This window comes from Serratia sp. BNK-23 (assembly GCF_047456145.1).
In the GTDB taxonomy this organism is placed as follows: domain Bacteria; phylum Pseudomonadota; class Gammaproteobacteria; order Enterobacterales; family Enterobacteriaceae; genus Serratia; species Serratia nematodiphila.
In genome coordinates, this window is record NZ_CP179900.1 from 3,629,025 (window position 1) to 3,686,307 (window position 57,283).

Below are 57,283 nucleotides of genomic sequence, written 5' to 3' on the forward strand. Positions count from 1 at the left end.
GCGGTTTATCGGCAAAGCGTGAGATAACTTGAGGAATGCCCGCCGGGGAATGCCGGCGGGTATCGGGATGGGGAACGGTCAGTGCTGGGTGCGGTTTTCTTTCGAACGGCCCACTTTGGAGAAGACGTTGAACACTTCGCCAAAACCGTAGATCAGGCCGAGAATGAGCGCCATCACCACCGGCACCATCACCACGGCGAACAACAGACTTTTCAATAATTCCAACATGATAGCCTCGCTTAACTGCCCATTGAGCGGCAAATACCTTTCACCGCATATCCGGTTATTCTAACCCAAAAAAATCGATAAAACGGAGTTATTTTAGCCAGCGAGGCGAAATTGTGATCGGCCAAACGTGCCCTTTCAGCCGCCCTCATCCCGGCGCGGGGTAATAGATCAACGGCGGCGCATAGCCGGCGGGCGCCGCCAGCCTGGCCTCCACACCGTATACCGCGCGAATGTTCTCCGGCGTCAGCGCCTGCCGCGGCGCGCCCGCCGCACAGATCCCGCCCCGCTGCAGCAGCGCGATCCGATCGCAATAACAGGCCGCCAGATTAAGATCGTGCAGCGTCACCACCACGCTGAGTTTCAGCCGCCGCAGCAAGGCCATAAACTGCTGTTGATGGGCGATATCCAGATGATTGGCGGGCTCGTCCAGCAGCAGCCACGGCGTTTGCTGCGCCAGCGCGCGCGCCAGATGCACCCGCTGCCGTTCGCCGCCGGACAGCCGCTGACAATCGCGATCGGCCAGGTGGCTGATGCCCACTTGCTCCATCGCCTGCCCGGCGAGGCGGCGATCCTCGGCGCCGAAACCGCGCCAGCGGCCGGTATGGGCCAGGCGCCCCAGCAGCACCGCCTCCTTCACCGGCAGCGCGAAGGCGCCGGGGGCGGATTGCTCGAGAAAGGCGATGCGCCTGGCGCGCTCCCGCCCGGAAAACGCGGTAATTTCGCGCCCTTCCAGCCAAACGCGGCCCCCGGCGGCGGGCTGCAGCCCGGCCAGCAGCTTGAGCAACGTGGATTTACCGCTGCCGTTGACGCCGAGCACGCCGGTGACCTCACCGGGCAAGGCGCAGAAACTGAGATTTTCCAGCACCGTGCGTGCGCCCGCTCGCCAGCTCACCGCCTCGGCGCACAGGCCGGATCGCGCTTTTTCAATCGTCATGCATTGACCTTCCGATACAGCAACAGCAGGAATACCGGCACCCCCAGCAGTGCGGTCAGCACCCCGACCGGCAGCTCGCGCGGGGCAAACAGCGTTCTGGCCAGCGTGTCCGCCGCCACGGCGAACAGGGCGCCGCACAGCGCGCTGGCCGGCAACAGCAGCCGATGGCGCGAACCGACCAGCCGCCGGGCGACGTGCGGCACCGTCAGCCCGATAAACCCCACCGCGCCGCTGAACGCGACGATCGCCGCCGTCAGCGCGGTGGTCGCCACATACAGCAGCAGCTTCAGCGGAGCCACCGCCACCCCCAGCGAAGCGGCGGTCACGCCGCCAAACGCCAGCGCGTCCAGTTCGCCCGCCCGCAGCCAACAAAGCAGCAGCACCGCCGCCAGCGCCAGCCCGCACAGCCCGACCTGCGGCCAGCGCGCGTCGCTGAACGATCCCAGCAGCCAGAACATCACGCCGCGCGTGGCGTTGGCGTCCGCCTGCCAGAGGGTGATCAGTGAAGTCAGCGCGGAGAGCAGCTGCGTCACCGCCACCCCGGCCAGAATAAACAGCGTGGACTCCCCCTGCAGCGAACGCCCGGCCAGCAGCATCACCAACGCAAACGCTCCCAGCGCGCCGATAAACGCCCCGCCGGACACCGACAGCAGGCCGCCTCCCAGCCCCAACACCAACACCGTCACCGCCCCCACGCCGGCGCCGGAGGAGATCCCCAGCACCCAGGGATCGGCCAGCGGGTTGCGGGTCAGCGACTGCAGCACGGTGCCCGCCAACGCCAGCCCGGCGCCGGCCAGCGCCGCCAACAGCGCGCGCGGCATCCGCAGCGACCAGATGATGCGCTGATACACCTCGGCATCGGACGCTGCGCCGCCGCTGACGCCGAGTACAATGCGCCACGCGATCGGCGCGGGCCCCGACAAGGTGGCGCCCAGCAGGGCCAGCGGCAGCGCCGCCGCCAGCAGCAACAACCAGCCGGCCTCACGGCCGGGCAGTAACCGCCGGCTCATGCTATTTCCAGCCTGCAATCACATAGTCGTCCAACAGCTGCCATACCGTCCCCACCTCGCTGAAACCGGCCTGTCTGAGGGCCGCGAGCTGGAAATCCACCGGCGTCGGCGGCGGTACCGGCCGGCCGGCGAACAGCGCTTCGCGCTCGGCCTGATAAGCGGCCAAGGCCGGCGATTGCAGCGCGCCGGCGAACCAACGATCCCAATCCTCAACGCCGCAGTCCCAGGCACGCTGTTGGGTCTGCTCGTCGTGCCGCTCCGCCAACGCTTTCAACCTCGGCTGACGGTGATCACAGCGCTGATGATCGGCATTGAGGAATACGCCGCCGGCGGCCAGCAGCCCGGCGACGTTACGGTACAATGCCAGCTGCTGCTCCGGCATCAGCCAGTGCAGCGCCGTGCTGGACACCGCCGCCTGCGGCGTGGGGCCGGACAGCACGGAAAAACAGGCCGGATCCGCCAGATCGGCCTGCAGGATACGGATCCGATCGCCATACTCCGCCAGCGCGCCGCGCGCCACCGCCAGCAGCAGCGGATCGAGATCGATGGCGGTCACCCTGGCCTGCGGAAAGCGCTGCAAAATACGCAGGCTCAGCGATCCCGGGCCACAGGCCAGATCCAGCACGTGAAAATCCTGGCCGACGGCCAGCGCCAGCACGTCCAGCTGGGCGTTAAAACGCGCTTCGCGTTCGGCGATGTAGGCCGCCTGCTGGCGATCCCAGGAGTCCAGCAGCGAAGAGAATGAAACGGCAGTCATATCAAGGTTCCTTGTTGGAAAGCGTCGGAGCCTGCGGCGACAAGGCCGCCAGGCCCCGAATCAAACGGCCCAGCGCCGCCACGGTGCGGGCGGAAGGGTCCATGTCGTAACCGGGGAGGATCACGTAGCGCCGCTGACGCACGGCGCGCAGCGTCGCGGTCAGCGGGTGATGCTCCAGAAAGGCGATCTTGTCGGCCGCGCTGTCCCCGAAGCCGCCGCGCGGCAGATCGCCAAGCACGATCGCATCCGGATCGCGCGCGGCAATAATCTCCCAGGACACCGTCGGCCACAGCTCGGGCAGATCGCCGAACAGGTTCTCACTGCCGACGCTGCGGCTCAGCAAGCCTGGCGCGCCGCAGCAGCCGGCCACATAGGGCGTCTGCGCGCCGGCATACCACCACAGCAGCCGCCAATGCGGCAGCTGTGCGCGCTGCGGCTCAAGCGCCCTCAACTGCCCGCGCAGCCGTTCGATCAGCGCTTCACCGGCGCGGCTGACGTTGAAGATACGCGCCAGCTCCCGCAGCTCGGTGAAAATGTCTTCGAACGTCAGCGCGGCGGCGATCGCGCTTTGCTGGCCGCTGCAGGCGCCGGGAGAGAGATAAGTGCCGATGCCCCATTCCGCCAGCCGCGCCCGATCGGGCGTTTCCGGGCTGTACAGCCAGTAATAGCTGGCCGAATAGACAAAATCCGGCCGCATCAGCAGCAACGCTTCCGCCGTGGGCGGCGCCGGGCTGGCTGGCACCCGCAGCGCCTCGGCCGGCGCCGTCGGCGTGGGATCGCGCGCGCGGTCATACCCGACCACGCCGATCGCACGGCCGGCCAGCCCCAGCGCCAGCAGGTTTTCCAGCGCCGGGTTGGCGTAAACCAGCACCCGCTGCGGCGGCTGCGGGTAATCGCGCGTTACCCCGCAATTGTGCAGGCTGACGGCATCGGCACGCAGCGGCGCGCCCCAGCCCAATCCCAGGACGCACAACAACAGGTAAAGCGAACGTTTCACGCCGTCAGAACCTGACCGACACGAAGGTTTCATAGCTGCGCGGCGGCGCAATCAGCGCCTGATCCGGGTAGGTGCGCTGATAGGCGTACAGCTGGTTGGTGGCGTTGCGAATGCGGAAACCGACATCGACGATCGGCGTCAGCTGATAGTCCGCCGCCAGATCAAGCGTGGTGTACGCGCGCATCTTGCGCCGGTTGGCATCGTCGTTGTAACTGCTGCCGACGTAGCGCAGCGAAGAAGCCAGCCCCAAACGTTCCGTCGCCTGATAATGCACGCTGAGGTTGGCGGTCCAGTCCGGGATATAGGCCGGGCGATTGCCGTTGTAACTGCGCAGCGGGCTACCGCCGCGATAGTCGTCGTAGCGGGCGTGCGTGTAGGCGGCGTTGCCGGCCAGTTCCCAGCGCTCGTCGGGACGCAGCACCACGCCAAGCTCGATGCCGCGCGACGTCTGCCTGCCTACCGCGTTCAACGCATCCGGCCGCTGCGCGTCGGGCACAAACAGGTTGTCCTTGCGCAGTTCGTACAGCGCCAGCGTCGCCTCGCCCTTGTTACCCCAAAATTGCCCTTTGGCACCGGCCTCCCACTGGCGCGCTCGCGTCAGCGGCAGATCGGTCTGCGTCGGGCTGAGGAAGAACAGATCGTTGCCCGGCTCCTGGCCGGTGGTGTAGTTGGCGTAGAGCGTGAGGTTATCGGTCAATGCATAGCTGGGGCCCAGGCTCCAGGTGCTGAAAACATAGGTGTGCGCGCGGCTCTCTTCCTGCGGCCCCTGGAAGCGCCAGTCCATGTCCATATGGTTGTAGCGCAACTGGCCCAGCAACGCTAAACGCTCGGTCAGGCTGAAGCGATCTTCAAGAAAGGCGGCGTACTGATTCTGGGTGACGTGGCGCACCGGCGCGCGTTGGCGATCGGTGCCCTGCGCGAACGGCTCTCTGGGCGGCGCGCCGAGCGGCACGTCTTCGGAACCGGGGAAACCGTTGGAGTAGTACTGAAAATGCCGCTTGCTCAGATCGAAGCCGACCAGCAACCGGTTATCGAAACCGGCAATGGCGCGATCGAACACCAGCGAACTGCGGTTGCCGATCAGATCGTCGTCGTGCGCCAAGGCGCCGAAAGAGTCGCGGTTGACGTCGCCGGGCCGGGCCGCCGCCGCGACGCGGAAACGCTCGACGTTGCGCCATTCGCGAAAGCCGCTGTAGTAATAGAATTGGTTATGCCACTCCACTTCAGGCGTCATAAACCAGTCCAGACTGGCCTGAAATGCGGTGGCGTTGCTCTGGATGCGGCTGTCGGTCAGGTTGTTGTAATTGATGTCGCGCAGCTCGCCGGCAATGCGCCCATCCAGCAGCGGCGTGCCGTAGTAAGGGTTGTTGGTGCGGTTGAGCATGCGGTCCAGGCTCAGCGTCAACAGCGCATCGTCGGTCAGCTTAAACAGCAGCGAGCCGGAAATCCGCTTCTGCCGATCGCGCTCGTCCTGCACGTTGCTGCCGCTGTCGTTGCCGCTGACGTCCAGCCGATACGCCACCGCATCGTCCACCAGCGCGCCGCCGGCTCCCAGATGCAAGCGCTGGCTGCGGTAGCTGCCGAGGCCATAATCGAGCTCGAACGGCTGGCGGCTGAAGGTCGGCCGCCGCGAGATCAGGTTGACGCTGCCGCCCGCGGCGCTCAGGCCGTTCAGCGCCGATCCCGGCCCGCGCAGTATCTCGATGCTGTCGTAATGCGCCGGATCGCCCAGCTGCAGCGTGCTGCCGGGCATTTCTACGCCGTTATACAGCCAGGCGATCGGCCGGAAACCGCGCGCGGAAAAGTTGTTGGATAACGTTGGCGAAGCGACGCCGGACAGGCCGGTGGCGTGCTCGACGGCGGCGGCCAGCGAGCGATCGCCCCGCTGTTGGATCGCCCGCGCGCTGATGATATCGATGCTGCGCGGCGTCTCCCGAGCGGTCAGCCCGAGCTGTGACGCGCTGCGGCTCACGGCGTTCAACGCATCGTAGCGCCCGGCGGGGGCTGCCGCCTCCACGGTGAGATGTTCTTCGCATCCCGTGGCATTGCGGGCTTTATCGCAGTCGGCGGCGAAAGCCAGCGGCGCCGTCAGTGCACCACCGACCCAGGCGGCGGCCAGGCATAAAGATTTTCTGGGCGCGCGAAAGCGCCGGCGTGTCGTACTCATGTGGAGCATCCCTGTGGTGAAATAAAAACCGGCCGCAGCCGGCGTAAAGCCTTATCGTTTTTCTGTTATGTTATATTATAACAACAAAGCAATACCAGTCTTTATTACCCCACTCTCCAGCGCACTGCGTTTGGCGCTTTGCCGCCAAATCGGCGACAATAAGATTTTTGCCGCCGACAGGATGCGCTATGCAGGCCGAAATTCTTCTGACTCTCAAACTCCAGCAAAAGCTGTTCGCCGATCCGCGCCGCATCGCGCTGCTGAAACAGGTGCAGCACACCGGCTCCATCAGCCAGGGCGCCAAGCTGGCGGGCATCAGCTACAAAAGCGCCTGGGATGCCATCAATGAGATGAACCAGCTGGCGGAACAAACGGTGGTGGACCGCGCCACCGGCGGGAAAGGCGGCGGCGGCGCACAGCTGACGCGCTATGGCCAGCGGCTGATCCAACTGTATGACCTGCTGGGTCAGGTGCAGCAAAAGGCCTTCGACGTGTTGCAGCAGGACGATCTGCCGCTCGACAGCCTGCTGGCGGCCATCTCGCGCTTCTCGCTGCAAACCAGCGCGCGCAATCAATTCTTCGGTACCGTCATCGAACGCGATCATCAGCAGGTGCAGCAGCACCTGGCGATTTTATTGAACGACGGCAGCACTCGCCTGACGGCGGCCATTACCCAGCAAAGCGCCGACCGGCTGCAGCTGACGCCGGGCAAAGAGGTGCTGGCGCTGATCAAGGCGCCCTGGGTGCGGTTAAGCGTCGAGACGGCGGAACATGCCGGCGCGGATAACGCGCTGGCGGGCGTGGTGGCCGGCATTCAGCCAGGCGCCGAACACAGCGAGGTGCTGGTGACGCTGGCGGGGGGCGAAACCCTGTGCGCCACGCTGACGACGGCGGAGCTGCAGCGTCTGCAACTGAGCGTCGGCGCCGCCGTACACGCCCTGTTCAACGCCGACCACGTGATTGTCGCCACGTTGTGTTAAGCGCAACGTAACGTTGCATTTTTGTTGATTGACATCCCCCTGCAATGCGCCTATTTCTAAGGCAAATAATTGCAAAAAAAGGAACAGGTGATGTCGTCGTTGCACATTTCGCAAGGTTCATTCCGCTTAAGCGATACCCGTACCCTGACGCTGGACGCGCTGGAAATCCAGGCCGGCGACAGCTGGGCCTTCGTCGGCGCCAACGGCAGCGGCAAATCCGCCCTGGCGCGGGCGCTGGCCGACGAACTGGTTCTGCTCGGCGGCGAGCGCCGCAGCGACTTTCAGCACGCGGTGCGCATCTCCTTCGAACAGCTGCAAAAAATGGTCAGCGACGAGTGGCAACGCAACAACACCGATCTGCTCAGCGCGGACGAAGACGACACCGGCCGCACCGCGGCTGAGATCATTCAGGAAGAGGTGAAAGACGCCGCGCGCTGTGAGCGGCTGGCCGCACAGTTCGGCATCACCGCCCTGCTGACGCGCCGCTTCAAATACCTCTCCACCGGCGAAACGCGCAAGACCCTGCTGTGCCGGGCGCTGATGCCCGAGCCCGACCTGCTGATCCTCGACGAACCCTTCGACGGGCTGGACGTGCACTCACGCGCGCAGCTCGCCGCGTTGCTGAGCGAGCTTTCCGCCCAGGGCCAAACCGTGGTGCTGGTGCTCAACCGGTTCGACGAAATCCCGGATTTTGTCCGACGGGTGGGCGTGCTGGCGGACTGCACCCTGACCAGCCGCGGGCCGCGCAGCCAGGTGATGGCGGACGCGCTGGTGGCGCAGCTGGCGCACAGCGAAAATCTCAACGGGCTGGCGCTGCCGGAAACCGAGGATCCGACGCAAAAAGTAGCCCTGCCGGCGGATCGGCCGCTGATCGTCCTGCGTGACGGCGTGGTCAGCTATAACGATCGGCCGATCCTCAATCACCTCGACTGGCAGGTAAATCCCGGCGAACACTGGCAGATCGTCGGCCCGAACGGCGCCGGCAAATCCACATTGCTCAGCTTGATCACCGGCGATCATCCACAGGGCTACAGCAACGATCTGACGCTATTCGGCCGCCGCCGCGGCAGCGGGGAAACCATCTGGGAAATCAAACGCCATATCGGCTACGTCAGCAGCAGCCTGCATCTGGATTATCGCGTCAACACCAGCGTGCGCAACGTGGTGATGTCAGGGTTTTTCGATTCGATCGGCATTTATCAGGCGGTTTCGGATCGTCAGCGGCAGCTGACAGAGCAATGGCTGGCGCTGCTCGGGGTCAACGGCGCGCGCGGTGACGCCCCGTTCCACAGCCTTTCCTGGGGCCAACAGCGGCTGGCGCTGATCGCCCGCGCGCTGGTGAAACACCCGGCGCTGCTGATCCTCGACGAGCCGCTGCAGGGGCTGGATCCGCTCAATCGCCAGCTGGTGCGCCGCTTCATCGACGTGCTGATCGGCCAGGGCGCTACCCAGCTGCTGTTCGTCTCGCACCATGCCGAAGATGCGCCGCAGTGCATCACTCACCGCCTCAGCTTCGTGCCCGACGGCGAGGGCGGCTACGGCTACCAACATCAGCGGCTGGCTGCGGCCTCCGCCTGAAACGCGGCGTAAACATATCCGGCAACACTTCACCGCAGCACATCACATTTGGCCTTTTATCATAGAAAGGAAGAAGGCCATTTCTGGAGACGCCATGTCCGCTGCGTTGATTATCATCGACCTGATCGAAGATCTGATTGGGCCCAAAGGGCGCGCCAACCACTGCCACGAACAGGTGGCGGCGACCCACCTGCTCGCCAACGTCAATGCCGCCGCGGCCTATGCCCGGGTGCGAAAAATCCCGGTGATTTGGGTGCGGGTGGGATTCGCTGACGATTATCATGACATTCCGCCCCATTCGCCGCTGTTCAACCATCTCAAGCAGATCGGCGCGCTGCGGTTAAACGGCCCGGGCTGCCGCTGGATGCCCGAACTGCATCAGGAAGAGACCGATCTGCAATTTGAAAAAACGGCAGTCAGCGCTTTCTCCGGTAACAATTTGTTAGCCTGGCTGCGGCAACATCGGTGCCACCATCTGCTGCTGGCGGGCGTCAGCACGCCGCTCGCCATCGAGAGCACTGCGCGTCAGGCGCATGACGCCGGTTTCCAGGTGACCGTGCTGCAAGACCTGTGCGCGGCCCCCACGCAGGAGATCCACCAGCAAAGCCTCGATACCTTGCAAAACCTGGCCGAAATCACCCGTTCGCAGGCATGGATGAAAGGCTAACCCTCATCGCCGCCGGTCGTGTGGGCCGGCATCATGCACAAATGCATCACTGCCCCGACCTTTAGCGTCATCTTGGTGTGCTACTATCCGCTCTAGCGCTCAATTTCGCCATCATCGCACGCCGCAAAGGCGCTGAGCGCCGTGTACATATTTAAAGGGACATATTATGTGGGGCGTACTGGCTGCTTCGTTATTTTTCTTGCCGTTTAACCGGCTGATAGCCTGGGTGATCCTGGCCGCCTCGGCGGGCATGGGGCTTTATCATGGGGTATTGACGCCGCTCAGCCTGGGTTGCCTGTTGGCCATCGTGGCACTGGCGGGGCTGCGCCACCATTTTCGCGCGCAACGCAATCTGGCGATTGCGCTCGAAGGGCTGGTGGTCGCCGGCTGCGTGGCGCTGTTCTTGCACCTGGTGCCGGGCATCCACAATCAGCTGATGATCGACGGCGAAAAAGCCGGCCCGCTCAGCGCGCCGTTCACCATGTATTACAACTTCGATAAGGCGATGGTGCCCTTCCTGCTGTTCGCCTGCTTGCCCACGCTGTTTTCCGCCGAACGCGGCGGCAACGCCGGCAAAACGGGCTGGATTGCGCTGCTGCTGGCCGTGCCGGCGCTGTTGCTGCTGGCCGTCGCGCTGGGCGGCTTAAAAATCGAGTTGCATGCGCCCGCCTGGATCCTGCCGTTCGTGATGGCAAACCTGTTCTTCGTCTGCATGGCCGAAGAAGCTCTGTTTCGCGGCTACCTGCAACAGCGTCTCAGCCAGTGGCTGGGCGCTTGGCCGGCGCTGATCGTCGCCTCCCTGGTATTCGGCGCCGCGCATCTGGCGGGCGGTACGCTGATGGTGATCTTCGCGACCCTCGCCGGGGTGATCTACGGCCTGGCGTGGATGTGGAGCGGCCGTCTGTGGGTGCCGATTCTGTTCCATTTCGGGCTTAATCTGACCCATCTGCTGTTCTTCACCTATCCGCTGTACCAGCATTCTTAACGGCTGAAGCCGGCAGAGAGCCCCCTCTCTGCCGGCTGGTCGGGTGAAAACGCTATCACCGGCACCTCACCGCAATGCCCTCAATCACGTTGTCGCCCGCTTTTCTTCGCCCTTCCTGCGCTTTTCAATGAAGTGTAAACGATTCCACTTTTCGCGTTAGATCACCTTTTTACCGCCGCGGGCGTGCTATCTTTCTGCGCAATAGCCTCTCCCTGTTCAGCAACGGGCGTCTCAAGACGGTAATTGGAAGCGATTACACTTTCGTCGGCGCCTAGAAAGGAACTGTATGACGGAATTTAACCCTATCGATCATCCGCACCGCCGCTACAACCCGCTCAGCGGCCAGTGGGTGCTGGTTTCACCGCACCGCGCCAAGCGCCCCTGGCAGGGCCAACAAGAAGCCGTCCCGACGGAAACGCTGCCAACGCACGATCCCGACTGTTTCCTGTGCCCGGGCAATGCGCGCGTCACCGGCGATCGCAATCCGGATTATCGCGGTACCTATGTTTTCGCCAACGATTTCGCCGCGCTGATGAGCGATACGCCACCGGCGCCCGATAGCCAGGATCCGCTGATGCGCAGCCAGAGCGCGCGCGGCGTCAGCCGGGTGATCTGCTTCTCTCCCGATCACAGCAAGACCCTGCCCGAACTGGCGCTGCCGGCGCTGGAACAGGTGGTCGCCGCCTGGCAGGCGCAAACCGCTGAGCTGGGCAAGCACTATCCCTGGGTACAGCTGTTCGAAAACAAAGGCGCGGCGATGGGCTGCTCCAACCCGCACCCGCACGGGCAAGTCTGGGCCAACAGCTTTCTGCCGAACGAGGCCGAACGCGAAGATCGCCTGCAGCACGACTATTTTCGGGAACACGCCTCCCCGCTGCTGCTGGATTATGCGCAGCGCGAGCTGGCCGCAGGCGAACGCATCGTGGTGAACACCGAACACTGGTTGGCGGTAGTGCCCTACTGGGCCGCCTGGCCGTTTGAAACGCTGCTGCTGCCGAAAGCGGCGGTGCAGCGCATCACCGATCTCAGCGCGGCGCAAAGCCAAGATCTGGCGCTGGCGCTGAAGAAGCTGACCAGCCGCTACGACAACCTGTTCCAGTGTTCCTTCCCCTATTCGATGGGATGGCACGGCGCGCCGTTCAACGGTGCCGACAACCGGCACTGGCAGCTGCACGCTCATTTCTATCCGCCGCTGCTGCGTTCAGCCAGCGTGCGCAAGTTTATGGTCGGTTACGAGATGCTGGCGGAAACCCAGCGCGATCTGACCGCCGAACAGGCCGCAGAGCGTCTGCGCGCCGTCAGCGATATACATTACCGTGAAGCCGGAGCCCAAGCATGAGCCTGAAACCGCTTACCCATTCCCTGTTTACCGAACACTTCGGCTACGCGCCGGCGTTGACCATCCAGGCGCCGGGGCGGGTGAACCTGATCGGCGAGCATACCGATTACAACGACGGCTTCGTGCTGCCCTGCGCCATCGATTACCAAACCGTCATCGCCTGCGCCAAGCGCGACGACCGTCAGATCCGCGTGCTGGCCGCCGATTATCAGAATCAGCAGGATCAATTCTCGCTCGACGAGCCGATCGTCAGCCACCCCGATCAGCGCTGGTCCGACTATGTGCGCGGCGTGGTGAAACATCTTCAGCGCCGCAACGCCGACTTCGGCGGCGCGGATCTGGTGATCGCCGGCAATGTGCCGCAAGGGGCGGGGCTCAGCTCCTCCGCCGCGCTGGAGGTGGCGGTGGGCCAGGCGCTGCAGGCGCTCTATCAGCTGCCGTTGGACGGCGTGGCGCTGGCGCTGAACGGCCAGGAGGCGGAGAACCAGTTCGTCGGCTGTAACTGCGGCATCATGGACCAGTTGATCTCCGCGCTCGGCCGGCGCGACAGCGCTCTGCTGATCGACTGCCGCTCGCTGGAGACCCGTGCGGTGCCGATGCCGGGCAGCGTCGCGGTGGTGATCATCAACTCCAATGTGCAACGCGGGCTGGTGGACAGCGAGTACAACACCCGCCGCACACAGTGCGAAGAAGCGGCGCGGTTCTTCGGCGTCAAGGCGCTGCGCGACGTCAGCCCCGAACAGTTTGCAGCGCGTCAACATCAGTTGGATCCGTTGGTGGCCAAACGCGCGCGGCACGTCATCAGCGAGAACGCCCGCACGCTGGCGGCGGCCGACGCGCTGGCGGCCGGCGACCTGCAGCGCATGGGCCGGCTGATGGCGGAATCCCACGCCTCGATGCGCGATGACTTTGAAATCACCGTACCGCCGATCGATCGGTTGGTCGAGATCGTCAAAGCGACGATCGGCCCGCGCGGTGGCGTGCGCATGACCGGCGGCGGCTTTGGCGGCTGCATCGTCGCGTTGATGCCGCAGGATCTCGTGGAGACGGTGCGTGCCGCCGTGGCGCACGAGTATCCGCGGCAAACCGGCGGATTGCAGGAAACGTTCTATGTCTGCCAGGCTTCGCAGGGAGCCGGTACATGCTGACGGCAACCGCGGCAGCGGCGCCCGATGGGCAACCTTACCAGCTGACACTGCTGCAAAACGCCGGCGGCATGACGGTGACGCTGATGGACTGGGGCGCCACCTGGCTGTCCGCCGTCTTGCCGCTCAAATCCGGTGAAAAGCGCGAGCTGTTGCTGGGCTGCCACAGCCCGGCGGACTACCCACGTCAGGGCGCCTATCTGGGTGCCACCGTCGGCCGTTACGCCAACCGCATCGCCAACGCCAGTCTGCCCATCGGCGGGAAACCCCATGCGCTGGCCGCCAATCAGGGCGCCCATCAGCTGCACGGTGGCCCCGACGGTTTTCATGCCCGCCGCTGGCGCCGGGTGCAGCATGATGCGCAGCAGGTCTGCTATGCGCTGCATTCGGCGGAGGGCGATCAGGGTTTCCCCGGCAATCTCGACGTGCAGGTTTGTTACCGCCTGACCTCGGATAATCGCCTGGAAATCAACTATCTGGCGCAGGTCGATCGCCCCTGCCCGGTCAATCTGACCAACCACGCCTATTTCAATCTGGACGGCGCCGGCACCGACGCCCGCGCCCAACGGTTGCAGCTGTTCGCCGATCGCTACCTGCCTGTCGACGCCGAGGGCATTCCCTGCGCCGATCTGACGCCGGTGGACGGCAGCGGCATGGATTTCCGCCAGCCGAAAACGCTGCTGCAGGATTTCCTGCGCGATCGCGACCAGCAGCGGGTGCAAGGCTACGATCACGCCTTTCTGCTGCATCGTACCTGCGGGGCGCTGGAGAGCCCGGCGGCGCATTTGTGGTCCGCCGACGGGCAAGTGCAAATGAGCGTGTTCACCGACGCGCCTGCGCTGCAGCTCTACAGCGGCAATTATCTGGCCGGCACGCCGGCGCGCGATGGCGGCAGCTACGCCAACCATGCCGGCGTGGCGTTGGAGAGCGAGTTTTTGCCGGACAGCCCGCACCATCCCGAGTGGCCGCAGCCGGACTGTTGGCTGCAACCGGGGAGCCGCTACCGCAGCGCCACGCATTATCAGTTTTATCCTATCTGACCCGCTACGCCCCTCGCCGTGCGGCCGGGGGCAATTTGTTATAAATGCTTACCTTTTAGCGCCATCCCCCCACCGGCGCCCACCTTCCCTTATTCCAAAGCGCGCACTACACTCAGGCTACCGTGATAAGCACAACGCCTTGTGCAACGTCACAATTTTCGGCCGATGGCGGCCAATCAATAGCTGAAGGAACACCTATGCGTCTGATTACTGCACTTCCATTGCTGGCGGGCTTAATGCTGAGCACCAATCTGATGGCGGCCGACGCGACGACGGCGACGAAAACGCCTTCGCCGGCGCAGGCGGCCCAACAGAAACGCATGACCGATTGCAACCAGCAGGCATCCACCAAGTCGCTGAAAGGCGCCGATCGCTCCACCTTTATGAGCACCTGCCTGAAGTCCGAAGGCACCGCTGCGTCCGGCAAAACCCTGACGCCGCAGCAGCAGAAAATGAAAAGCTGCAATGCCGACGCCAAGACCAAGGATCTGAAGGGCGACGCGCGTAAAACCTTCATGAGCAACTGCCTGAAAAAATCGGCCTGATTTTCCCCACGCCACGGCGCGTCCGGAGCGATTCCGACGTGCCGTTTCTCCCCCTTCCGCCTCAGCCTGAACGATTCAGCTTTTTCCTTTCGCCAGCCCTTACTTTGCGGCAAGAAATTGGCTATGGTTAGACACTATCGATTGCCGAGCCCCGGCCCGCGGCAATATAATGATTTTCGTTATCATTGAAATGTCAGATTATTAAGGAGTTAAGCTATGGCTGTAACTAAGCTGGTTCTGGTGCGTCACGGCGAAAGCCAGTGGAACCAAGAAAACCGCTTCACCGGTTGGTATGATGTTGATCTGTCCGACAAGGGCCGCACCGAAGCGAAAGCAGCAGGCAAGCTGTTGAAAGAAGAAGGTTTCACTTTCGACTTCGCTTACACCTCCGTACTGAAGCGCGCGATCCACACCCTGTGGAACATCCTCGACGAGCTGGATCAGGCCTGGTTGCCAACCGAAAAATCCTGGAAGCTGAACGAACGTCACTACGGCGCGCTGCAGGGTCTGAACAAAGCGGAAACCGCGGAAAAATACGGCGACGAGCAGGTGAAACAATGGCGTCGCGGCTTCGCGGTGACCCCACCTGAGCTGACCAAAGAAGACGAACGTTACCCTGGCCACGATCCGCGCTATGCTTCGCTGACCGAGCAAGAGCTGCCGCTGACCGAAAGCCTGGCGCTGACCATCGATCGCGTTATCCCTTACTGGGACGAAGAGATCCTGCCACGCATCAAGAGCGGCGAGCGCGTGATCGTTGCGGCGCACGGCAACTCCCTGCGCGCGCTGGTGAAATACCTGGATAACCTGAGCGAAGATGAAATCCTCGAGCTGAACATCCCAACCGGCGTGCCGTTGGTGTATGAGTTCGACGAGAACTTCAAGCCAACCAAACGTTACTACCTGGGTAACGCCGACGAGATCGCAGCAAAAGCGGCGGCCGTAGCGAACCAGGGTAAAGCGAAGTAATTTCGCCCGTTCACGAAAAAGCCCCCGGTTTTCACCGGGGGCTTTTTTATTGCTGCTGCGCCATCGCCTCATTCACCGCGTCCAGCCGTTCCTGCATCGCCGGATGGGTGCTGAGCCAGGCAGGCAGCGCCCAGTCATCGGTCTTTTCTCGTTCAGGCGCCTGCGCCAACGCGCGGTAGATCGCCGCCATTTCCGCCAGCGAACGCCCCTGGCGCTGCATTTCCGCTATCGCAAACGCATCCGCCTCACGCTCCATCCCGCGAGAAAACTGCATCTCATTCACGAAGGACGCAGACTGCAGCAGCGTATCGCCGATGCCGCTGACGTCACCCGTCATCCACATCAGCGTCAACGCCACCAGTGACGAACGCACTAACATGCGCATCGGGTGACGATGAGCGTGATGCCCCATCTCATGCAGCATCACCGCCGCCAGGCCATCGTCGTTTTTTGACAAGGTGACCAGGCTATCGCTGAGCACCAGCGTGCCGTCGGGCAACATAAAGGCGTTCGGCGCACCGGGCGCCGCCATCAGCTTCAGCGAGAGCGGCGTGCGCTCCTGGCGCATCTCGGCCGGCATCACCTGCCGGAATAGCTGCTGCAACGCCCGTTGCCGCTCGGCCGGCAGTGCAGAGGGCGCGAAGCCGCTCTGGTCCAAAAACGTCTGCGTATGTTTGCCCAGCGTCTGTTCCACCGAGGTGGGGATGCGCATGGCGATCTCGCTGCTCGCCCACGGCAGCACCACATAAACGTAAGCCACTACCGCCAGCAGCGTCATCAGCAGCGCCAGGGCGACGCCGCGTTTATGGCGTTCCAGACGATGCACCCACCCTGGCGAACGGCGCTGATAGAACCAGCGGCGAAAGGCCGCGTCGTCGTCAGGTACAAAGCGCCCGCCGCCCTTGAAGGTGAGCGTCAGCGGAATATTGCCCAGCGCGGCAGAAACGGTGATGTCCGTCAGCGGGATGTAACGCTGTTCATCCTGCCGCTGCAACGTCACGCCTTCGCCGCTTTCGTTCACCAGCAGACGAGCCGCCTCACGTGCGGCCCGTCCCGGCAACTGATAAGCGCCTTCAAGGATCATCGGCGCCTCAGAAGTTGCCGCCCAGATCCAGCGCCTGCAGCGCTTCTTCGGCCACCGCGCTGTTGGCGCTTTCCTGATGCGCCGTAATGTCCAGCAGCGCCAGATCGCCTTCAACCGCCGTGCAGGCCGCCAGATAACGGGCATGACGCACTTCCGCCACCGGCGTCGCCAAACCGAGCGAGAACAGGGTAATCAGGGTATTGGTGATCAACAATCCCATGTATGGCAGCGTTTTCATTGAGGAATGCAGCTTGATGTCGCCGTTCAGCCTTGCCTGGTTAAACAGATAATTGCGCTGGGCAACGACCTGGTAGCTGCTGGCCACCAGCGCGCCGATCAACAGCACCACCATCATCAGCAGAAGGCTGCTGATATTGTCCAGCACCAGCACATCAATGGCTTCGTTGGTCAACAGACCCATCAACACCATCTGATAGAGAGTAAAGAAGAACGAACCGATGCACACCAACGCGACCAACATAAATGGCAGGAATATGAGCAGGCCGATCAAGGCAAATTTGATAAAGGCCGATTTCTTCAGTTCGGCAATAAACGGTGTGCGCCCGAAGAACAGGTTATTAACGTACAAATCATGCTGCAGTGCGCTAATAATACCATTTACCGCCGCAAATGCCGGCACGGCCAAAATCAACGTCAGCACCAGCATAAAAGCGATGGCGTTGATGCTGCCAAGACCGCTGCCAATGCCGAGCAAGATGATCAGACCGACATACAGCCCGATAATCAGCAATAACGGGCAGAACAGTAAAGCCCAATAGGCGCGCCCGGTGCGGCAGACATAATTAAAACGCACGCCGCGATAGCTCGACATAATCGCATTGTAGCGCCAGCTGCGGATAACGATCCACGGCAGCAGGGCAAGCAACACCAGCAAAGCCAGCAGCCCCAACAGTGGCGTTATCGCCAGCAAGATATAAAACACGATGATGCCGCCGATCACCAACAGCCGCCCTTTCAGAATTTGCAGCGGTTGTGCATGGTAGTCGAAACGATCGCCGTCCAATTCCGTGTTGCCGTAAAAATAGCGGCGACGGCGCACCGTCGCCCAGGCGGAATAGATGCCCAGGGTCAGGGCGGTCAATAATGCATTGACTAACCAAATAGCGAAGTACTCACCACCTTTCCCATGGAATTTAATCCGGTGCAGCCCCAGCGGCTGCGAGGTATTGTTTGTCATAATTCTTTCATCCTGAAAGGAATAAGGTCATACCACTCCCCCGCTTATTAGGCCTGCGGGGTTTATGGAATAAAAAAAGCGTCTTATATAAGCACAATGCCGCGAGCAGTGACAATTATTCTTTTCTTAAATAGGAATAATGCGAAGGGGGTCGCTTAATGACTTAATTGGCCCATTAACTGTAAGCCTTAAAGTCGTGGAATATAGAGAAGTGCAATGGCAAAGATAAAACAAGGGCCCGCTATCGGGCCCTTTTCATTGTTTGCGGTTATCCGCGGCGCGCTTTTACCGCCGCCGCCAGATCGCGCAGCACGGTTTCGGTGTCCTGCCAGCCGATGCAGCCGTCGGTCACGCTCTTGCCGTAAACCAGCGGTTCGCCGCTTTCGAGGTTCTGGTTGCCTTCCACCAGGTGGCTTTCGATCATCACGCCGATGATCGCTTTTTCACCGCCGCCAATTTGCCCGCAAACATCGGCGCTCACGTCCAGCTGTTTTTTGAACTGTTTGCTGCTGTTGGCGTGGCTGAAGTCGATCATCACCTGCGCCGGCAGCCCGGCTTTGCTCAGGCCGGCTTTGACGTCCTTCACGTGCGCCGCGCTGTAGTTCGGCTCTTTGCCGCCGCGCAGGATAATGTGGCAGTCGCCGTTGCCGCTGGTATTAACGATCGCCGAGTGGCCCCACTTGGTCACCGACAGGAAGCAGTGCGGCGCGCCGGCGGCGTTGATGGCGTCGATCGCCACCTTGATGGTGCCGTCGGTACCGTTCTTGAAGCCGACCGGGCACGAGAGGCCGGAGGCCAGCTCGCGGTGCACCTGCGATTCCGTGGTGCGCGCGCCGATGGCGCCCCAGCTCATCAGATCCGCCAGGTACTGCGGCGTGATCATGTCGAGGAATTCGCCGGCGGCCGGCAGCCCGCTGTCGTTGATCTCCACCAGCAGCTTGCGCGCCAGGCGCAGGCCGTCGTTGATGTTGAAGCTGTTGTCCATTTGCGGATCGTTGATCAGGCCTTTCCAGCCCACGGTGGTGCGCGGTTTTTCGAAGTACACGCGCATCACCACTTCCAGCTCGCCGCTCAGTTCTTCACGCAGCGCCAGCAGGCGCCCCGCGTACTCTTTGGCGGCTTGGGTATCATGGATGGAGCAAGGGCCAATCACCACCAGCAGGCGATCGTCGCTGCCGCGGAGGATATTGTGAATTGCGCTGCGGGCCTGGGACACCGTCTTTGCCGCGCGTTCAGTGGCCGGGAATTTCTCCAGCAGAGCCACCGGCGGCAGGAGTTCCTTAATATCATTAATGCGTAAATCGTCGTTTTGGTAATTCATAGCTTTTCCATTCGGTATCGTGGGGTCTTTCGCAGTGCGTAACGGTGTAGATCCCAACAATCTAGCCTGTGAGAATGGCGCTGTAAATCACCTTTGCCCCCCGCCGCTGGAACCGCCAAATTAACAGCAGATTGTGCTGTTTCATCAGGGGAGCGCAGAGCCTCCTTTTTCGCTATGCTAGCGATCGGAATATAAAGTGACCCGAGTTGAACATGCCTTCTCTGTTATTAGTTGATGACCACCCGGTGGTTCATGTCGCACTGGAAGCGGCGCTAATGAAATCATCCCGCCCCTACCGTCTGCAGGCGGCGCAGGACGACGTCCAGGCGCTGGCTCTGCTGGCCGAGGCCGCTTTCAGCCTGGTGATCCTGGATATCGGCCTGCCGCAGGTCGACGGGCTGCAGCTGTTGAAAAAAATCCGCCGCCACTACCCGCAACAAAAGATCCTGATCTATACCGCGCAGGAAGCCGATGTGTATGCGCGCATGGCGCATGCCGCCGGCGCCGACGGTTTCGTCAACAAAGGCAGCTCGCTGGCGGAGTTGGTGCAGGCGATCGAGCAGGTGCTGGGCGGTGAAACCAGTTTCCCCACTGCCGCGCTGGCCGAAGAAGCGCCGACGGCGGACGGCGGGCTGCTCACGCCCAAGGAGCTCGAAGTGCTGGGTTTGCTGAGCCAGGGGCTGTCCAACCTGCAGATCGCCGACCGGCTGCACATCAGCAACAAGACCGTCAGCACGCACAAGAAAAACATCCAGCGCAAAACCGGCGCCGGCAATTTGCTGGAGCTGGTGGCGGTGTTTAAAGAGCTGGCGCCATGATGCGCCGCGCCCTGCTGCTGCTGATCCTGTGGTGCGGCCTGGCGCAGGCGGCGGAGCCGGTGCGCTATCAGCTGGTCAGCAACCTGAATCCCCCCGAGAATATGCTGATCGTCGGCGAGAAAAATCCCTGGCGCGACCGCACGCTGCGCGTCGGCATCATCAGTGAGAACACCAGCCCGTACAACATCATTGTGGATGACGATCTGTATGGGCTGAACGCCGACTACCTCGGCTATATCCAGCAGGTAACCGGCATCCGCTTCGCCATTTACGGCTTCGCCGACCTGACCCAGCTGGAGCAGGCGCTGCACGACGGCAAGGTCGATCTGTTGTACGGCATCCCGCAGAGCGAAGCGCTGCACGGGCTGGAGATCTCCCAGCCTTACTACGTCAGCAACCTGCGCGTATTGCGCGATCGCAGCAACGATCGGCCGGTGATGCTCAATTCCGCCAACGCCCGCGTCGCGATCGGCGCGCTGACCGACATGCAGTCCGGCGGCGCCCTGCAGGCGGTGGCGTCGCAGATCCAGCGCTACGACAACAATCTGCAGGCGGTCTATTCGCTGCTGAACGGCAGCAGCGACTACTTTATCGCCGACGAGGCCAGCGCCAGCTTTATCATCGACCAGCTGCAGCTCGGCCAGCTCTATCAGATTGAAAGCAACGAGAACCTGGGCAACCTTTCCTTCGTGTTCGCCGCCGCCGACCCGCGCCTGATAGACACGCTGGACACCGCCATCGCCGACGCGCCGATGGAACTGATGAATGCCCTGCAGAGCCGCTGGAGCAAAAAGATCCCCAGCTACCTCGATACCGGCAATGCCGATCTGACGACGATGGAGAAGAATTGGGTGGCGAGCCACCGCGTGGTTTACTACGCCGCCATCGAGAACAACTTCCCGTTCGCCTACCGCGGTTCCGACGGCCAGCCGCGCGGCTATGCCATCGATATTCTCAACATCATCGCGCAAAACACCGGGCTGCGTTTCGCGCCGCTGTGGGCGCGCAACGCCGAGCAGGCCGATCAGCTGGTGCAATCCGGCCAGGCCAGCTTCCGCGCCGCCCTGCCGCTGGCGCGCGGCGTCAAGGCGCGCTACGGCGCCAGCATGCCGATCCACCGTTCGCTGTGGGGCGTTTACGTCGGCCAGTATGCCAACGGCGTCTCGACCTGGGGCGATCTGGCCGGCAAGCGCATCGGCGTATTGCAGGGCGATTTGGCTCAGGGGCTGGTGCCGGAGCAGGAACAGACCGTAAGCTTCGCCGACAGCAAATCGATGTACGACGCGCTGGCCAACGGCCAGCTGGATGCGCTGGTGGATAACGTCATCTCCGCCAACTTTTTGGCGCTGTCGCGCTATTCCGGCGCCATCAAGCTGGCCTTCGCCGCCAACAACATCCCCTATCCGGTGGCCTTCGGCGTGCGCCGCGATCAACCGCTGCTGCTGGCGATCCTCGATAAGAACCTGATGCAGATCCCGGCGGATACCCTGCAATCGCTGCGCGACGAGTGGATCGTCGACCGCAGCAACCTGATCGACGCGGTGAACGACAACCGCATGCCGCCGCAGACCACCTGGCTGCTGGCGCTGTTGGCCGCCGCCACCGTGCTGCTGCTGGCGCTGACGCTGCGCCGTTTCATGCTGCAGCGCCGTGAAAAACGCGAACGCGAAGAGCTCGAGCAGGCGCGCCGCCGCGCCGAAGCGGAAAATCGCATGAAGAGCAAATTCCTCGCCACCGTCAGCCATGAACTGCGCACGCCGATGCACGCCATCCTCGGCCTGCTGGAACTGGAGCTCAAACGCCAACCTGCGCCGGAAGGCCTGCCGGTGATTTACAGTTCGGCCTCATCGCTGCTCAACCTGCTCAACGACCTGCAGGATCACGCGCGGCTGGAAACCGGGTCGTTGACGCTGGCGCCGAAACCGGTGGCGCTGCGCCCCTGGGTCGCGCGCATCGACGCCCTTTACCGGCCGCTTATCGGCGAACGGCCGTTGACCTTGAGCGTGGTGGCGGATCCGGCGCTGCCGGAGGCGGTGATTATTGATGGTGAGCGTTTACTTCAGGTGGCTAACAACCTGATAAACAACGCGATAAAGTTCACGCCGCGCGGCGCCATTCAGGTCGACGTCGGCTGGCGCGCACAGGATGAACGACGGGGAGAGTTGCAGTTAACGGTGAACGACAGCGGCTGCGGCATCGCCGCCGATGAGGTAGGCAAGTTGTTCCAACCGTTTTACCGCGCGCGCGGCGCGCAACGCATCTCGGTGCAAGGTACCGGTTTGGGCCTGTCGATCTGCAAAGAAATCGTCGAACAGATGGGCGGCCGCATCGAGTTGCACTCGCAGCCGGGCGTCGGCACCCGCGTCGAGGTCGCGATACCGGTCGAGCTGAGCGGCGCCGCGACGGCTGGCGCCCAGGAGGAGCACACCTTTGCTCTGCCGTCTTCCGCCTTGCGTACCGCGCTGATCGACGACCATCCCACCAATTTGTTGTTGCTGGAACGCCAGCTGCGCCACTTCGGGCTGCAGCCGGCCCGCTTTGAACAAGGCTATGCGCTGCTGAAGGCTCAGCGCCGGCAGCCTTTCGATCTGCTGTTTATCGACTATAACATGCCGCGCCCGGACGGCCTGACGCTGGCCAGGCTGATCCGCCGCGACGAACAGCGGCTACGGCGCCCGCCTTGCCGCATCGTGCTCTGCTCGGCAGACGTGCAGGAGTTTACCCGCATCCCGCCAGGGCTGGTGGCGATCGACCACTTCCTGACCAAGCCGATTTCACTGGCGGCGATCGGCCAGGTATTGGCTCAGCAACCGCAGGTTCAGGAAGAAAAGTTAGTCCTTACTGACCTGCGGCAAATGCTGGCCGACATGGCGGGCGGCGATCGCGCCATGATGCAGCGGCTGGCGCAGACGCTCAGCGACACGCTGCGGCAAGACCGGCAGCGGCTCGCGGATGCCGTCGCCGCGAGCGACTGGTCACGCCTGGAACAGGCGGCGCACCGCATCAAGGGCAGCCTGCTGATGCTGCAGCTGCCGGAAGCCGCGCAGCTGTGCCAGCAACTGGTGGAAACCGCACGTCGGGGCGAGCTTGCCGCCGCCGCTTATACTAAATTAAAGGCGTTAGTGGCGCAGATAGAACCGGAGCTGGACGCTCTGATCGCCGCCGCCCCCACTTTCGCTATGCATAAGGATGAATAATGTCGGACACTCCACACGTACACCTGCCGAAAGACAGTAATAGTAAACGCCTACTGACCGCTTTTTTAGTCACCGCCGTCTTTATGGTGGCCGAGGTGGTCGGCGGCCTGTTGTCCGGCTCGCTGGCGCTGTTGGCCGACGCGGGGCACATGCTGACCGATGCCGCCGCGCTGCTGGTGGCGCTGATGGCGGTGCACTTTTCCCAGCGCAAGCCCAACGCGCGCCACACCTTTGGCTATCTGCGCCTGACCACCCTGGCGGCCTTCCTCAACGCCGCGGCGCTACTGGTGATCGTGGTATTCATCCTGTGGGAGGCGATACGGCGTTTCTTCGAACCCCAGCCGGTGATGGGCACTCCGATGCTGATCATCGCCATAGCGGGGCTGCTGGCGAACCTGTTCGCCTTCTGGCTGCTGCATCGCGGCAACGAAGAGAAAAATATCAACGTGAGGGCGGCCGCGCTGCATGTACTGGGCGACCTGCTCGGCTCGGTGGGGGCCATCGTCGCCGCCATTGTCATTCTTGCCACCGGCTGGACGCCGATTGACCCGATCCTGTCGGTGCTGGTCTCCTGTCTGGTGCTGCGCAGCGCCTGGCGGCTGCTGAAGGAGAGCTTCCACGAGCTGCTGGAAGGCACGCCGCAGGAGGTCGACATCGCCAAGCTGCAAAAAGACCTGTGCCTGAACATCCCGGAAGTGCGCAATATCCACCACGTACACGTCTGGCAGATCGGCGAACAGAAGCTGATGACGCTGCATGCGCAGGTGATCCCGCCGCATGACCACGATGGGCTGTTGCAACGCATTCAGGCTTATCTGTTGGAACACTACAAGATTGGCCACGTGACCATTCAGATGGAGTACCGGCACTGTGAGACGCCGGACTGCGGCATCAACCGGGCGCCGGAGCCGAGTGAACACTCACATGCCGAAGCGCATTCGCACCTGGGGCATCGCCACTAAGCCAAGAGGGCGCCATCACGGCGCCCTCTGCTGTTATTACGGAGCGGAAGATAACGGATTGGAATGGTTGCGCCCGGCACTCTTGATCCACAGCCAGGAGCCGTTCAGGGCGATCAGCGTCAGAATGACATACTCCAGCGCCATAGCATACACGCCCTGGTAGGCAAAGATCGCCACGCTGATGACATCGATCACCACCCACAGCAACCAGTTTTCCACGTACTTGCGCGTCATCAGGATCATCGCCACGATGGACAGCACCATCATCGCCGAATCCCAGAATGGGAACGCGTCCGGCTGCAGCGTCGGCATCTGCACGTTCAGCCCCAGCCCTTGCATCACCGCCACCGCAATCTGCGTCAGCCAGGCGAACACGCGGTCAATGTTGAAAGTCATCAGGCCGATGCCGATGACGCAAACCGCCGCCCAGACCAACGCTTTCGGCAGCGGCAGCCAGCGGATCTGCAGCTCGGCCTGGTTATCCTGGGTTTGGCGGCTCCAGGCATACCAACCGTAAATGTTGGCGCCGAAGAAAAACAGCTGCAGCAGCAGGCTGGCGTACAGCTGGATCTGGAAGAAAATCACCGCGAACAGCGTGACGTTGATCAGGCCGAACAGGTAGTTGATGATTTTTTCCTTGCTGGCGTACCAGATGCACAGCAACCCGAACAGTGTGCCGATGGCTTCGATCCACGACAGATCGTAACCGCCCGCGCCAAGCGGAATATGCACCAGAATATTGCTGGTACTGAAGAAGCTCATGAGGTCATCCTTTTAAACGGTTAAGCGTTGCCTTTAACCTGCATCTTAAGCTGAGCGGCGAAATCCAGCATGCGGTTCAGCGGCACCAGCGCCTTTTCACGCAGCGCGGCGTCCACGTGGATCTCATGCTGCGCGCCCCCCTGCTCCAGCCCTTCGGCAATCGCCTTCAGGCCATTCATCGCCATCCACGGGCAATGCGCGCAGCTGCGGCAGGTCGCGCCCTCTCCGGCGGTCGGCGCCTCGAACAGTTCCTTGTCCGGACAAGCCTGCTGCATCTTGTAAAAGATACCGCGATCGGTGGCGACAATCAGCTGTTGATGCGGCAATGTTTTCGCCGCCTGAATCAGTTGGCTGGTCGATCCCACCGCATCCGCCAGCTCGACCACCGCCTGAGGCGATTCGGGATGCACCAGGATGGCCGCCTGCGGATAGAGCGCCTTCATGCGCCGCAGCGCCTGGGTCTTGAACTCGTCATGGACAATGCAGGCACCTTGCCAGCACAGCACGTCGGCGCCGGTCTGCTTCTGCACATAGCTGCCGAGATGACGATCCGGCGCCCAGATAATTTTCTCGCCCAGGCTATCCAGATGCTCGATCAGTTCGACGGCGATGCTGGAGGTCACCACCCAGTCAGCGCGCGCTTTGACCGCCGCCGAGGTATTCGCATAAACCACCACGGTGCGATCGGGATGACTGTCGCAAAACGCATGAAATTCCTCTTCCGGGCAGCCCAGATCTAGCGAACATTCGGCAAACAGCGTCGGCATCAGCACCTGCTTTTCCGGGCTGAGGATCTTGGCGGTTTCCCCCATGAAACGCACGCCGGCCACCAACAGCGTCGAAGCCGGATGCGCGCTGCCAAAACGCGCCATTTCCAGCGAATCCGCCACGCAGCCGCCGGTTTCTTCCGCCAGCGCCTGGATTTCCGGGTCGGTATAATAATGGGCGACCATTACCGCGTTGCGCTGCTTGAGCAGGGTTTTGATCTTCTCGCGATAAAAGGCTTTTTCCGCTACGTCCAGCGGTACCGGTTTCGGCGGGAAGGGATACACCGCCGCGTTGACATCAAACATTTCACTCATCGCTGCAATCTCATGCTAGGCTGGGCGCCTGCCGCGTGAATATCGCCTGCCGCAACGCCCCTCGTTTTATATACTAAACAAAATACCTAAAACCGCGCGAAAAGTCCGCTGATATTTTCATATTTACGCACTCAGTGTTTAATAGATTAAAAACACAGACATTGACCACGCAGATCACGACGGATAATGTCCTGGTGGGGCGTATGGCGTTCAGAGAAGAGCGAGATGCCGATCGATGCAGTGTTGAAACGAGAAAGCAAAAGATTCGGGTGTGGGGTAACAGAAACGAAAAAAGCGCCAAAAGGCGCTTTTCTCTGAATTGGTGGGTCGTGCAGGATTGATTCGGCCTGTGGCCTCACCCTGCGGGCAACGCTGCGCATTGTCGTATCGCTACGCGATGCTCGAACCTCTACGGCTATCCGCCTATTTCATAGACGGCCCCTTCGGGCCAGCGCAAGCGCTGTTCAAAAGCATAAATGCTTTTGTCTTATCCTGCACGATTCGGTGAACTCTGTTGGCAAGAGGATAAAGTCAGGTTTGGGTATTACAGAAACGAAAAAAGCGCCAAAAGGCGCTTTTTTCTGAATTGGTGGGTCGTGCAGGATTCGAACCTGCGACCAATTGATTAAAAGTCAACTGCTCTACCAACTGAGCTAACGACCCGCAGTGTGGTGGGTGATGACGGGCTCGAACCGCCGACCCCCTCCGTGTAAAGGAGATGCTCTACCAACTGAGCTAATCACCCACTGCTGTGGTACTGCTATTTTTCACACCTTGCTCTATCAAAGAGTGGTGGGTCGTGCAGGATAACTCGGCCTTTGGCCTCGCCCTAACGGGCCATCACCGGGGTGATGTTGTCTCGCTTCGCGAGACTCGAACCTCTACGGTTCTCATCCTGACGATTTAACACCTTGCTCTATCAAAGAGTGGTGGGTCGTGCAGGATTCGAACCTGCGACCAATTGATTAAAAGTCAACTGCTCTACCAACTGAGCTAACGACCCACTGATGTGGTTTACTGCTGATGGCGAATAGGTCACAAAAAACCGACTCGCGGAAAACAAGGATGGGGATGTTCAGGACAACTCGACGGGTACTCGACTCGGACCTTTACTTTGCCACATCAAACCGATTCTGAAGCTGCCATTCTCTAAGAATGGTGGGTCGTGCAGGATAACTCGGCCTTTGGCCTCGCCCTTGCGGGCCATCACCGGAGTGATGTTGTCTCGCTTTGCGAGACTCGAACCTTTACGGTTCTCATCCTTTACGATTCTCTATTGCAGCCATTCTCTAAGAATGGTGGGTCGTGCAGGATTCGAACCTGCGACCAATTGATTAAAAGTCAACTGCTCTACCAACTGAGCTAACGACCCATAACAGTGGTGGGTGATGACGGGCTCGAACCGCCGACCCCCTCCGTGTAAAGGAGATGCTCTACCAACTGAGCTAATCACCCACTGTTGTGGTTACTGCTACTTCAGAAATTGGTGGGTCGTGCAGGATTCGAACCTGCGACCAATTGATTAAAAGTCAACTGCTCTACCAACTGAGCTAACGACCCAATTTCCCTGCCGCTTTAACATCTTGCAAGATGTCTTGGCAACGGCGGCATATATTACTAATTTATCTTGGCAGCGCAACCTAAATTTTTTACCGATGCGTTCAACTGCTTGTTCTTCACGCGAATGAGCCCAGAAATCGGTCAAATCGACTAACTTCTGGGCTCATTTTTCTAACCGTTAACCGCCTACGCGACTTTTCGCCTGCTTGGCCGCCGCACTGGTTGGGTATTGTTTAATCACCTGCTGGAACACGGCCTTGGCTTTATCAGCCTGCCCTTTTTCCTGCATGATGATACCCACCTTGTACATGGCGTCCGGCGCCTTCGGTGATTTAGCGTAATTCTTCACCACCACCGCAAAATAATAGGCCGCATCGTCTTTTTTACCCTTGTTGTAGAACAACTGGCCCAGCCAATAGTTGGCGTTGGGCTGGTAAGTAGACTTCGGGTACTGTTTTACGAAGGACTGAAAGGCGGAAATCGCCTGGTCATACTGTTTTTTTTCCAGCGCCAGAGAAACAGCGGCGTTGTAGTCACTGTTCTCATCACCGCCACTCGGCGTTGCAGAAGCGGCTACAGGCGCGCTGCTGCCCGCATCGGAAGATGCGCCTGCGGCTGCCCCGCCGGCAGCGCCCGCTGCCGCAGAGGCGCTCTGAGCGCCGCCCTGGCTGAGGCTATCCATCTGTTGATAGATTTGCTTCTGGCGTTCAACGACCTGATTCAACTGATACTGGCTTTCCTGGATCTGCCCACGGAGAGAATCAATATCGCGTTGATTGTCAGAGAGTTGCTGCTGGAGTTGGTTTAAAAGCTGGCCTTGAGCATTGCTGATGCGCTCAAGCGAGGTGACACGGTCTTCGACCGAGCCGGAGCCGACATTACTGATTGGCGCTTGGGCAGTAGCGGCCCAAGGGGCCGCTACGCCAACCAGTAACGACAGACTCAACAGGTGACGTCTGAAGTTACTGTTCATGCGATTCTCTTAGTAAACCAGAACGGCACGACGGTTTTTAGCATAAGCCGCTTCGTCGTGGCCCAGTACTGCTGGTTTTTCTTTACCGTAAGAAACGATAGAGATCTGGTCAGCGGAAACGCCTTTACCTTGCAGGTACATTTTAACGGCGTTAGCACGACGCTCACCCAGAGCGATGTTGTATTCCGGCGTGCCGCGTTCGTCAGCGTGGCCTTCAACGGTCACTTTGTAAGACGGGTTGTTACGCAGGAATGCAGCGTGCGCGTCCAGCATCTGAGCGAATTCGGAGCTTACGTCATACTTGTCCAGGCCGAAGTAAACGATGTTGTTCTTCTGCAGTTCTTGCATCTGCAGACGAGCTTGTTCTTCGGAAGACAGGTTGCTGCTGCCGTTTTCCATACCAGTGCCGGCGCCAGCGCCCATACCAGATTGGTCGTTGTTCGCGCTTTTGTTAGAACTACAAGCTGCTACAGCCAGAACTGGCAGTGCCAGCAGAAGCCCTTTCAGCACTTTGTTCAGTTGCATTTCTTTGATCCTTTTATAGTTTGCCATACATATTTACACATGCATCACAGATACGGCGACCAGGCAGGGAATTTGACCTGTCCATCAGTTGCCGGAAGACGCGCTTTGAAACGCCCATCAGTTGACACCAACTGCAGCACGGAGCCCATACCTTGCGTGGAGCTATAGATCACCATGGTGCCGTTTGGCGCAATACTAGGCGTTTCATCCAGGAAGGTGCCGGTCAAAACCTGAACGGCGCCCGATCCAAGATCTTGTTTGGCGATGTGTTGTGCACCACTGTTGGTGCTCACCATCACCAGGAATTTACCGTCGGAGCTGACTTCAGAATCCTGGTTCTGAGAGCCTTCCCACGTCAGACGCTGTGCGGCACCGCCGCTGGCGCTGATTTTATAAATCTGCGGACGCCCGCCCTGGTCGGAGGTAAACGCCAGAGACTGGCCATCCGGGAACCAGGTCGGTTCGGTGTTGTTGTTGCGGCCATCGGTCAGCTGCGTGATCTGGCCGGAGCCGAGGTTCATCACGTACAGGTTCAGGCTGCCGCTCTTGGACAGCGCGAAGGCCAGCTTGCTGCCGTCCGGCGAGAACGCCGGCGCACCGTTGTGGCGCGGGAACGAGGCGATCTGGCGGATAGCGCCGTTAGCCAGGGTCTGCACCACCAGCGCAGAGCGGCCGCTCTCGAAGGTCACGTAAGCCAGTTTGCTGCCGTCCGGCGACCAGGCCGGCGACATCAGCGGCTCAGGCGAACGGTGCACCGTGAACTGGTTGTAACCGTCGTAATCCGCTACGCGCAGCTCGTACGGGAATTTCCCGCCGTTGGTCTGCACCACGTAGGCGATACGGGTGCGGAACGCGCCCTTGATACCGGTCAGCTTCTCGAACACTTCGTCGCTGGCGGTATGGGCAGAATAACGCAACCACTGTTTGGTCACTTTATACTGGTTCTGCGCCAAGACGGTGCCCGGCGAACCCGAGGTGTCCACCAGTTGGTAGGAGATCAGGTAGCTGCCGTCGGCGCCAGGTTGAACCTGGCCGACTACCACGGCGTCGATGCCCAGCGCAGTCCAGGCCGCCGGCGTCACTTCAGACGCGGAGGTCGGTTGCTGCGGCATGCGCGCCACGTCGATCGGGTTGAATTTGCCGCTGTTGCGCAGATCCGCACCGACAATCTTGCCGATATCTTCCGGCGGCGTGCCTGGGCCCGCCCATTTAAACGGCACCACGCCAATCGGGCGAGCGGAGTCAACCCCTTGGGTGATTTCAATGCGAACTTCCGCGTGCAACACGGACGCCCACAGAATTAAAAAACCTAGCGCTACTCGAAATGCCTGCTTCATCTCATCTCCCTTATCCAGGCGGGATGCCTGCGATAAATTAGCAGAATTTTAACAAACCAACTTACGTAAAACTACATAATCCCTGTTGGTTACCTTAGTACATCCCTGTGATATCACTCACTCAATCAACCGTTATTGCGGCTTGAATTCAAGTATAGAATTCTTAAAGTGCTGATAAACGGCATCGCTCGGCGGCTTCGGTATATGCGCCAACTTGGCGGCAGACACCGCAGCTTGACACAGAGCAGGATCGCCCCCCGCTGCTTGTACGCTTATCAGCAGGCCGTCCGGCGCCAGCTTGATACGCAGGTCGCAGGTTTTGCCGGCGAACGAACTGGCGTCATAGAACTTGCTCTGAATCGCCCCTTGAATCTGCCCCATATAACCGCTGATATCCGCCCCGCTGGCGCCAGCCGTCTTGGCATTGCCCTGCCCGGCCGGTTTACCGTCGCCCTTCGATTTGGCACCGCCGCCTTTCGGCGCGTTCTTGCCGTCCGCCAGGCCACCAAACAGGTCATCAACTTCCGCCGACTGCTTCGCAGCCTCGGCGGCGGCCTTCTTCTTGGCGTCCGCAGCGGCTTTCTTGGCGGCAGCGGCTTTCTCGGCCGCCGCTTTCTTCTCTGCCTCGGCGGCAGCCTTCTTCTCGGCTTCCGCTGCGGCTTTTTTCTCAGCTTCAGCGGCCGCTTTCTTCTCCGCGGCCTCTGCGGCTTTCTTTTCTGCCGCGGCGGCGGCGGCTTTCTTCGCCTCTTCCGCCTGTTTCTTGGCGGCGGCGGCAGCAGCCGCTTCTTTCTTGGCTTCCGCTTCGGCTTTCTTCTGGGCTTCCGCCTGCGCCTTGGCGACCTTGTCCGCTTCGGCCTTCGCCTTGGCGGCAGCGGCTTCGGCGACCTTCTGTTGCTCTTTGGCCTTGGCTGCGGCGGCTTCCGCCGCTTTTTGCTGCTCGGCGGCCTGTTTTTGCTGCTCCGCCGCCTTCTGCTGTTGCTCAGCCTGCGCCTTGGCGTCCTGCGCGGCTTTCTCCTGCGCCGCCAAACGCTCTTTCTCCAGCTCTTTCAGGCGCTGTTGCTGCTCCGCCTGCTTCTGCTGAAGCTCTTCGGCCTGTTGCTCCGCTTTTTTCTGGCGCTGCTTTTCGGCACGCTGCGCATCGTTGCTCTGCTGCTGCTGGCGGTTGTACTGCTCCACCACCGCGCCGGGATCGACCATCACCGCACCGACCACGGTGCCATCGCCACCGCCGCCGGCGCCCATGTCGACCTTTTCCTGCAGCGATCCCCAAATCAGCAGGGCAATCAATATGAAGTGCAGAACGACCGAAACAATAACGGCGCGGTTCAGCTTATCGTTTTGCTCAGTTGCCTTTACCAAAATAGATTCCCAAAAACTGGTGTTGCTTATACGGGGTTCCTGGGCCGCAGCGCAGGAACCGGGTTGCCGTTGGCCTTACGGTCAGATCGGCTGGGTCATCAGCCCCACGGAAGCCACGCCCGCCTGATGGAGAATATTCAATGCCTTGATAATCTCATCGTAAGGGACTTCCTTCGCACCGCCGATCAAAAAGACCGTTTTCGGGTTAGCCGCCAAACGCGACTTGGCTTCGGCCGCGACTTGCTCAGGCGGCAGCAGCTCCATACGGTTGTGATCCACCACCAGGGTGTATTGACCTACGCCGGAAACCTCGAGGATCACCGGCGGATTGTCATCGCTGGACACCGTCTTGGAATCGGTGGCGTCCGGCAGGTCAACCTCCACGCTCTGCGTGATGATTGGCGCGGTTGCCATAAAAATCAGCAGCAGCACCAGCAACACGTCGAGCAGCGGAACGATGTTAATTTCGGACTTCAGCTCACGCCGACTACGTCCACGTACTCTCGCCATGCTACCTCCTACTTATTTGCTGTCGCTGGAGAAGGCCTGACGATGCAGAATAGCGGTGAACTCTTCCATAAAGTTGTCGTAATTCTGCTCAAGCTTGTTGACGCGCTGGTTGAGACGGTTGTAGGCCATTACCGCCGGGATGGCGGCGAACAGACCGATCGCGGTGGCGATCAGCGCTTCGGCGATACCCGGCGCCACCATCTGCAGCGTGGCTTGCTTCACCGCGCCCAGCGCGATAAAGGCGTGCATGATCCCCCACACGGTGCCGAACAGGCCGATGTACGGGCTGATAGAACCGACGGTGCCGAGGAACGGAATATGGGTTTCCAGCGTTTCCAGCTCGCGGTTCATCGAAATGCGCATCGCGCGCGACGCCCCTTCGATCACCGACTCCGGCGCATGATTGTTGGCGCGGTGCAGACGGGCGAACTCTTTGAACCCGGAATGGAAGATCTGCTCGGAACCGGTCAGGCTATCGCGACGCGCCTGACTTTCCTGGTACAGACGGGAAAGCTCGATACCGGACCAGAATTTGTCTTCAAAGGCTTCGGCGTCACGCGTCGCCGCATTGAGGATGCGGGTGCGCTGAATGATGATCGCCCAAGAGGCTACCGAGAAGCATATCAAAATCAACATGATAAGCTTAACCAGCAGGCTCGCCTTCAAGAATAAATCTAGGATGTTCATGTCAGTCACTGCTTAAACTCCGCGACAATAGACTTAGGAAGCGCTCTTGGCTTCATTTGGTGTGGATCAATACAGGCAATCAGGACATCTGCCTGGCTCAGTAGGGCCCCGTCAGAATTGACAATGCGTTGAGCAAACGTGAGAGAAGCCCCGCGCAGAGAGGTGATTTCACTCTGGACCTCCAGTTGCTCGTCGAGACGAGCCGGAGCCAGATAATCCACCGTCATGCGCCGGACGACAAAAGCGACTTGTTCACTGAGCAGCTGCTGTTGATGAAAGTTGTGCTGACGCAGCATCTCTGTGCGCGCTCTTTCAAAAAAGGCGACGTAGCGGGCGTGATAGACCACACCACTGGCATCGGTATCCTCGTAGTAAACGCGAACCGGCCATCGAAACAACGTATTACTCACTCTACTTCCCAGCAATGCAATTTAACGCTGCTACTATACGCAAGACGGATCGGGTTGGGAATGGGTTACAAGATGGGAATGAAAATAATTATGGGCCGTGAGGGCCCATAACGTGGGGACATCAGGGAGATTATAAAGAAACGTAAAGTAATCCTGCGCACAAGATCACAATTGCAGGAAGCGGCGCGAAAAAAGCGCGCCAGACGCTGCGCTGCGGGCGGAATCCGAAACCGTGGATCACTCCGGCACATACGGCCCAAATCAGCAACAGCCCTTCCCAAATCTCCAGCGAGCTGGTTTTGGCGGCGAAACGCGTCGGATCCCAGAACACGCACCCCGCCAAAATCAACGCCAGCACCAGGGAAAGGGCCCGAACCGGGCCCTTGTCGGTGACAGCGTACAGCTTGTCAATCACGGACGAGCTCATTACTTACCGTCTTGCTGAGCTTTGGTCGCTTCGCTCTGCTCAAGCGCCAGCGCCGTGATGATGCCGAAGGCGCAGGCAAGAAGCGTTCCGAGAATCCAGGCAAAATACCACATGGTTTAGCTCCTTATCCTTAGTACAGCGAATGCTTGTTGTTTTCGATGTAGTTCTTGTCGAGACGACCGAACATTTTGTAGTACGACCAGCTGGTGTACGCCAAAACGATAGGCACGAAGATCGCCGCCACGACGGTCATCACTTTCAGCGTCAAGAGGCTCGACGTCGCGTCCCACATGGTCAGGCTGACGTTAGGCACGGTGCTGGACGGCATCACGAACGGGAACATGGTGACCCCGGCGGTGAGGATGACGCAGGCGATGGTCAGCGACGAAGTGACGAACGCCAGCGCGCCTTTCTCCAGACGCGAGAACAGGATGGTGAACAACGGCAGCACCACGCCCAGTGCAGGCAAGGCCCACAGCAGCGGATACTTGTTGAAGTTGATCAGCCATGCGCCGGCCTGATGCGCCACTTCTTTACGCAGCGGGTTGGATTCCGCCATGGTGTCCAGCGCCGAAGTGATCACGTAGCCGTCGATGCCTTTCACCAGCCACACACCCGCCAGCAGGAAGCATACCGCCATGATCAGCGTCGCGATCTGCGCTGCGGCGCGTGACCGCAGGTGGATCTCGCCGGTGGTGCGCATCTGCAGGTAGGTCGCGCCCTGAGTGACCAGCATGGTCAGACTGACCACGCCTGCCAACAGACCGAACGGATTCAGCAGTTGGAAGAAGTTGCCGGTGTAGAACAGACGCAGGTATTCGTCCACATGGAACGGCACGCCCTGCAGCAGGTTGCCGAACGCCACGCCGAATACCAACGCAGGCACGAAGGAACCGATGAAGATGCCCCAGTCCCACATGTTGCGCCAGCGGCTGCTCTCCAGCTTGGAACGGTAGTCAAAACCGACCGGGCGGAAGAACAAGGCCGCCAGCACCAGGATCATGGCGACGTAGAAGCCCGAGAAGGCCGCTGCGTAGACCATCGGCCAGGCGGCGAACAGCGCGCCGCCGGCGGTGATCAGCCACACCTGGTTACCGTCCCAGTGCGGGGCGATGGAGTTGATCATCACCCGGCGCTCGGTATCGGTTTTACCGATGATGCGCACCAGGATGCCGACGCCCATGTCGAAACCGTCGGTGACGGCGAAGCCGATCAGCAGTACGCCAACCAGCACCCACCAGATAAATCGCAGTACTTCATAGTCAAACATACGTGGACTCCTGTTTAGCGCGCTTCCTGCACGGCGGCAGTCGGTTGTTCAAAGTGGTAGCGGCCGGTTTTCAGGCTGCTTGGACCCAGACGCGCAAACTTGAACATCAGGTACATTTCAGCCACCAGGAACAGGGTGTACAAGCCGCAAATCAGCCCCATCGAGAACAGAATGTCGCCCGCGGTCAGCGAAGAGTTGGCGACTGCAGTCGGCAGCACCTCACCAATCGCCCACGGTTGACGGCCGTATTCCGCCACGAACCAGCCGGCTTCTACCGCGATCCACGGCAGCGGCAGGCCATACAGCGCCGCACGCAACAGCCATTTCTTCTGGCCGATGCGGCCGCGCACCACGCTCAGGAAGGACAGGCCGATAATCAGCAGCATCAGCACGCCACAGGCCACCATGATGCGGAAGGCGAAGTACAGCGGCGCCACGCGTGGAATGGAGTCCTTGGTCGCCTGCTGGATCTGCGCTTCCGTCGCGTCGCTGACGTTCGGGGTATAACGCTTCAGCAGCATGCCGTAGCCCAGGTCTTGCTTGGTTCTGTTGAATTCCGCACGCACCGCAGGATCGGTATTGCCGCCGCGCAGCTCTTCCAGCAGCTGGTAGGCTTTCATGCCGTTGCGGATGCGCACTTCATGTTGCGCCAGCAGATCTTTCAGGCCAGTGACCTGCGTGTCGGTGGAACGCGTGGCGATCAGGCCAAGCGCATACGGGATCTGAATAGAGAAGGAGTTTTCCATCTTGTCCTGATCGGGAATGCCGAACAGGGTGAAGGACGCCGGCGCCGGCTGGGTATCCCACTCCGCTTCGATGGCGGCCAGTTTGGTTTTCTGTACGTCGCCCATTTCGTAACCGGATTCGTCACCCAGCACGATCACCGACAGCACCGCAGCCATGCCGAAGCTGGCGGCGATGGCGAAGGAGCGTTTGGCGAAAGCGATGTCGCGGCCCTTCAGCAGGTAATAAGCGCTGATGCCCAGCACGAACATGGCGCCGGTGGTGTAGCCTGCAGCCACGGTGTGAACGAATTTCACCTGCGCAACCGGGTTAAGCACCAGCTCGGAGAAGCTGACCATCTCCATGCGCATGGTTTCGAAGTTGAAATCCGACGCGATCGGGTTCTGCATCCAGCCGTTGGCGACCAGGATCCACAGCGCGGACAGGTTTGAGCCGAGGGCCACGAACCAGGTTACCGCCATGTGCTGCACCTTGCTCAGACGATCCCAGCCGAAGAAGAACAGGCCGACCAGCGTCGATTCAAGGAAGAACGCCATCAAACCTTCGATGGCCAGTGGGGCCCCAAAGATATCGCCGACGTAGTGAGAGAAATACGACCAGTTAGTCCCGAACTGGAACTCCATGGTCAAACCGGTGGCCACACCCAGAGCAAAGTTAATCGCAAATAACTTTCCCCAGAATTTGGTCATGTCTTTATAGATTTGTTTGCCAGACAGGACATATACCGTTTCCATAATTGCCAGCAAGAACGCCATACCGAGCGTTAATGGGACAAATAAGAAATGGTACATCGCCGTTAAAGCAAACTGTAAGCGCGACAGTTCGACAATATCAAACATCTTGACTCCTTGCTCCTCGCAGGAAGACTCCGACACGCGGTTATCGGCATACTTCTTTCAAAGCCGCCAGTAACGCCCCGCAGTGAATGCCCTTAAACACAACAAATTTGATCCAGCTTCTCCGCTTTCAACCGCACACTCGGCCAATAGCCCCTCGGGCCGCCGACAAGCACGCCACTGAAAACCGACAACGGGTAACAAATGCAACAAGATCAACCATCCATAATCACAACATGGATGATACTCGCCCAATCCCACACAATAAATAGGTTTTTACGTGACGTGGGTTGGACTTTTGGTTACAGGTCAAATCTTAGCCGAAAGAGGTACTTCGGGCTAATTTGATCTGAGACAATTTAAGCCTATCCGCATATTATTTCCATATTCATCAGCACATTTCGCCTATTTTTCTTGAGGGCATGTTGCGCAATGGTTTAATTGTTTTTTAATGATATTTTTGTGTTAAATAAATGTAATTTAAAAGAGCCGCCATTGTATTATTACGCGCTTATTCTGCGACATAATTAACCTTTTATTTCCATTAAGCCGTGACAGTGATTGCAGTCACAAAACAACAAATCTCTCTCCAATATTAGTCTATTTCTCGCGATGGGATCGTAAAGGTTGCGATTTTGTAGCAAAATGACCACTTATGTTAAAATTCCATTGAGTGACAATAAGTTATGAAAAAAATCATCTTTGCCTCTGTCTTGGGACTCTCGGGAAACACCATGGCCGCCGAAACGGTAAACATCACCCTGCTGGGCACCTCCGATCTGCACGGCACCTTCGTGCCCTGGGACTACGCCAGCGACACGGAAAACCTGGCGGGCAGCCTGAGCCAGATAGCCACCCAGGTCAAAAAGGTGCGCGCCGAGCAGCCTAACCTGATCCTGGTGGACGCCGGCGACACTATTCAGGGCAACTTCGTTGAAACCTTCAAGCATGAGGCCGTCAGCCCGATGATGCTGGGCCTCAATGCGCTCAATTACGACGTCTGGGTGATGGGCAATCACGAGTTCGACTTCGGCCTGCCGGTGCTGGCCACCCCGCTCAAGCAGTTCAAGGGCGCGGCGCTGGCGGGCAACATCGTCTGGGACAACGGCAAGCCTTATCTGCCGGCCTACACCATCCTCGAACGTCAGGGCGTGAAGATCGGCATTATCGGCATGGACACGCCGATGACCGCTGAATTCGCCAAGGGCACCGATCGCATCAAAGGGCTGAACTTCACCGATCCGGTGCAGGCGGTGAAACAGGTCATCAAACAAATCGACGGCCAGGTCGACGCCATCGTACTGGTGGCGCATATGGGCATCGACAACGAGAACCAGCGCACGGGCACCGGCGTGGCCGACATTGCCAACGCCAACCCGGAACTGGCGGCAATCGTCGCCGGCCACATGCATGTGAAGATCGACAAGGCGGTGGTCAACGGCGTCATCATCACCGAACCGGACAAATACGGCCGCGCGCTGTCACGCATCGATCTGCAATTTGAACGCCGCGACGGCAAATTCACGCTGATCGACAAAAACAGCTACACCTACCCGATCAAAGGGCTGACGCCGGACAGCGCCATGCAGGCTCTCTACCAGCCGTATCATGACATTTTGCGCGCCAACGCCAACCGGGTGGTAGCGAAGCTGAGCGGCAGCGATCTGGTGCCTGCCGACGAGTTCCGCGGCATTCCTCAGGTGCACGTGCAGGACACCGGCATCAGCGCGCTGTTCCAACAGGCCGCCCGGCACTATGCACCGCTGGCGCAGGTGATCGCCCTGCAGATCGACAACGATCGCGCCAAACTGGACGTCGGCGACATCAAGGCCAAGGATATCGCCTTTAACTACCAATACGCCGGTGGCGAGATCACCGTTTATCAGCTTAACGGTAAAGCGCTTAAACGCTACATGGAGTGGTCCGCCGGCTACTTCAATCAGCTGCAGCCGGGCGACGTCACCTACAGCTTTAACCCGGCGCGGCGTTCGTCCAAATATTCCACCAACGATTTCTTCGATGGCGTCACCTATACCATTGATCTGCGCCAACCCGCCGGTTCACGCATCGTCGATCTGCATCTGGCGGACGGCACGCCGGTCACGGACGACATGCCGATCCGTCTGGGCATGAACAGTTACCGCATGGGCCACCTGACGCAAAAGGGCGGCGCGCTGGAAGGGCAATCCTTCCCGGTGCTGTTCGACAGCAAAGCGCAGTACGGTGAAGAAGAAGGCACCATTCGCCACCTGGCCCTGCGCTACCTGACGGAAGTGAAACACGGCCAATACCAGGGCGTGCCGCCGCAGCGCTGGAAACTGATCGGCATGGAGGGATACGAACCGCAGCGGGCGATCGTTAAACGGCTGCTGAATGAAGGCGTTATTCAGGTGCCGACCACCGACGATGGCCGCTACACCAACGTCGCCTCGATCAACGTCAAAGACGCGCTGTTCCGCAACGCCGACGATTACCGCGCCGCCCTCGCCTCGCTGGAGCAGCAGCGGCAAGCCGCCGCGGATCCGGTGCAGCAGCGCCGCCTGCAGGATCGGATCGCGCTGATCAAGGCGCTCAACGTTTTCTGAGTTTCGCCCATAAAAAAGGCCACCCAATGGGTGGCCAAACATGTCGAGATATTGTTATTTCGTACTAGGTTCTTAGCGCTTCAGCACCGCTTTTACCGCATCGCCGATGTCCGCCAGGCTGCGAACGGTTTTCACGCCCGCCGCTTCCAGCGCAGCAAACTTCTCGTCCGCCGTGCCTTTGCCGCCGGCGATGATGGCGCCTGCGTGGCCCATACGCTTGCCTTTCGGCGCGGTCACGCCGGCGATGTAGCCGACAACCGGTTTGGTGACGTGTTCTTTGATGTAAGCCGCCGCTTCTTCTTCAGCGCTGCCGCCGATCTCACCGATCATCACGATTGCTTCGGTCTGCGGATCCTGTTGGAACATCTTCAGGATATCGATGAAGTTGGAGCCCGGGATCGGGTCGCCGCCGATGCCCACGCAGGTGGACTGGCCCAGACCGGCATCGGTGGTTTGTTTCACCGCTTCATAGGTCAGGGTGCCGGAGCGGGAAACGATGCCCACTTTGCCCGGCAGGTGGATGTGGCCAGGCATGATGCCGATTTTGCACTCGCCCGGGGTGATCACGCCAGGGCAGTTCGGCCCGATCATGCGCACGCCGGCTTCGTCCAGTTTCACTTTCACGGTCAGCATGTCCAGGGTCGGGATGCCTTCGGTGATGGTGATGATCAGTTTGATGCCGGCATCGATCGCTTCCAGAATGGAGTCTTTGCAGAACGGCGCTGGAACGTAGATGACAGAGGCCGTCGCGCCGGTCGCTTCAACCGCTTCGCGCACGGTGTTGAACACCGGCAGCCCCAGGTGCTGAGTGCCGCCTTTGCCTGGAGTGACGCCGCCAACCATTTTGGTGCCGTAAGCGATAGCTTGTTCGGAGTGGAAAGTCCCCTGGCTACCGGTGAAGCCCTGGCAAATTACTTTGGTGTTTTTATCGATTAAGATGGACATTATTTACCCTCCACTGCTGCAACAACTTGCTGAGCCGCATCAGTCAGGCTGGTCGCAGCAATGATATTCAGGCCGCTGTCCGCCAGTTTCTTGGCGCCCAGTTCGGCGTTGTTCCCTTCCAGGCGCACCACGACCGGGACGTTAACGCCCACTTCAGCCACTGCGCCGATGATGCCGTCAGCGATCAGATCGCAACGTACGATACCACCGAAGATGTTAACCAGAACCGCTTTCACCTTGTCGTCGGACAGGATGATTTTGAACGCTTCGGTCACGCGCTCTTTGGTCGCGCCGCCGCCCACGTCCAGGAAGTTGGCCGGTTCGCCGCCGTGCAGTTTAACGATGTCCATGGTGCCCATCGCCAGACCGGCGCCGTTCACCATGCAGCCGATGTTGCCGTCGAGGGCAACGTAGTTCAGCTCCCACTGAGCCGCACGGGATTCACGCTCGTCTTCCTGGGAAGGGTCACGCATTTCACGCAGTTCAGGCTGACGGAACAGGGCGTTGCCGTCGGCGCCCAGTTTGCCGTCCAGGCACACCAGATCGCCCTGCTTGGTAATCACCAGCGGGTTGATCTCAACCATCGCCAGGTCGCGCTCCAGGAACAGCGTCGCCAGGCCCATGAAGATCTTGGCGAACTGGCTGACTTGCTTGCCGGTCAGGCCCAGTTTGAAGGCCAGCTCACGGCCCTGATAAGGCTGTGGACCCGCCAGCGGATCGATGGTCATTTTGTGGATCAGTTCTGGGGTTTCTTCCGCCACTTTCTCGATTTCCACGCCGCCTTCGGTAGACGCCATGAATACGATGCGACGGGTCGCGCGGTCTACGACGGCGCCCAGGTACAGTTCTTTATCGATGTCGGTCGCCGCTTCAACCAGGATCTGGTTAACCGGCTGGCCCAGCGCGTCAGTCTGGTAAGTCACCAGGCGCTTGCCCAACCAGGCTTCCGCGAAAGCACGGATATCTTCTTTGCTGTTGACGACTTTAACGCCGCCCGCTTTACCGCGGCCGCCAGCATGAACCTGACATTTCACCACCCACGGGCCGGAGCCGATTTTGGATGCGGCTTCTTCTGCTTCACGCGGAGTGGTACAGGCGTAACCGGTCGGTGCCGGCATGCCATACCGAGCAAACAGCTGTTTTGCCTGATATTCGTGTAAATTCATGATGTTCTATCCATTCAGTTCTGAAGGTTTTTAGCCGGACCATTATTACGCGGTAAACCGCATGGTTTTCCGGCCACATAGCACAGAGTGCGGGCGCGGCACGCCGCGCCCGGCAAGGGTTACTAGACGTCCAGCAGCAGACGAGCCGGATCTTCCAGCATCTCTTTGACCGTCACCAGGTAACCGACGGATTCTTTACCGTCGATCAGGCGGTGGTCATAAGACAGCGCCAGATACATCATCGGCTGGATCACCACCTGACCATTGACCGCCATTGGGCGATCTTTGATGGCGTGCATGCCCAGGATGGCGCTCTGCGGCGGGTTGATGATCGGGGTGGACATCAGCGAGCCGAATACGCCACCGTTGGTAATGGTGAAGTTACCGCCGGTCAGCTCTTCCACGGTCAGTTTGCCGTCGCGGCCCTTAACGGCCAGCTCTTTGATTTTCTTCTCGATGTCAGCCATGCTCATGGCGTCTACATCACGCAGTACCGGCGTCACCAAGCCGCGCGGGGTAGAAACCGCGATGCTGATGTCGAAGTAGTTGTGGTAAACCACGTCGGAACCGTCGATCGACGCGTTCACTTCCGGGAAACGCTTCAGCGCTTCAACCACCGCCTTGATGTAGAAGGACATGAAGCCCAGACGCACGCCGTGGCGTTTCTCGAAGGCTTCGCCGTACTGCTTGCGCAGATCCATGATCGGCTGCATGTTGATTTCGTTGAAGGTGGTCAGCATCGCGGTGCTGTTCTTCGCTTCCAGCAGACGCTCGGCGACGCGTTTGCGCAGGCGGGTCATCGGCACGCGTTTTTCGCTGCGGCCGGCCAGAGCCGGCTGCGGTGCGGCTTCAGCGGCGGCGGCCGGTTTGGCGGCGGCGCCGCCTTTGGCCAGGTGCGCTTCCACGTCTTCACGGGTGATGCGGCCACCCACGCCGGTGCCTTTGATGGCGCCGGCATCGAGGTCATGTTCGGCGATCAGGCGGCGAATCGCCGGGCTGAGCGCGTCATTGCTTTCTTCTTCCAGGCTCGCGGTCGCGCGCTGTGCAGGCGTGGACTCTTTCTCCTGGCTCTTCTCGGCGGTCGGTTTGCCGGAGCTGTCGCCTGGGCGAATGCGGCCGAGCAGCTGGCGAGACAGCACGGTCGCGCCCTCTTCTTCCACGATAGCATCGAGAATGCCCGCTTCACTGGCCGGCACTTCCAACACCACTTTGTCGGTTTCGATTTCAACCAGGACTTCATCACGCTGCACGCTGTCGCCCGGTTTTTTGTGCCAGGTGGCTACGGTCGCATCGGCAACCGATTCAGGAAGGTCAGGAACCAGAATATCTACGCTACTCATTTAGCTTTCCCTTAAGTTTTTTATCATCTGCTTGCCGGCCCCTCGGCCGGCAAGCGAGCGAACATTAGTCAATATTCAGCGCGTCATTCACCAGAGCCTGCTGCTGCTTCTGGTGTACGGACATATAGCCCACCGCCGGAGAAGCAGAGGCCGGACGTCCTGCGTAACGTAAAGAAGCCCCGAACGGCACCACTTCACGGAAGTTGTGTTGGCTGCAGTACCAGGCGCCCTGGTTCAGCGGCTCTTCCTGACACCAGACGAAATCATGCACGTGCGAGTATTGCTCCAGCACGGCCTGCACGGCCTGATGCGGGAACGGATACAGCTGCTCGATGCGCACGATGGCCACGTCTTTCTGCTCGTTCTTGCGACGCTGTTCCAGCAGGTCGTAGTAGACCTTGCCGGAGCACAGCACGACGCGCTTGACCGCTTTCGGATCCAAGTCGTCGATCTCGCCGATCGCCGGCAGGAAGGTGCCGTTGGCCAGCTCGTCCAGCGAAGAAATCGCCAGCGGATGACGCAGCAGCGACTTCGGCGACATCACCACCAACGGACGGCGCATACCGCGCAGCGCCTGACGACGCAGCATATGGTAAACCTGCGCCGGCGTAGACGGGACGCACACCTGCATGTTCTGCTCAGCGCACAGCTGCAGATAACGTTCCAGACGCGCGGAGGAGTGCTCAGGGCCCTGGCCTTCATAACCGTGCGGCAGCAGCATCACCAGGCCGCACATACGGCCCCATTTTTGCTCGCCGGAGCTGATGAACTGGTCGATAACAACCTGCGCACCGTTGGCGAAGTCACCGAACTGCGCTTCCCAGATGGTCAGCGTGCGCGGTTCCGCCGTGGCGTAGCCGTATTCGAACGCCAGCACCGCCTCTTCAGACAGCACGGAGTCCCAGACCTTGAATTCGCCCTGGCCGCTGTGGATGTTCGCCAGCGGAACATAGACCGAACCGTTTTTCTGGTTGTGCACCACCGCGTGACGGTGGAAGAAGGTGCCGCGGCCGGCGTCTTCGCCGGAGATGCGGATGGGAATGCCTTCATCCGCCATGGTGGCGTAGGCCAGCGTTTCGGCGGCGCCCCAGTCGAACGGCTTGTTGCCTGCGGCCATCTCGGCGCGGTCAGCGTAGATTTTCGCCACGCGCGACTGCATTTCGATCGCTTCCGGCACGGTGCTGATGCGGCGGCCCAGTTCCTGCAGACGCTTCATCTCAACCTTGCTCGGGTACTCTTCGTCCCACTCGTGGTTCAGGTACGGCGACCAGGTGAAGGAGTGCAGATTCATCGGACGCCATTCTTCAACCACACAATCGCCGCGGTCGAGCGCATCACGATACAGGTTGACCATTTCCGTGGCATCTTCCAGGCTGGCCACTTTCTGTTCGGTCAGAACGTCAGCGTAGATTTTGCGCGGCGTAGGGTGTTTCTTGATCTTCTGATACATCACCGGCTGGGTGGCGCTCGGCTCATCGGCCTCGTTGTGCCCATGGCGACGGTAGCAGACCAGATCGATCATCACGTCACGCTTAAAGGTGTTACGGAAATCCAACGCCAGGCGAGTGACGAAGGCCACGGCTTCCGGATCGTCCGCGTTAACGTGGAAGATCGGTGCCTGAACCATTTTGGCGATGTCGGTGCAATATTCGGTAGAGCGCGCATCCAGCGGGTTGGAGGTGGTGAAGCCAACCTGGTTGTTGATGACGATGCGCACGGTGCCGCCCACTTCGTAGCCGCGAGCCTGAGACATGTTCAGGGTTTCCTGAACCACGCCCTGGCCGGTAATGGCGGCGTCGCCGTGGATGGTGATCGGCAGCACCATGTTGCTGCGCGCTTCGTCCAGACGATCGCGACGGGCGCGAACCGACCCCATGACCACCGGGCTGACGATCTCCAGGTGCGACGGGTTGAACGCCAGCGCCAGGTGAACCATGCCGCCTTCGGTTTCCACGTCGGAGGAGAAGCCCTGGTGATATTTCACGTCACCGGTGCCGAGGTGTTCTTTATGCTTGCCGGCGAATTCGTCGAACAGATCGGCCGGCTTTTTGCCCAGCACGTTGATCAGCACGTTCAGACGGCCGCGGTGGGCCATGCCCAACACCACTTCGCGCGTGCCGTTCTTGCCGGCGTGGCGCACCATCTCTTTGAGCATCGGCACCAGCGCGTCGCCGCCTTCCAGCGAGAAGCGTTTGGCGCCCGGGAATTTGGCGCCCAGGTAGCGCTCCAGGCCTTCCGCCGCGGTCAGCTCGTTCAGGAAACGGCGTTTTTCGTCGGCGGTAAAGCTGGCGCGCCCCACCACCGACTCGATGCGCTGCTGGATCCAGCGTTTCTCTTCGGTGTTGGTGATGTGCATGTACTCAGCGCCGATCGACCCGCAATAGGTCTGCTTCAGCGCGGCGTACAGATCGCCCAGCTTCATGGTTTCTTTGCCGATGGCGAAAGAGCCCACGTTGAAGGTTTCCTGGAAATCGGCTTCGGTCAGGTTGTGGTAAGCGGGATCAAGGTCAGGAACTTGCTCGCGCTGCCACAGGCCGAGCGGATCGAGGTTGGCATGCTGATGCCCGCGGAAGCGGAAGGCGTTGATCAGCTGCAGTACCTTGACCTGTTTGGCGTCGGTTTCCGGATCGGTGATGGTGGTGTTGTAGCGCGCGGAGTCTTTCGCCAGGCGGCGGAAGTAATCGCGCGTTTGAGAGTGAAGCTGATCGGGTTTGACACCCGCGGTTGGTAGCTGTTGAAAAATGGAACGCCAGCTATCTTCAACGGAACCCGGATCGGTTAAGAAGTCTTCATAGAGCTGCTCTATGTAAGACTGGTTCGCGCCCGCCAGATAGGAGGAATCCAGCCAGGCCTTCATTGCGCCGTTCTGCATCATGATCCCTTAAGCTTTGAAGCTTTAGTTTTCGCCGTGGTTAACATAATTACCGTGATGAATACGGTTTGCCGTAAAACGGTTCACTCGACGTACTTGCGGCCATGTCGGCCCGATACGTTCTGTTATGGACCTTGCGGTCCCTTACAAGGAACCTCTAAAAACCGGCGGAAGAACCAGGCTGCATAGCGCCGCAGCCGCGGGTCAGTTTTTAGAGGTTCCCTCCCCTATGGGACGTGCGCCGGAAAAGAGCCCGGCGCAGCATCTCATTCCGTTTATGCGCCGCGTTGCAGCAGCATGGACTTGATATGCCCGATCGCACGCGTCGGGTTCAAGCCTTTAGGACATACACTGACACAATTCATAATGCTATGGCAGCGGAAAACACTAAAAGCGTCGTCCAGATCATCTAAACGTTCTTGCGTTTCCGTGTCACGGCTGTCGATCAGGAAGCGATACGCCGCCAACAGACCGGCTGGGCCGATGAACTTGTCCGGGTTCCACCAGAACGATGGGCAAGAGGTCGAACAGCAGGCGCACAGGATGCACTCGTACAGACCGTCCAGCTTGGCGCGCTGCTCCGGCGACTGCAGGTGCTCGCGCGCCGGCGGGTTCTTGCCGTCGTTCAGCAGGTATGGCTTGATCTTTTCATATTGGGTATAGAACTGGCCCATATCCACCACCAGATCGCGCACCACCGGCAGGCCCGGCAGCGGACGGATCACGATCTTGCCGTTGCCTTTGCGCAGCGACGAAACCGGAGTGATGCACGCCAGGCCGTTTTTACCGTTCATGTTCAGGCCGTCGGAACCGCACACGCCTTCGCGGCATGAGCGACGGAACGACAGGGTCGGGTCTTTTTCTTTCAGCTGGATCAACGCATCCAGCAGCATCATGTCACGGCCTTCTTCCGCTTCCAGGGTGTAGTCCTGCATGTGCGGGGCATCGTCGACATCCGGGTTGTAGCGATAAATGGAAAATTCGAGTTTCATCTGTCGATCTCCGCAATTAGTAAGAACGCACTTTCGGCGGGAATGCCGGGCGCAGCTTCGGTTGCATGTTCACTTCGCGGCGCGTCATGCTTTCCGATTGCGGCAGATACAGCGAATGGCACAGCCAGTTGGCGTCATCGCGTTCCGGATAGTCGAAGCGGCTGTGCGCGCCACGGCTCTCGGTACGGAAGTTGGCCGACACGGCGGTGGAATACGCGGTCTCCATCAGGTTATCCAACTCCAGGCATTCGATGCGCTGGGTGTTGAACTCGCTGGAGGTATCGTCCAGGCGTGCGTTCTTCAAACGTTCACGGATCACTTTCAGTTCTTCCAGGCCCTTGGCCATCGCATCGCCTTCGCGGAATACCGAGAAGTTGTGCTGCATGCAAGACTGCAGCGCTTTGCGAATTTCGACCGGGTCTTCGCCGGAACGGGTGTTGTTCCAACGGTTCAGACGATCCAGCGAGGCTTCCACGTCGGAGTCGCTGGCGTCACGGCTCACGCCCTGCTCTTCCAGCGATTCCTGCAGGTGCATGCCGGCGGAACGGCCGAACACCACCAGATCCAGCAGCGAGTTGCCGCCCAGGCGGTTGGCGCCGTGCACCGATACGCAGGCGATTTCGCCCACGGCGAACAGCCCCGGGATCACCACGTCTTCGCCTTTCTCGTTCACGGTCAGCGCCTGGCCGGTCACCTTGGTCGGAATGCCGCCCATCATATAGTGACAGGTTGGGATAACCGGGATCGGCTCTTTCACCGGATCGACGTGCGCGAAGGTGCGGGACAGTTCCAGAATGCCCGGCAGACGGGATTCCAGCACCTCTTTGCCCAGGTGATCCAGCTTCAGCTTGGCGTGCGGGCCCCAAGGACCGTCGCAGCCGCGGCCTTCGCGGATTTCGATCATGATCGAACGGGCAACCACGTCGCGGCCCGCCAGATCTTTGGCGTTCGGCGCATAACGCTCCATGAAGCGCTCGCCGTGCTTGTTCAGCAGGTAGCCGCCTTCGCCGCGGCAGCCTTCGGTCACCAGCACGCCCGCGCCGGCGATGCCGGTCGGGTGGAACTGCCACATTTCCATGTCCTGCACCGGCACGCCGGCGCGCAGCGCCATGCCGACACCGTCGCCGGTGTTGATGTGGGCGTTGGTGGTGGACTGGTAAATGCGGCCAGCGCCGCCGGTCGCCAGCACGGTGGCCTTGGCTTTGAAGTAAACCACTTCACCGGTTTCGATGCAGATAGCCGTGGTGCCGACCACCGCGCCGTCCTGGTTTTTCACCAGATCAAGCGCATACCACTCGGAGAAGATGGTGGTGTGGTTTTTCAGGTTCTGTTGATACAGGGTGTGCAGCAGCGCATGGCCGGTACGGTCGGCTGCGGCTGCGGTACGTGCCGCCTGCTCGCCGCCGAAGTTCAGCGACTGGCCGCCGAACGGGCGCTGATAGATGCGGCCGTCGTCCAGACGAGAGAACGGCAGCCCCATGTGTTCCAGTTCCAGAATCGCTTCCGGGCCGGTTTTACACATATATTCGATGGCGTCCTGGTCACCGATATAGTCGGAACCTTTCACCGTGTCGTACATATGCCATTCCCAGTTGTCCTCGTGGCTGTTGCCCAGCGCGACAGTGATGCCGCCCTGTGCGGACACGGTATGGGAACGGGTCGGGAAAACTTTGGACAGCAGGGCACAGGTCGAGCCCGCTTGGGAAATTTGCAGCGCGGCACGCATGCCCGCACCGCCGGCGCCGATTACGACGGCATCAAACTCTCTGACTGGCAGTTTCATTTAAGCACCCCACACTACGATTGTTCCGTACAGTAAATAGACCAGCAACGCGACCACGACAGCCAGCTGCAACACCAGGCGAACCGCCAGCGGCTTGACGTAGTCCGTCAGCACCTGCCACAGCCCGATCCAGGCGTGCACCAGAATCGACAGCAGGGTCAGCAGAGTGAACACTTTCGTAATGGAAGTGGCGAAGAAACCGCGCCAGATGTCATAAGTGAGTTCCGGAGCCGTGACGAAAAAGCCCAGGATATACAGGACGTACAGGGTAATGATGATAGCGGAAGCGCGCAGCAGCAGCCAATCGTGCACGCCGTTGCGCCCTAATGCAGAAACGTTGTTTACCATACGAGGACTCCAGCCAGAACTGACAGCACGACGGTCAGACCGATCGCCACCTGGGCGGAACGGGTGCCGGCGGCCAAACTCTCTTCGATGTAGCCAAAATCCATTAACAAGTGACGGATGCCACCGCAAATGTGATAGGCCAGCGCCGTGAGGATGCCCCAGAATATGAATTTGACGATGAAGCTATTCATGATGGCGGCCGCCTGCAGGAACCCCTCTTGGGAAGAGAGTGACAGGCCCAGCAGCCAGAGGAGGATACCCACGGCAACGAAGGTAATTACGCCAGAGACTCGGTGTAAGATAGACGCTATCGCAGTTACGGGGAACCGGATCGTTTGCAGATCCAAGTTGACAGGTCGTTGTTTTTTCACGTATTTGCCCACACAGCTCTTATTATTTTCCTTCCTCCGGGCCTGGGCGGGGATCAGACAGCGTTAAGAGCCTAAAACCCTTACACGTCACGCGCTCAAACATCAACATCCTCTGTGCTCAAACGGCGCGCATTTATAACGCTGGGTGCTCCTACTTCAGGGTAATCCGGAGACCTGGCGGCAGTATAGGAGGATCACATTCTGATTACAATTCTCATACAACCGCTTTGATAACATTTCCCCCGAACAGTGATTCAGATCACGGATTTCACAATTAGTGCAAAATTAATTATCTGATTTGACAAGAGATCAACATTTCCATTACATATAGGGGCACAAACGGTCCTATGATGCGCTATGGGTCAGCAGATACACTTCCTCCCGGGTTCGAGTTATGCAACAGTGTATTTGGCGAACCTATCCCAATAGCCGTTGTTTCCCGCTCGAGTTTGCCGGCGTCTAAAGCAAATAAAGCACACAAAAACAGATTATTGGGATAGGTTCACATCTCTTCGAACAGCTCATAGGTAAGATTAACAGACTATAACGAATTACTATGAATCGTTAACAACTGGTCACCCGTCTCGTTCGCCTGGTCAGCACTCTGTACCCTACCCGCGCACAGTTGCGCAGTCGCTCACAGAGTTAGCGTCCGCACCATTTTTTTGCGGGCAACCTGCAGAGATTTAAGGTATTTCAGTTGTTAGTGGTTTTTAAAATAAGGCGCTAAGGAGACAGTAAATGACTGATAAGAAAGCGACGCTAACCATTAACGACAGCGAAGCTCCGATCGAACTGGGCGTATTGACACCGACACTGGGCCCCGATGTCCTCGATGTCCGCGCTCTGGGTTCCAAAGGTTATTTCACATTTGATCCCGGCTTTACCTCCACCGCTTCTTGCGAATCCAAGATTACCTTCATCGACGGCGACAAAGGCGTGCTGCTGCACCGCGGCTTCCCTATCGAGCAGCTGGCGAAAGAATCTTCCTACCTGGAAGTGTGCTACATCCTGCTGTACGGCGAGACCCCAACGCCGGAAGAATTCGAAACCTTCAAGACCACCGTGACCCGCCACACCATGATCCACGACCAGATCACCCATCTGTTCCGTGGCTTCCGTCGCGACTCGCACCCGATGGCGGTGCTGTGCGGCGTGACCGGCGCGCTGGCGGCGTTCTACCACGATGCGCTGGACGTCAACAACGAGCGTCACCGTGAAATCACCGCGTTCCGTCTGCTGTCCAAAATGCCAACCGTGGCGGCGATGTGCTACAAATACTCCCTGGGCCAGCCGTTCGTTTACCCGCGCAACGATCTGTCCTACGCCGGCAACTTCCTGCACATGATGTTCGCCACCCCGTGCGAAGAGTACGTGGTGAACCCGGTACTGGAACGCGCCATGGATCGCATCCTGATCCTGCACGCCGACCATGAGCAGAACGCCTCTACCTCAACCGTGCGCACCGCCGGCTCTTCCGGCGCCAACCCGTTCGCCTGCATCGCGGCCGGCATCGCCTCCCTGTGGGGGCCGGCGCACGGCGGCGCCAACGAAGCGGCGCTGAAAATGCTGGAAGAGATCAAGACCGTCGAGCACATTCCGGAATTCATCAAGCGCGCCAAGGACAAGAACGACTCCTTCCGCCTGATGGGCTTCGGCCACCGCGTGTACAAGAACTACGATCCGCGCGCCACCGTGATGCGCGAGACCTGTCACGAAGTGCTGAAAGAGCTGAACAAGAAGGACGACAACCTGCTGCAGGTGGCGATGGAGCTGGAACACATCGCGCTGAACGACCCGTACTTCATCGAGAAGAAACTGTACCCGAACGTCGACTTCTACTCCGGCATCATCCTGAAGGCGATGGGCATTCCTTCTTCCATGTTCACCGTGATCTTCGCCATCGCGCGCACCATCGGCTGGATCGCCCACTGGAACGAAATGCACGACGAAGGCATCAAAATTGCCCGTCCGCGTCAGCTGTACACCGGCTATGCCGAGCGTGATTTCAAATCCCAGCTGAAAAACAAGTAAGCCGCTTTACCGGCTGAAACGCACAGCGCCGCCCTTTCGGGCGGCGTTTTTTTTGGTTATTTCTGGCAGCCCGGGCACCAATAAAACGGCCGCGACGACAGCTCGGTACGCACGATCATCCCACCGCAGCGTTCACAGGGTTCACCGCTGCGATGAAACACCTTGAAGCGAAACAGCGCGCCATGATGGCGGTTGTCATCCGCCTGCCCGCGCGTCTGGTAGGAAAGGCGCGGCACCGCCAGCAATGCCTCCGCCAGTCGCCGCAGCGCCTCTGGCGCCAGATCCTGTGGTTTGTGCTGCGGCGCCAACTCGGCCTGCCACAGGATTTCGGCGCGCAGATAGTTGCCCAATCCGGCGAGAAACGCCTGATCGAGCAGCATGCCGCTCAGCTGCCGGCGGCGAAAACGCGGCGTCAGCAACCGCTCCACCACATCGTCTACCGTCAGCGACATGTCCAACACGTCAGGGCCGATGCGTTGCAAAAACGGGTGTTGCTCTATTTCCTCGCGCGGCCCGACGGTAATGTCGGAAGCGCTGAAGAGCAAAATCGCGCTATGAGCGGTTTCCAGCCGCACCCGCAGATCGCGCTTGGTCTCCGGCGTCTCCCCGGCCGCCGCCACTTTCCACACGCCGTACAGCTGGTTATGGCTGTACATCGTCAGCCCGTTGGAAAAGTGGGTCAACAGCGCCTTGCCGCGCGGCTCGATGGCGACGATACGCTCGCCGAGCAGACGCTGGCGATAGTGCTTCAACTGGGGAAAAGCGAAATCGACGGCGGTCAGCGGCTGATCGATCACCGCCGCCGCCAGTTTGTCCGCCGCCCGGCGGATCTCCGGTCCTTCCGGCATAGACCACTCCTTGCGTAGACCCGGCGCAGCCCGATGCGCCGGGGATTTTCTTGATTAATGCGTTGCGCCGCCCGCCACTTTCAGATCGTGTTCCACCTGCAACGCGATGGAAACGGCCAGCTCCAGCGCAAACAGCACCGTCGAGGCCGCCATGCTCGGTGCGCCGGGGTGCGCCGCCGCCTGTTCCGGCAGGTACGGGATATGAATAAACCCGCCCTTCACCTCGCGCTGGCCGCTCAACCGGTGCAGCAGGCCGTACATGACATGGTTGCACACGTAGGTGCCGGCGGTCTGCGAAACGGAGGCCGGAATGCCGGCCTCGCGCATCGAGCTGACCATCGCCTTGATCGGCAAGGTGCTGAAATAGGCCGCCGGGCCGCCGGCGACGATCGGCTCATCCACCGGCTGCTGCCCCTGATTATCGGGGATACGTGCGTCGTCGACGTTGATCGCCACCCGTTCAATCGTGATGTCGGTGCGGCCGCCGGCCTGGCCGACAGCCAGCACCATCAGCGGCTGCACCTCGTCGATCGCCGCATTGAGCGCCTCCAGCGCCGCGCCGAACACGCACGGCAGCTGGCGCGCCACAATGCGCGTACCCACCAGCTCCATATCATTGAGCTGCTTCACCACTTCCCAGGAAGGGTTGAGCCGCTCGCCGCCAAACGGCTCAAAGCCGGTAATCAATACTTTTTGCATCCTTACTCCTACAGGAACATCAGGAAATACAGCAGGAACACGTTAACCAATAGCAGCAGCACGCCGGTCGGCACCTGCGCCTTGATCACCGCATTCTTGTCCGGCAGCTCCAGCAGCGCCGCCGGCACAATGTTGAAGTTCGCCGCCATCGGCGTCATCAGGGTGCCGCAATAGCCGGAGAACATGCCGATCGCCGCCATCACCGCCGGGTTGCCGCCGTGCTGCAGCACCAGGATCGGAATGCCGATGCCGGCGGTGACGATCGGGAACGCGGCGAAGGCGTTACCCATCACCATGGTCAGCACCGCCATACCGATAGCGTAGACCGCCACGGCGATGAAGCGGTTATCCACCGCCAGATACTCTTGGGTCAAATGCGAGATCGCGGTGCCGACGCCGGCGACGGTAAACAGCAGGCCAAGCGTGGCGAGGATCTGCGGCAGAATGAACGCCCAGCCGATCGAATCCAGCAAGCGCCGCGCTTCCTGCACCGGCTGCAACGCCTTCTCATGGGTCATTTTCACCGCGATCGCTAGGCCGATCAGGCAGCCGACGGTCATAGAGAACAGGGTGATCAGCGTCGCATGGTTACCGCTGCCGAACACCGCGCTTTGCAACGCCGGAATATTGTTGAACAGCAGCACGCCGATCACCGTCACCACCGGGATCGCCAATGCGGGGATAAACAGCTTGTTGCCCAGGCGCTTGGCGCTGGCCTCGCGCTCCTGCGGCGTTCGCTGATGATAGCTGCCGAGGCGCACGCCGCCGAAGCCGGCGATCAGGGCCATCACCACCACCACCACGCCAACGATGATGTGCAGCATGCGTTTCTCGTTGCTGCCTTCGCCGAGCACGTCGCCCAGCAGGCGGTAAGTCCAGTCGCCGACCAGGAACACCAGGCCGTACAGCCCCCAAAACAGCCCGGTGGTGATGCGGCGCGGGTTGGCGCGATCGCGGAAGGACATCACCGCCACAATCAGCAGCACCGCGCCGGCCAGCCAGTAGAGATATTGTTGCTGGAAGTTCATCGTGCTTCCCCCTTCGCCTGCAGCGCCGCCTGATTCAGCTGCGCCAGCTCGGCACTCAGCTGTTTATCCATCCGATACAGCCGGAAGGCGTGGATCAGGAAAGCGAAAATGGCGGTCGGAATGCCCCACAGCGCGATATGCAGCGGCTCGGTCTGAATGCCGCCGGACTCCAGCATAAAGTTGTGCATGAAGATGATCGCGCCGAAGGCCACGAAGATATCTTCGCCGAAGAACAGCCCGACGTTGTCGGTGGCGGCCGACATGGCGCGCAGGCGGTGGCGGGTACGCTCCGGCAGCTCGCCGTAACGGTTTTCCGTCGCCCCTTCCGCCATCGGCGCCAGCAGCGGCCGCACCATCTGCGGGTGCCCGCCCAGGCTGGTCAGCCCCATCGCCGCGGTGATCTCGCGCACGAACAGGTACACGATCAGCAAACGGCCGGCGGTGGCGCTTTTGATCCTGGCGATCCACGCCTGCGCCCGCTCTTTCAACCCGTGGCGCTCCAGGAGGCCGATCACCGCCAGCGGCAGCAGCAGGATCAGCGGCAGGTTGCGGGTATTGAGAAAGCCCTCGCCGAGCTTTTCCAGAATGACGTCCAGCGGCATCAGCGCCGCCAGACCGGTAATGATGCCGGCGGCGATCACCACCAGCACCGGGTTGAAACGCAATACAAACCCGACCACGATAGCGGCGATGCCGATCAGTGGCCAGAGATTCACGGCCTGTTCCATAGTCTTCCCTCGATATTTTCTAATAGTTTTTTGCTTGTGATGTTGTGTCTTGCTTTACTGCTCCGCGCTGACGCGGATCCCCTGCTGAACAAAACTGTCCCGCAGCTTGCGCGCATACGCCAGCGCATGCTCGCCGTCCCCATGCAGGCAGACGGTCTCCGCCTGTACGGCGGTCCAAACGCCATCGACGCTGCGCACCCGGTGATGGCGCACCATCTCCAGCGTTTGCGCCAGCGCCTGTTCGTCATCCTCGATAAGCGCCCCCGGCAAACCGCGCGGCACCAGCGTGCCGTCGGCCTGATAACCGCGATCGGCGAACACCTCCTGCCGGGTGGTCAGACCGAGCCGTTGCCCGGCGCGGATCAGCTCGCTGCCGGCCAGCCCCACCAGCCGCAGCGCCGGATCGACCGCCTGCACCGCCCGGGCGATGGCTTCTGCCAGCGCCGGCTCAACCGCCGCCTGGTTGTACAGCATGCCGTGCGGCTTAACATGCACCATCACCCCGCCCTCGGCGCGGGCGATGGCCGCCAGCGCCCCGAGCTGATACACCACCTGCGCGTACACCGTTTCCGGCGGCAGCTGCATGCGAGTGCGGCCGAAATTCTCCCGATCGGGAAAACTCGGGTGGGCGCCGATCGCCACGCCGTACTGCAATGCCCAGCGCACCGACTGACGCATGGTCTGCGCATCGCCGGCGTGGAAGCCGCAGGCGATGTTGGCCGAGCTCACCAATTGCAACAGCGCCTGGTCGTTGGCGCAGCCTTCGCCGAGATCGGCGTTCAAATCAACGATCATGTAACCCCCAGGCAATCTGTCGAAGGAAAAGATCCTGCTCGGCCTTGGCGCGCTGCGCCTCGGCCAGTGAACAGAGCACGAAATGGATCGGTTCGCCGAGACGGATCTGCGCCAAATGGTAAAGATCGGCTTCGATCACGCAGGCGATGCGCGGGTAACCGCCGGTGGTTTGCGCATCGGCCATCAGCACGATCGGCTGGCCGTTGTGCGGCACCTGCACCACGCCGGGCATCAGGCCGTGCGACAGCATCTCTCTGTCGGTGGTGCGAGCCAGCGGCGTGCCGCCGTGCAAACGGTAGCCCATGCGGTTACTCTGCGGGCTGAGCTGCCAGGCGGCGCGCCAAAACGTATCTTGCGCCTCTTCGCTGAATTCGGCGTACTCCGGCCCCGGCAACGCACGGATGCGATTGGTGAACAGCAACTGCTTCACGCCACAGCGGGTTTGCGGTTCAGCGGCGGATTTACCCAGCGGCAACCGATCGCCGTCCTTCAGATTACGCCCCTCGCACCCGCCAAAAGCGGCTTTCATGTCGGTGCTGCGCGAGCCCAGCATTTCCGGCACGGCGATACCGCCGGCGATCGCGAGATAACTGCGCATGCCGCGCTTCGGCGTGCCCAGCACCAGACGCTGCCCCTTTTTCACCGGGTAGCGCCAGCCGGTCCACAGCGGCTTACCGTCCAGCTGCGCGTCGCAGCCGGCGCCGGTCAGGGCGATCCAGCCGGGACGGGTAAACTCGGCGCTGAACTGGCCGAGCGTGATCTCCAGCCCGGCGGCCTCCGGCGCGTTGCCCACCAGCAGGTTGGCGATCTTCAGCGCCGGTTGATCCAACGCGCCGCCGGTACTGATGCCCAGGCGGCGAAATCCTTCACGGCCCAAATCCTGCACCGTGGTATAGATGCCGGCGCGCAGAATAATCAGCATACGCCCTCCTTCTGCGGCACAAAGCGTACGCTATCGCCCGGGCGCAGCAGCGTCGGCGGCATTTCATGCGGATTGAACAGCGCCAGCGGCGTGCGGCCAATCAGCTGCCAGCCGCCGGGCGTCACCAGCGGATAGATGCCGGTCTGGCCGCCGCCGATGCCGACGGAGCCGGCCGCCACCGCCAGACGCGGTTCAGCGCGGCGCGGCGTCGCCAGTTGTTCCGGCATGCCGCCCAAATAGGAAAAGCCCGGCTGAAAGCCGAGGAAATAGACCACATAGGCCGCCGCCGCGTGGCATTCCACCACCTGTTGCGGCGTCATGCCGGTATGACGCGCCACCTCATCCAGGTCGGGGCCCTGTTCCCCGCCGTAGATAACCGGAATATCCACCTGACGCGATTCCGGCGTCAGGCGCTCTTTGCTCTCCCACCCCTGCTGCAGCAATGCCAGCATCGCTTCGGCGTCGGCCTGCGGCGTATGCAGCAGCAGCGTCAGGTTATTCATCCCCGGCACCACTTCCCGCACGTCGGGATGGTGATTCAGCTTTTCCGCCAGCGCCCAAATGCGCTGCTGGCTCGGTAACGTCACCGGCGGCGACAGTTCAAGCACTACCGCTCTTTCACCCAACAGGTAATAACGTGCTTGTTGCACCCTTATTCTCCTTATTATCGCGCTGAAAAACACACCAGTTATGCGTGACGCGGCCCCGGCTGTCAATAGAACGCAACCATAAGGAAAATAAGGAAATAGCGCGGTAAAAGGATTCAGCCGGCGCGCAGGCCGGGCTGGATCCGGGGAAGAAAAAGATCAGGCGGGATTCGGGATATCGATAAAGGTCACATCAAAGCCGTGGTGCTGGGCCAGCCAGTCCCCCAACGCCTTCACGCCGCCGCGCTCGGTGGCGTGGTGACCGGCGGCGAAGAAATGCACGCCCATTTCGCGCGCGCTGTGAATGGTCTGCTCAGAGACTTCACCGCTGATGAACGCATCGACGCCGAAGCGCGCCGCGCTGTCGATAAAGCCCTGACCGCCGCCGGTGCACCAGGCCACCCGGCGAATATGCTCAGGCGCGTTATCGCCGCAGTGCAGCACCGCGCGCCCCAGCCGGCTTTCGATGCGCTGTTGCAGCGCTTCGCCGGTCAGCGGCTGTTCGAATTCCCCGTGCGGTACCAGCGGCTCGATTTCACCAATCACCCGAATGCCCAGCGCCTGCGCCAGCTGCGCGTTGTTGCCCAGCACCGGATGCGCGTCCAGCGGCAAATGATAACCGTACAGGTTGATGTCGTGGGTCAACAGCGTTTTCAGGCGGTTGCGCTTCATGCCGCGCACCGCCGGCGCCTCGTTTTTCCAGAAATAGCCATGATGCACGATAATCGCGTCGGCCTGATGCGCCACCGCGGCGTCCAGCAGCGCCTGACAGGCGGT

At 60.4% G+C, this 57,283-nt stretch carries 52 protein-coding genes, 6 tRNA genes and 2 other RNA genes (1 of these 60 running past the window's edge); 14 read left to right on the plus strand and 46 right to left on the minus strand.

All coding sequences use genetic code 11. The features are described from left to right. Positions 1 to 78: 78 nt before the first annotated feature. From ACMGF9_RS17295 to ACMGF9_RS17320, 6 genes are all read right to left on the minus strand, one after another. Positions 79 to 228 (minus strand): AcrZ family multidrug efflux pump-associated protein, encoded by a 150-nt coding sequence (locus ACMGF9_RS17295; RefSeq protein ID WP_004939813.1) that lies wholly within the window; start codon positions 226 to 228, stop codon positions 79 to 81. A 145-nt stretch (positions 229 to 373) separates the two neighbouring features. Then, a complete protein-coding gene (locus ACMGF9_RS17300) occupies positions 374 to 1,162 on the minus strand; it encodes an ABC transporter ATP-binding protein (RefSeq protein ID WP_118892351.1) in 789 nt (262 codons plus the stop codon). After that, complete coding sequence (locus ACMGF9_RS17305; protein ID WP_118892352.1) at positions 1,159 to 2,172, minus strand: FecCD family ABC transporter permease; 1,014 nt, start codon at positions 2,170 to 2,172, stop codon at positions 1,159 to 1,161. Before ACMGF9_RS17305 ends, ACMGF9_RS17300 begins: the two co-directional genes overlap by 4 nt. 1 nt (position 2,173) lies before the next feature. Next, positions 2,174 to 2,929 carry a class I SAM-dependent methyltransferase gene (locus ACMGF9_RS17310; protein ID WP_021505417.1) on the minus strand — a complete coding sequence of 252 codons (756 nt, stop codon included), beginning with the start codon at positions 2,927 to 2,929 and terminating at the stop codon, positions 2,174 to 2,176. Position 2,930: 1 nt separating this feature from the next. Beyond that, positions 2,931 to 3,926 (minus strand): ABC transporter substrate-binding protein, encoded by a 996-nt coding sequence (locus tag ACMGF9_RS17315; protein ID WP_414160340.1) that lies wholly within the window; start codon positions 3,924 to 3,926, stop codon positions 2,931 to 2,933. A gap of 4 nt (positions 3,927 to 3,930) precedes the next feature. Continuing rightward, positions 3,931 to 6,093, minus strand: a complete 2,163-nt coding sequence (locus tag ACMGF9_RS17320; protein ID WP_414160341.1) for a TonB-dependent siderophore receptor — start codon at positions 6,091 to 6,093, stop codon at positions 3,931 to 3,933. Positions 6,094 to 6,281: 188 nt separating this feature from the next. Here ACMGF9_RS17320 and modE point away from each other — a divergent pair, with 188 nt between their 5' ends. From modE to gpmA, 9 genes are all read left to right on the plus strand, one after another. Continuing rightward, the gene (gene modE / locus ACMGF9_RS17325; protein ID WP_015376996.1) at positions 6,282 to 7,073 is read left to right on the plus strand and encodes a molybdenum-dependent transcriptional regulator; all 792 of its coding nucleotides are present in this window, start codon (positions 6,282 to 6,284) and stop codon (positions 7,071 to 7,073) included. 90 nt (positions 7,074 to 7,163) lie between these two features. Next, a complete protein-coding gene (modF, locus tag ACMGF9_RS17330; protein ID WP_176325942.1) occupies positions 7,164 to 8,651 on the plus strand; it encodes a molybdate ABC transporter ATP-binding protein ModF in 1,488 nt (495 codons plus the stop codon). A gap of 94 nt (positions 8,652 to 8,745) precedes the next feature. Next, a complete protein-coding gene (locus ACMGF9_RS17335) occupies positions 8,746 to 9,318 on the plus strand; it encodes a cysteine hydrolase family protein (protein ID WP_015376994.1) in 573 nt (190 codons plus the stop codon). Positions 9,319 to 9,484: 166 nt separating this feature from the next. Beyond that, complete coding sequence (locus ACMGF9_RS17340) at positions 9,485 to 10,303, plus strand: CPBP family intramembrane glutamic endopeptidase (RefSeq protein WP_015376993.1); 819 nt, start codon at positions 9,485 to 9,487, stop codon at positions 10,301 to 10,303. A gap of 286 nt (positions 10,304 to 10,589) precedes the next feature. Next, positions 10,590 to 11,642 carry a galactose-1-phosphate uridylyltransferase gene (galT, locus tag ACMGF9_RS17345; RefSeq protein WP_049278102.1) on the plus strand — a complete coding sequence of 351 codons (1,053 nt, stop codon included), beginning with the start codon at positions 10,590 to 10,592 and terminating at the stop codon, positions 11,640 to 11,642. Next, positions 11,639 to 12,790 (plus strand): galactokinase, encoded by a 1,152-nt coding sequence (gene galK, locus ACMGF9_RS17350; RefSeq protein WP_033633895.1) that lies wholly within the window; start codon positions 11,639 to 11,641, stop codon positions 12,788 to 12,790. The genes galT and galK overlap by 4 nt, the downstream gene beginning before the upstream one ends. Beyond that, positions 12,784 to 13,827: a galactose-1-epimerase gene (galM, locus tag ACMGF9_RS17355; RefSeq protein ID WP_033633897.1), complete on the plus strand. Its 1,044-nt coding sequence runs from the start codon at positions 12,784 to 12,786 to the stop codon at positions 13,825 to 13,827. The genes galK and galM overlap by 7 nt, the downstream gene beginning before the upstream one ends. Before the next feature lie 197 nt (positions 13,828 to 14,024). Continuing rightward, a complete protein-coding gene (locus ACMGF9_RS17360) occupies positions 14,025 to 14,372 on the plus strand; it encodes a PsiF family protein (protein WP_033633898.1) in 348 nt (115 codons plus the stop codon). 216 nt (positions 14,373 to 14,588) lie between these two features. After that, a complete protein-coding gene (gene gpmA, locus ACMGF9_RS17365) occupies positions 14,589 to 15,341 on the plus strand; it encodes a 2,3-diphosphoglycerate-dependent phosphoglycerate mutase (protein ID WP_004939834.1) in 753 nt (250 codons plus the stop codon). A 46-nt stretch (positions 15,342 to 15,387) separates the two neighbouring features. Here the strand turns inward: gpmA and ACMGF9_RS17370 are convergent, their stop codons facing one another. From ACMGF9_RS17370 to aroG, 3 genes are all read right to left on the minus strand, one after another. Continuing rightward, entirely contained in the window at positions 15,388 to 16,425 is a 1,038-nt protein-coding gene (locus tag ACMGF9_RS17370; RefSeq protein WP_004939835.1) for a M48 family metallopeptidase, read from the minus strand. Positions 16,426 to 16,432: 7 nt separating this feature from the next. Next, a complete protein-coding gene (locus tag ACMGF9_RS17375; RefSeq protein ID WP_015376988.1) occupies positions 16,433 to 17,623 on the minus strand; it encodes a YjgN family protein in 1,191 nt (396 codons plus the stop codon). Positions 17,624 to 17,891: 268 nt separating this feature from the next. Further along, entirely contained in the window at positions 17,892 to 18,944 is a 1,053-nt protein-coding gene (gene aroG, locus ACMGF9_RS17380) for a 3-deoxy-7-phosphoheptulonate synthase AroG (protein ID WP_015376987.1), read from the minus strand. A 212-nt stretch (positions 18,945 to 19,156) separates the two neighbouring features. Here aroG and ACMGF9_RS17385 point away from each other — a divergent pair, with 212 nt between their 5' ends. From ACMGF9_RS17385 to zitB, 3 genes are read left to right on the plus strand one after another with little or no spacing between them, the layout of a single operon-like run. Then, the gene (locus ACMGF9_RS17385) at positions 19,157 to 19,762 is read left to right on the plus strand and encodes a response regulator (RefSeq protein ID WP_049242094.1); all 606 of its coding nucleotides are present in this window, start codon (positions 19,157 to 19,159) and stop codon (positions 19,760 to 19,762) included. Further along, positions 19,759 to 22,959, plus strand: a complete 3,201-nt coding sequence (locus ACMGF9_RS17390; protein ID WP_312425403.1) for an ATP-binding protein — start codon at positions 19,759 to 19,761, stop codon at positions 22,957 to 22,959. The genes ACMGF9_RS17385 and ACMGF9_RS17390 overlap by 4 nt, the downstream gene beginning before the upstream one ends. Further along, entirely contained in the window at positions 22,959 to 23,921 is a 963-nt protein-coding gene (zitB, locus tag ACMGF9_RS17395) for a CDF family zinc transporter ZitB (protein ID WP_015376984.1), read from the plus strand. Before ACMGF9_RS17390 ends, zitB begins: the two co-directional genes overlap by 1 nt. A 36-nt stretch (positions 23,922 to 23,957) precedes the next feature. On the opposite strand, the gene pnuC is transcribed toward zitB, so the two are convergent. The 21 genes from pnuC to cydA all read right to left on the minus strand — a co-directional run bounded on the left by pnuC (position 23,958) and on the right by cydA (position 36,406). Continuing rightward, positions 23,958 to 24,683 (minus strand): nicotinamide riboside transporter PnuC, encoded by a 726-nt coding sequence (gene pnuC / locus ACMGF9_RS17400; protein ID WP_015376983.1) that lies wholly within the window; start codon positions 24,681 to 24,683, stop codon positions 23,958 to 23,960. Between the two features lie 20 nt (positions 24,684 to 24,703). Then, positions 24,704 to 25,765, minus strand: a complete 1,062-nt coding sequence (gene nadA, locus ACMGF9_RS17405; protein ID WP_015376982.1) for a quinolinate synthase NadA — start codon at positions 25,763 to 25,765, stop codon at positions 24,704 to 24,706. A 587-nt stretch (positions 25,766 to 26,352) separates the two neighbouring features. After that, positions 26,353 to 26,428, minus strand: a tRNA-Lys gene (locus ACMGF9_RS17410). Positions 26,429 to 26,434: 6 nt separating this feature from the next. Further along, positions 26,435 to 26,510, minus strand: a tRNA-Val gene (locus ACMGF9_RS17415). 45 nt (positions 26,511 to 26,555) lie between these two features. Continuing rightward, positions 26,556 to 26,679: non-coding RNA, RtT sRNA (locus ACMGF9_RS17420), on the minus strand. A gap of 13 nt (positions 26,680 to 26,692) precedes the next feature. Beyond that, a tRNA-Lys gene (locus ACMGF9_RS17425) sits at positions 26,693 to 26,768 on the minus strand. A gap of 153 nt (positions 26,769 to 26,921) precedes the next feature. Then, positions 26,922 to 27,046, minus strand: a non-coding RNA gene (locus ACMGF9_RS17430) — RtT sRNA. Between the two features lie 15 nt (positions 27,047 to 27,061). Continuing rightward, positions 27,062 to 27,137 (minus strand) — tRNA-Lys (locus ACMGF9_RS17435). A gap of 7 nt (positions 27,138 to 27,144) precedes the next feature. Beyond that, positions 27,145 to 27,220 (minus strand) — tRNA-Val (locus ACMGF9_RS17440). 29 nt (positions 27,221 to 27,249) lie between these two features. Continuing rightward, positions 27,250 to 27,325, minus strand: a tRNA-Lys gene (locus tag ACMGF9_RS17445). A gap of 178 nt (positions 27,326 to 27,503) precedes the next feature. After that, entirely contained in the window at positions 27,504 to 28,298 is a 795-nt protein-coding gene (gene cpoB / locus ACMGF9_RS17450) for a cell division protein CpoB (protein WP_160125201.1), read from the minus strand. A gap of 9 nt (positions 28,299 to 28,307) precedes the next feature. Further along, the gene (pal, locus tag ACMGF9_RS17455; protein ID WP_004939853.1) at positions 28,308 to 28,823 is read right to left on the minus strand and encodes a peptidoglycan-associated lipoprotein Pal; all 516 of its coding nucleotides are present in this window, start codon (positions 28,821 to 28,823) and stop codon (positions 28,308 to 28,310) included. Between the two features lie 44 nt (positions 28,824 to 28,867). Further along, on the minus strand, positions 28,868 to 30,160 hold the full coding sequence (gene tolB, locus ACMGF9_RS17460) for a Tol-Pal system beta propeller repeat protein TolB (RefSeq protein WP_004939856.1): 1,293 nt from the start codon (positions 30,158 to 30,160) through the stop codon (positions 28,868 to 28,870). Between the two features lie 132 nt (positions 30,161 to 30,292). Further along, a complete protein-coding gene (gene tolA, locus ACMGF9_RS17465) occupies positions 30,293 to 31,519 on the minus strand; it encodes a cell envelope integrity protein TolA (RefSeq protein ID WP_015376981.1) in 1,227 nt (408 codons plus the stop codon). An 81-nt stretch (positions 31,520 to 31,600) separates the two neighbouring features. Beyond that, the gene (gene tolR / locus ACMGF9_RS17470; RefSeq protein ID WP_004939859.1) at positions 31,601 to 32,029 is read right to left on the minus strand and encodes a colicin uptake protein TolR; all 429 of its coding nucleotides are present in this window, start codon (positions 32,027 to 32,029) and stop codon (positions 31,601 to 31,603) included. A 12-nt stretch (positions 32,030 to 32,041) separates the two neighbouring features. Beyond that, on the minus strand, positions 32,042 to 32,725 hold the full coding sequence (tolQ, locus tag ACMGF9_RS17475; protein WP_004939862.1) for a Tol-Pal system protein TolQ: 684 nt from the start codon (positions 32,723 to 32,725) through the stop codon (positions 32,042 to 32,044). Then, on the minus strand, positions 32,722 to 33,126 hold the full coding sequence (gene ybgC, locus ACMGF9_RS17480; protein ID WP_004939863.1) for a tol-pal system-associated acyl-CoA thioesterase: 405 nt from the start codon (positions 33,124 to 33,126) through the stop codon (positions 32,722 to 32,724). The genes tolQ and ybgC overlap by 4 nt, the downstream gene beginning before the upstream one ends. A gap of 130 nt (positions 33,127 to 33,256) precedes the next feature. Beyond that, entirely contained in the window at positions 33,257 to 33,553 is a 297-nt protein-coding gene (gene ybgE, locus ACMGF9_RS17485) for a cyd operon protein YbgE (RefSeq protein WP_004939866.1), read from the minus strand. Further along, entirely contained in the window at positions 33,553 to 33,666 is a 114-nt protein-coding gene (gene cydX / locus ACMGF9_RS17490) for a cytochrome bd-I oxidase subunit CydX (protein ID WP_004939868.1), read from the minus strand. Before cydX ends, ybgE begins: the two co-directional genes overlap by 1 nt. A gap of 17 nt (positions 33,667 to 33,683) precedes the next feature. Continuing rightward, positions 33,684 to 34,823: a cytochrome d ubiquinol oxidase subunit II gene (cydB, locus tag ACMGF9_RS17495; protein ID WP_015376980.1), complete on the minus strand. Its 1,140-nt coding sequence runs from the start codon at positions 34,821 to 34,823 to the stop codon at positions 33,684 to 33,686. A 14-nt stretch (positions 34,824 to 34,837) separates the two neighbouring features. Beyond that, complete coding sequence (cydA, locus tag ACMGF9_RS17500) at positions 34,838 to 36,406, minus strand: cytochrome ubiquinol oxidase subunit I (protein ID WP_099982404.1); 1,569 nt, start codon at positions 36,404 to 36,406, stop codon at positions 34,838 to 34,840. A gap of 683 nt (positions 36,407 to 37,089) precedes the next feature. Here cydA and ACMGF9_RS17505 point away from each other — a divergent pair. Next, the gene (locus ACMGF9_RS17505) at positions 37,090 to 38,988 is read left to right on the plus strand and encodes a bifunctional metallophosphatase/5'-nucleotidase (RefSeq protein ID WP_414160342.1); all 1,899 of its coding nucleotides are present in this window, start codon (positions 37,090 to 37,092) and stop codon (positions 38,986 to 38,988) included. Between the two features lie 72 nt (positions 38,989 to 39,060). Here ACMGF9_RS17505 and sucD read toward each other — a convergent pair whose 3' ends face one another. The 8 genes from sucD to sdhC form a co-directional block, all read right to left on the minus strand. Then, the gene (gene sucD / locus ACMGF9_RS17510; protein ID WP_004939878.1) at positions 39,061 to 39,933 is read right to left on the minus strand and encodes a succinate--CoA ligase subunit alpha; all 873 of its coding nucleotides are present in this window, start codon (positions 39,931 to 39,933) and stop codon (positions 39,061 to 39,063) included. After that, on the minus strand, positions 39,933 to 41,099 hold the full coding sequence (gene sucC, locus ACMGF9_RS17515; protein ID WP_015376978.1) for an ADP-forming succinate--CoA ligase subunit beta: 1,167 nt from the start codon (positions 41,097 to 41,099) through the stop codon (positions 39,933 to 39,935). Before sucC ends, sucD begins: the two co-directional genes overlap by 1 nt. 122 nt (positions 41,100 to 41,221) lie before the next feature. Beyond that, a complete protein-coding gene (gene odhB / locus ACMGF9_RS17520) occupies positions 41,222 to 42,439 on the minus strand; it encodes a 2-oxoglutarate dehydrogenase complex dihydrolipoyllysine-residue succinyltransferase (protein ID WP_015376977.1) in 1,218 nt (405 codons plus the stop codon). Between the two features lie 64 nt (positions 42,440 to 42,503). Then, positions 42,504 to 45,311, minus strand: a complete 2,808-nt coding sequence (gene sucA, locus ACMGF9_RS17525) for a 2-oxoglutarate dehydrogenase E1 component (RefSeq protein WP_015376976.1) — start codon at positions 45,309 to 45,311, stop codon at positions 42,504 to 42,506. 275 nt (positions 45,312 to 45,586) lie between these two features. Beyond that, entirely contained in the window at positions 45,587 to 46,303 is a 717-nt protein-coding gene (locus tag ACMGF9_RS17530) for a succinate dehydrogenase iron-sulfur subunit (RefSeq protein WP_015376975.1), read from the minus strand. 16 nt (positions 46,304 to 46,319) lie between these two features. Next, positions 46,320 to 48,086, minus strand: a complete 1,767-nt coding sequence (sdhA, locus tag ACMGF9_RS17535) for a succinate dehydrogenase flavoprotein subunit (protein WP_015376974.1) — start codon at positions 48,084 to 48,086, stop codon at positions 46,320 to 46,322. Next, positions 48,087 to 48,434: a succinate dehydrogenase membrane anchor subunit gene (gene sdhD, locus ACMGF9_RS17540; RefSeq protein ID WP_004939891.1), complete on the minus strand. Its 348-nt coding sequence runs from the start codon at positions 48,432 to 48,434 to the stop codon at positions 48,087 to 48,089. Next, entirely contained in the window at positions 48,428 to 48,817 is a 390-nt protein-coding gene (gene sdhC, locus ACMGF9_RS17545; RefSeq protein WP_004939893.1) for a succinate dehydrogenase cytochrome b556 subunit, read from the minus strand. The genes sdhD and sdhC overlap by 7 nt, the downstream gene beginning before the upstream one ends. A 729-nt stretch (positions 48,818 to 49,546) precedes the next feature. On the opposite strand from sdhC, the gene ACMGF9_RS17550 reads away from it, so the two are divergent. After that, complete coding sequence (locus ACMGF9_RS17550; protein ID WP_016928730.1) at positions 49,547 to 50,839, plus strand: citrate synthase; 1,293 nt, start codon at positions 49,547 to 49,549, stop codon at positions 50,837 to 50,839. A gap of 56 nt (positions 50,840 to 50,895) precedes the next feature. Here ACMGF9_RS17550 and nei read toward each other — a convergent pair whose 3' ends face one another. The 8 genes from nei to ACMGF9_RS17590 form a co-directional block, all read right to left on the minus strand. Beyond that, the gene (gene nei / locus ACMGF9_RS17555; RefSeq protein ID WP_075684751.1) at positions 50,896 to 51,687 is read right to left on the minus strand and encodes an endonuclease VIII; all 792 of its coding nucleotides are present in this window, start codon (positions 51,685 to 51,687) and stop codon (positions 50,896 to 50,898) included. Positions 51,688 to 51,741: 54 nt separating this feature from the next. Beyond that, positions 51,742 to 52,386, minus strand: coding sequence for a pyroglutamyl-peptidase I (pcp, locus tag ACMGF9_RS17560; RefSeq protein ID WP_004939899.1), 645 nt, complete (start codon positions 52,384 to 52,386; stop codon positions 51,742 to 51,744). A gap of 8 nt (positions 52,387 to 52,394) precedes the next feature. Next, positions 52,395 to 53,414 (minus strand): DUF979 domain-containing protein, encoded by a 1,020-nt coding sequence (locus ACMGF9_RS17565; protein WP_004939900.1) that lies wholly within the window; start codon positions 53,412 to 53,414, stop codon positions 52,395 to 52,397. After that, a complete protein-coding gene (locus ACMGF9_RS17570; protein ID WP_015376970.1) occupies positions 53,411 to 54,142 on the minus strand; it encodes a DUF969 domain-containing protein in 732 nt (243 codons plus the stop codon). The genes ACMGF9_RS17565 and ACMGF9_RS17570 overlap by 4 nt, the downstream gene beginning before the upstream one ends. A gap of 54 nt (positions 54,143 to 54,196) precedes the next feature. Then, positions 54,197 to 54,937, minus strand: coding sequence for a 5-oxoprolinase subunit PxpA (gene pxpA / locus ACMGF9_RS17575; protein WP_004939906.1), 741 nt, complete (start codon positions 54,935 to 54,937; stop codon positions 54,197 to 54,199). Beyond that, positions 54,927 to 55,859 carry a 5-oxoprolinase subunit PxpC gene (pxpC, locus tag ACMGF9_RS17580; RefSeq protein ID WP_015376969.1) on the minus strand — a complete coding sequence of 311 codons (933 nt, stop codon included), beginning with the start codon at positions 55,857 to 55,859 and terminating at the stop codon, positions 54,927 to 54,929. Before pxpC ends, pxpA begins: the two co-directional genes overlap by 11 nt. Next, positions 55,853 to 56,509, minus strand: coding sequence for a 5-oxoprolinase subunit PxpB (gene pxpB, locus ACMGF9_RS17585; protein WP_015376968.1), 657 nt, complete (start codon positions 56,507 to 56,509; stop codon positions 55,853 to 55,855). Before pxpB ends, pxpC begins: the two co-directional genes overlap by 7 nt. Positions 56,510 to 56,665: 156 nt before the next feature. After that, positions 56,666 to 57,283: the 3' portion of a type 2 GTP cyclohydrolase I gene (locus ACMGF9_RS17590; protein ID WP_004939910.1), read on the minus strand. 126 nt of this gene lie beyond the right edge of the window; only the last 618 of its 744 coding nucleotides appear in the window; its start codon lies beyond the right edge, outside the window — the gene reads right to left on this strand; it ends in the stop codon at positions 56,666 to 56,668.

Coding starts and splice junctions, on each gene's coding strand:
- ACMGF9_RS17295 (WP_004939813.1), bottom strand. CDS start 228: ATGTTGGAATTATTGAAAAGTCTGTTGTTCGCCGTGGTGATGGTGCCG.
- ACMGF9_RS17300 (WP_118892351.1), bottom strand. CDS start 1,162: ATGACGATTGAAAAAGCGCGATCCGGCCTGTGCGCCGAGGCGGTGAGC.
- ACMGF9_RS17305 (WP_118892352.1), bottom strand. CDS start 2,172: ATGAGCCGGCGGTTACTGCCCGGCCGTGAGGCCGGCTGGTTGTTGCTG.
- ACMGF9_RS17310 (WP_021505417.1), bottom strand. CDS start 2,929: ATGACTGCCGTTTCATTCTCTTCGCTGCTGGACTCCTGGGATCGCCAG.
- ACMGF9_RS17320 (WP_414160341.1), bottom strand. CDS start 6,093: ATGAGTACGACACGCCGGCGCTTTCGCGCGCCCAGAAAATCTTTATGC.
- modE (WP_015376996.1), top strand. CDS start 6,282: ATGCAGGCCGAAATTCTTCTGACTCTCAAACTCCAGCAAAAGCTGTTC.
- modF (WP_176325942.1), top strand. CDS start 7,164: ATGTCGTCGTTGCACATTTCGCAAGGTTCATTCCGCTTAAGCGATACC.
- ACMGF9_RS17335 (WP_015376994.1), top strand. CDS start 8,746: ATGTCCGCTGCGTTGATTATCATCGACCTGATCGAAGATCTGATTGGG.
- ACMGF9_RS17340 (WP_015376993.1), top strand. CDS start 9,485: ATGTGGGGCGTACTGGCTGCTTCGTTATTTTTCTTGCCGTTTAACCGG.
- galT (WP_049278102.1), top strand. CDS start 10,590: ATGACGGAATTTAACCCTATCGATCATCCGCACCGCCGCTACAACCCG.
- galK (WP_033633895.1), top strand. CDS start 11,639: ATGAGCCTGAAACCGCTTACCCATTCCCTGTTTACCGAACACTTCGGC.
- galM (WP_033633897.1), top strand. CDS start 12,784: ATGCTGACGGCAACCGCGGCAGCGGCGCCCGATGGGCAACCTTACCAG.
- ACMGF9_RS17360 (WP_033633898.1), top strand. CDS start 14,025: ATGCGTCTGATTACTGCACTTCCATTGCTGGCGGGCTTAATGCTGAGC.
- gpmA (WP_004939834.1), top strand. CDS start 14,589: ATGGCTGTAACTAAGCTGGTTCTGGTGCGTCACGGCGAAAGCCAGTGG.
- ACMGF9_RS17370 (WP_004939835.1), bottom strand. CDS start 16,425: ATGATCCTTGAAGGCGCTTATCAGTTGCCGGGACGGGCCGCACGTGAG.
- ACMGF9_RS17375 (WP_015376988.1), bottom strand. CDS start 17,623: ATGACAAACAATACCTCGCAGCCGCTGGGGCTGCACCGGATTAAATTC.
- aroG (WP_015376987.1), bottom strand. CDS start 18,944: ATGAATTACCAAAACGACGATTTACGCATTAATGATATTAAGGAACTC.
- ACMGF9_RS17385 (WP_049242094.1), top strand. CDS start 19,157: ATGCCTTCTCTGTTATTAGTTGATGACCACCCGGTGGTTCATGTCGCA.
- ACMGF9_RS17390 (WP_312425403.1), top strand. CDS start 19,759: ATGATGCGCCGCGCCCTGCTGCTGCTGATCCTGTGGTGCGGCCTGGCG.
- zitB (WP_015376984.1), top strand. CDS start 22,959: ATGTCGGACACTCCACACGTACACCTGCCGAAAGACAGTAATAGTAAA.
- pnuC (WP_015376983.1), bottom strand. CDS start 24,683: ATGAGCTTCTTCAGTACCAGCAATATTCTGGTGCATATTCCGCTTGGC.
- nadA (WP_015376982.1), bottom strand. CDS start 25,765: ATGAGTGAAATGTTTGATGTCAACGCGGCGGTGTATCCCTTCCCGCCG.
- cpoB (WP_160125201.1), bottom strand. CDS start 28,298: ATGAACAGTAACTTCAGACGTCACCTGTTGAGTCTGTCGTTACTGGTT.
- pal (WP_004939853.1), bottom strand. CDS start 28,823: ATGCAACTGAACAAAGTGCTGAAAGGGCTTCTGCTGGCACTGCCAGTT.
- tolB (WP_004939856.1), bottom strand. CDS start 30,160: ATGAAGCAGGCATTTCGAGTAGCGCTAGGTTTTTTAATTCTGTGGGCG.
- tolR (WP_004939859.1), bottom strand. CDS start 32,029: ATGGCGAGAGTACGTGGACGTAGTCGGCGTGAGCTGAAGTCCGAAATT.
- ybgE (WP_004939866.1), bottom strand. CDS start 33,553: ATGAGCTCGTCCGTGATTGACAAGCTGTACGCTGTCACCGACAAGGGC.
- cydX (WP_004939868.1), bottom strand. CDS start 33,666: ATGTGGTATTTTGCCTGGATTCTCGGAACGCTTCTTGCCTGCGCCTTC.
- cydB (WP_015376980.1), bottom strand. CDS start 34,823: ATGTTTGACTATGAAGTACTGCGATTTATCTGGTGGGTGCTGGTTGGC.
- cydA (WP_099982404.1), bottom strand. CDS start 36,406: ATGTTTGATATTGTCGAACTGTCGCGCTTACAGTTTGCTTTAACGGCG.
- ACMGF9_RS17505 (WP_414160342.1), top strand. CDS start 37,090: ATGAAAAAAATCATCTTTGCCTCTGTCTTGGGACTCTCGGGAAACACC.
- sucD (WP_004939878.1), bottom strand. CDS start 39,933: ATGTCCATCTTAATCGATAAAAACACCAAAGTAATTTGCCAGGGCTTC.
- sucC (WP_015376978.1), bottom strand. CDS start 41,099: ATGAATTTACACGAATATCAGGCAAAACAGCTGTTTGCTCGGTATGGC.
- odhB (WP_015376977.1), bottom strand. CDS start 42,439: ATGAGTAGCGTAGATATTCTGGTTCCTGACCTTCCTGAATCGGTTGCC.
- sucA (WP_015376976.1), bottom strand. CDS start 45,311: ATGCAGAACGGCGCAATGAAGGCCTGGCTGGATTCCTCCTATCTGGCG.
- ACMGF9_RS17530 (WP_015376975.1), bottom strand. CDS start 46,303: ATGAAACTCGAATTTTCCATTTATCGCTACAACCCGGATGTCGACGAT.
- sdhA (WP_015376974.1), bottom strand. CDS start 48,086: ATGAAACTGCCAGTCAGAGAGTTTGATGCCGTCGTAATCGGCGCCGGC.
- sdhD (WP_004939891.1), bottom strand. CDS start 48,434: ATGGTAAACAACGTTTCTGCATTAGGGCGCAACGGCGTGCACGATTGG.
- ACMGF9_RS17550 (WP_016928730.1), top strand. CDS start 49,547: ATGACTGATAAGAAAGCGACGCTAACCATTAACGACAGCGAAGCTCCG.
- nei (WP_075684751.1), bottom strand. CDS start 51,687: ATGCCGGAAGGACCGGAGATCCGCCGGGCGGCGGACAAACTGGCGGCG.
- pcp (WP_004939899.1), bottom strand. CDS start 52,386: ATGCAAAAAGTATTGATTACCGGCTTTGAGCCGTTTGGCGGCGAGCGG.
- ACMGF9_RS17565 (WP_004939900.1), bottom strand. CDS start 53,414: ATGAACTTCCAGCAACAATATCTCTACTGGCTGGCCGGCGCGGTGCTG.
- ACMGF9_RS17570 (WP_015376970.1), bottom strand. CDS start 54,142: ATGGAACAGGCCGTGAATCTCTGGCCACTGATCGGCATCGCCGCTATC.
- pxpA (WP_004939906.1), bottom strand. CDS start 54,937: ATGATCGTTGATTTGAACGCCGATCTCGGCGAAGGCTGCGCCAACGAC.
- pxpC (WP_015376969.1), bottom strand. CDS start 55,859: ATGCTGATTATTCTGCGCGCCGGCATCTATACCACGGTGCAGGATTTG.